Source organism: Polaribacter sp. 20A6 (assembly GCF_011378915.1).
Lineage (GTDB): Bacteria > Bacteroidota > Bacteroidia > Flavobacteriales > Flavobacteriaceae > Polaribacter > Polaribacter sejongensis.
This window is the reverse complement of the sequence record NZ_WTPZ01000001.1, coordinates 1-57,671: the sequence shown is the minus strand read 5'-3', so window position 1 is coordinate 57,671 and position 57,671 is coordinate 1. Positions and strand designations below refer to the sequence as shown.

Below are 57,671 nucleotides of genomic sequence, written 5' to 3'. Positions count from 1 at the left end.
TTCTTCTGCATGCACTCTAATATTTAACGTATTATCTGTATTAAAATTTCTAGATAACACATTGTACAATTTCATGTTTTCTTCTAAATCGTCTTTTTCTACAATTTTTGTCCAAATAGTGTTTTCTAATTCTTCTGTTGCTTTTTGTGGTGTAGAATGTTTTAAAATTCTACCTCCGTTTAAAATAGCCATTTCATTACACAATTCTTTCACATCTTCTACAATATGCGTAGAAAAAATAACCGTACAATTACTACCAACTTCTCTTAAAACATTTAAAAATCGATGTCTCTCTGCAGGATCTAAACCAGCAGTAGGTTCATCAACAATAATTAATTTTGGATTGTTTAAAAGCAATTGCGCAATACCAAAACGCTGCTTCATTCCGCCAGAATAACCAGCAACATATTTGTGTCTAACTTCATATAAATTAGTAATATCTAAAACCTCTTTTACAATTGCTTTTCTTTCAGTTTTTTTTGATATTCCTTTTAAAGTAGCAAAATAATCTAACAAATCTTCGGCAGACATTTTAGGATACACACCAAAAGATTGTGGCAAATACCCTAACACTTTACGTAGAGACATGTTGTCTTCTAAAACATTAATATCACCAAAAGTAATTGAACCAGAATCTGGACTTTGTAATGTTGCAATCGTTCTCATTAAAGAAGATTTCCCTGCACCATTTGGTCCTAATAAACCAAACATTCCTGTACCTATTTCAATGCTTAAATTATCAATAGGTTTTACGCCGTTTTTGTATGTTTTGGTTAAATTTTCAATTACTAACTTCATATTGTTGGTTTTAGTGATATTTACTTGAAAAAGTGATTCCTATAGCTTTAGCTAGAGGTTTCCTATAGAATTGTCATTCCCGTGAAAACGGGAATCAGTGATTAGTGTAAAAGTAAGCACTTTTGTTACATTTTTTTGTGATTTTTTTTATGGAGTTCCTAAAAAATCGTATTATTTTTACCATTGGAAGTATAAAATGTACTCGATATTTTTTCTGATCACTTTTACAATAGAAAAAACAACCGAACTAACATTTAACTTTAGAACTTTTCATATTAAAACTTTATAAACTTTTATAATGGCAAAAAAATCAATTTTAAATAAAGCATCACTTACATTTTTAGAAAAATACTTAAATAATGCTGCACCAACCGGGTACGAATGGGAAGGTCAGAAAATTTGGATGGACTACCTAAAACCGTATGTAGACACATTTATTACAGATACTTATGGTTCTGCAGTTGGTGTTATAAACCCAGATGCAAAATACAAAGTAGTTATTGAAGGACATGCAGATGAAATTTCTTGGTATGTAAATTACATTTCTGATAACGGATTGATTTACGTAATTAGAAACGGAGGATCAGATCATCAAATTGCACCAAGTAAAATTGTAAACATTCATACTAAAAACGGAATTGTAAAAGGTGTATTTGGATGGCCAGCAATTCATACAAGAGACAAAGCAAATGAGCAAGCACCAAAACCAGACAATATTTTTATTGATACAGGTTGTGCAACAAAAGCAGAAGTAGAAGCTTTAGGCGTTCATGTTGGTTGTGTAATTACCTACCCAGATGAATTTCATATCTTAAACGGAGACAAATTTGTTTGTAGAGCATTAGACAACAGAATGGGTGGTTTTATGATTGCCGAAGTAGCTCGTTTATTAAAAGAAAATAAAAAAGAATTACCATTCGGATTGTACATTACAAACTCAGTACAAGAAGAAATTGGTTTACGTGGTGCAGAAATGATTACACAAACCATTAAGCCAAATGTGGCAATTGTTACGGATGTAACGCACGACACTACAACTCCAATGATTGAACAAAAAACTGCTGGTCTTTTAGAATTAGGTAAAGGTCCGGTTATTGCTTATGCACCAGCTGTTCAACAAAAATTACGTGATTTAATTACAGAAACTGCCGAAGCAAAAGAAATTCCTTTTCAGCGTTCTGCGCTTTCTAGAGCAACAGGTACAGATACAGATGCTTTTGCGTATAGCAATGGTGGTGTTGCCTCTGCCCTAATTTCTTTACCATTACGTTACATGCATACCACTGTAGAAATGGTACACAGAGATGATGTAGAAAATGTGATTAAAATGATTTATGAAACATTATTGAATATTAAAGGAGGAGAAACTTTTTCTTATTTTGAATAAATAAAATACAGACACGAATTTCACGGATTTACACTGATAAAATTCTGTTTTGTCATTCCGAACGAAGAATGAGGAGGAATCTTATAATTACATAAAATGGTTATGAGATTTCTAATTAGTTTATCTTGAGCGAAGTCGAAAGGCTTAAAAAAGCTCATTTCGAAATGACAAACTGATTAGTGATAATTTGTGAAATTTGTGTTTTATAATTATGGACGAACTCATAGACATTTTAACTCCTGATGGAAAACCTACAGGAAAAACGGCTTTAAAATCTGAAGCCCATAAAAATGGTTGGTTTCATGCAACTGTTCATATTTGGCTTTTTACTTCGGATGAAAAAATACTACTTCAAAAAAGAGCATTGACCAAAAAAGTATTTCCAGGTTTGTGGGATATTTCTGTTGCAGGACATATTGCTGCCGGAGAAGATATAATTACATCGGCAAAAAGAGAAGTTTTTGAAGAAATTGGGCTTAAACTAGAAGAAAAAGACCTCATCAAAATTGGTACACGAATTCATCAAGTTTCTCATGCAAACGGAATTCAAGATAACGAGCATCATCATGTTTTTATCGCAGAATTAAAAGTTCCGATGTCAACATTAACCATTCAAGAAGAAGAAGTTGATGCTATCAAATTATTTGATTTATCAACTTTAAAAAGCACAGAAAACCTGGAAAATGTTTTACTACCTAGATTTCATGAGTATTACTGTTCGGTTTATAACAAAATTCATCAACAAATACATAAAAGATGAAAAATTCAATTGCAGAACGCGTTTATGATTTTTTAAAAAACTATCCGCCTTTCAACTTATTAGCGACTAAAAAAATATTAGAAATTGCTTCTCAAGTTTCCATCATCTATTTAGAAAAAGGAAAAGTTATTTTTAACGAGAATGATGAAATTCACAAACAATTTTACATTGTAAGAAATGGAGGAATTAGCTTGTATAAAAATTCTAATGACAAAAAAGCGCTGATAGACATTTGTGATGGTGGAGATATTTTCGGTTTAAGACCTTTAATTAGTAAAGAAAACTATTTATTAGATGCTATTGCCAATGAAGAATCTATTGTTTATGCAATTCCTATTGAAATTTTTGAAGCAGTATCAGAAAGAAGTTTAAAAATTAATAAATACCTATTAACTTCTTTTGCTTCTAACTCTTTTGATCCTTATACAAACGAGCAAAACAGCAATGTTTTTACAGATTATATAGAAAATGACAATTTGGCTTATTCTAATTTACACTCTGTAAATTACACTAAAAAACCATTAACATGTACAGCGAATGCTACAGCGAAAGAAGCTGCTATAAAAATGAGCAATCAAAAAGTGGGTTGTATTATAGTAGTAGATGATGCCTGGGTTCCTTTAGGAATTATTACAAATAGCGATCTTAAAAACAAAATAGCTACAGGCCTATTTCCAGTAGACACCTCCGTAAAAGAAATCATGTCTTCTCCGGTAATTACACAATCTAAAAACCTTACTGTTTTAGACGCTCAGTTACAAATGATAAAGCAAAAGGTAGGTCATTTGTGTATTACTGTAGACGGAACGAGTAACTCTAAACTGATAGGAATTTTAACAAATCATGATGTATTAGCTTCATTAGGAAATAACCCAACAGTAATTTTAAAAGAGATTAAACGTGCTAAAAAAACGAAAGAAATTCGTGAAATTAGAAACAAAGCAAACCAACTTTTAAAATCTTATTTAGAGCAAAACATACCGTTATCTCATATTTCTAAAATTATATCAGAAATAAATGATAGTGTAACCATAAGAGTTATTGAGCTTTCTTTAAAAAAAATGACAACGCCTCCGCCTGCTAAATTTACTTGGTTAGCATTAGGTAGTCAGGGTAGAAAAGAACAACTTTTATATACAGACCAAGACAATGCTATCATTTTTGAAAATGTTAGCAAAGAACAGTATACAGAAACGAAAGAATATTTTTTAAAACTAGCAGGTCATATTACAAAATCGCTACATAAAATTGGTTATGAATATTGCCCTGCAGAAATGATGGCAAGCAATCCTAAATGGTGTTTATCTTTATCTGAATGGAAAGATCAGTTTAACGAGTGGATTTTTAATGTTGATGGAGAAGCCATTTTATTATCGTCTATTTTCTTCGATTTTAACGCTATTTATGGTGAAGTTTCTATGGCAAGAGAACTAACCAAAAGCATTTTTAAAACATTGAATGAAAGAACTCTTTTATTTACTTTTTTAGCAAAAGAAGCTATTGCAAGTCCCTCTCCTCTAGGTTTTTTTAAACAATTTCTAGTAGAGAATAATGGAGACCATAAAGATTCTTTTAACATAAAACAAAGAGCTTTAATGCCTTTAATTAATGCCGCAAGACTTTTAACACTCTCTAATAATATTTTTGAAATTAACAATACTGCACACCGTTTTGAAAGATTAGCAGAAATAGAACCTCAGAATAAAGAGCTATACCAATCTTGTTCTTATGCTTTTAAAGCCCTGCTAAAATTTAAAACCAAACAAGGAATATTACACAACGATTCTGGTAAGTTTATTAAATTAGAGTCTTTAACAAAAGAAGAAAAGTTAAAACTAAAAAGATGCTTTAAACCCATTAGAGAAATTCAAGAAGTACTTACTATTAAATTTAACTTATCAAATATGAGATAATTATGAAGTTTAACTGGTTTAATAAAAAGGAAAACAAGATACTTCCGGATTACTTTTTAGAGTATGAAAATAGTTTTTTAAACGCACCAAAACTCGCTATAAACGAAACTCGATTTGTTGTTTTTGACACAGAAACTACGGGATTTAATAGAATGAGAGATCGTGTATTATCTATTGGTGCTGTTTCTTTAATTAATAACACTTTAAATGTAAATGACAGTTTTGAAGTGTATTTAAAACAAGAAATATTTAATCCAGAAACGGTACACATTCACGGTATTTTAAAAGAAGGTAACATTACTAAAATTTCCGAACTAGAAGCACTAAAAAGTTTCTTAAAATACATCGGTAATTCAATTCTGGTTGGGCATCATATAAACTTTGACATTATGATGATGAACCAAATTTTAGTAAGAAACGAACTACCAGAAATTAAAAATAAGACCTTAGATACAGAACATTTATATAGAACCTCTAAGCATACCGTTTATCAAAATACATTACCAAAAGAGCGGTATACTTTAGATCAATTATGTGATGAACTAAATGTATCTAAAAGTGATAGACATACCGCAAGTGGAGATGCTTTTATTACAGCTATACTGTTCTTAAAAATAATAGCTCGTTTAGATAAAAACAACGATTTAACCGTGAAAGACTTGCTAAACTCATAAGAGCCTTTTTTCTTATTTAAAATTCCAAATACTCAAAAAAAGCATCTTTAATACGTTAGATTGATACTTTCTCTAACAGTGTCTAAAATACTGATCAAACTTCTAGAAAAATCAAAAGACATAACGTTACTTTGTTTTTTGTTTTCTCTTAAAAGTGTATTGAAATGCTCTGTTTCGAAACTATAACCAATGGTTTTATAATCGAAATTAATGGTTTCTTCTGTATCATTTTTTAAAATAGTTACAGAAGAAGGCGCATGAAATTGTGTGTTTATTTTTACAATTGCAGTGTCAAAAGTAAAAACGGCTTCCGTTGGTGTATTCTCTAACAACGTGCTTTTTAAATGAGCAGTCGCATTTTTATAATTAAAAAGCATATTACATTCCGCATCTGCACCATTTTTAAAGAAAATAGCATCGGCTTCAATAGTAACTGGAGTTCCCAAAGTAGATAAAGCTGCAAAAATTGGATAAATACCAATATCTAACAAGCTTCCTCCTCCCACTTCTTTTTTAAATAATCTTCGATCTGTATCATACGTATTATAAAAACCAAAATCTGCTTCTAGCTTTTTTAGCTCTCCATACTTCTTCGTCTTCACAAGGTCTAAAACATACGTAAAATGTGGTAAAAAATACGTCCATAATGCTTCCATCAACAAAACATTATTTTCTTTTGCAACTGCAATCATTTCTTCTACTTCTTGCAAATTCATTGCAAAAGGTTTCTCACATAAAACTGCTTTTTTATTTTCTAAACAAAGTATAGCATGTTCTTTATGAAAACTATGCGGAGTCGCTATATATACTGCATCTACCTCAGCGTCTTTAGCCAATGCTTCGTATGAACTATAAGATTTTTTTGCGTTGAATTTCTTTGCAAAATCAGCTGCTTTCCCTTCACTTCTAGAAGCCACAGCAACTAATTCTGCATTTTCTACCGTTGCTAAATCAGTAGCAAATTTTGCAGCTATTTTTCCAAGGCCAATAATCCCCCATTTTATTACTTTCTTTTCCATTGTAACTTTTTTAATTATTTAAAAATAGAATCTAAAAAGGTATCAAATACTGTCTACATTTATTTATCTAAAGTACTCTCAATTAATTTTCTTTTTCATTTAAAATCGTCTTATCAATATTAAAGAACCCTAAAAAAGAAAATAGTACAATTAGAGAAACAACATGAGTTATGTTTAAAGAAACATCGTTCAATACATCATATGTAATTTTTAAAATAGCCAATAAACTAATTATTAAGGCGACTTTACTTTGCTTATTTATCGCTTTAAAAACGAATAATAGTGATAAAAATATCACCAAAACACATCCAATAAAATTCAGCCATAAATAACTAATTATCGGTTCTAAACCTTGTGATTCTAAGTTGTAAATTCCGAAATAATAAATAGAACAAATTAATATTTGCGTTATTAAAGCTGCTCTAAAAACCGCATTTCCATTTACCTTTTTAAAGAAGAATGCCAACAAGAAAATACCCAAGACGTTTCCGTAGAAAATAGACCCAATAATATTTACAAGCTGAATTAAATTATCGAATAAATTGGCCACACACGCCACGGAAATGGCAATGATTCCCCAAAGTAATGTAAACCATTTAGAAGCCTTTACATAATGCTCTTCATCTTTATCTTCTCTTACATTTCGCTTGTACAAATCTATAGCGGTTGTACTCGCCAAAGCGTTTAATTCTGATGCTGTAGAAGACATTGCTGCAGATAAAATAACCGCCAATAAAAGTCCGATTAACCCTCTCGGTAAATTGTTTAAAATAAAATGAATAAACACATAATCTTTGTCGTTCGATTCTATTTTTTTAATAGATTTCTCATTTACTTTTTTAATGATTTCTTTAGCCGATTCTTTTAAAGCTAAATCTCGCTCATTTAATTCTTGAATTCGAGTCGCTTCTTCCATCTGAAAACCATCAGAAAACAACAATCTTTTATCATTTTCTATAATGGTGTGTTCTGCTTCTAATTTTTGATATTCGCCAACAAATTCAGAGTTTTGAACCGCATCATTTGCTGTTGGATTAAAGTTTAATGGAGATGCATTAAATTGATAAAAAACAAAAACCATTACCCCAATTAACAGAATAAAAAACTGCATTGGTACTTTTAACAAACCGTTAAAAATTAAACCTAACTGACTTTCTCTAACCGATTTCCCAGACAAATAACGTTGCACCTGACTTTGGTCTGTTCCAAAATACGATAACATTAAAAAAGTTCCTCCTAAAATCCCAGTCCAAACTGTATATCTATTACTTAAATCAAAAGAAAAATCTAACACTTCCATTTTATTACTTGCACCTGCTATTTCTAATGCATTGGTAAATGTAATATTCTCTGGAAGCTGACTCATTATCATAAAAAACGCAATTAGCATTCCTATAAAAATGATGATCATTTGTTGTTTTTGCGTTACGTTTACCGCCTTTGTTCCTCCAGAAACCGTGTAAATAATCACTAAAAAACCAATGATAATATTCAGCGTTAACAAGTCCCAATCTAAGACTGCACTTAAAATAATGGCAGGTGCAAAAATGGTAATTCCGGCAGCTAAGCCACGCTGAATTAGAAACAAAATTGCCGCTAAACTCCTCGTTTTTAAATCGAATCTTCCTTCTAAAAATTCGTAAGCTGTGTAGACTTTTAATTTATGATAAATCGGTATAAAAACCACACAAATTATAATCATTGCAATAGGCAATCCGAAGTAAAACTGTACAAACCCCATACCACTATGAAACGCTTGCCCTGGTGTAGATAAAAACGTAATTGCACTCGCTTGCGTTGCCATTACAGATAGACCAATCGTCCACCATTTAGAATCGCTCCCACCCTTAATATAATCGGTTACATTGTCATTTTTTCTAGTTACGTACGTACCATACGCTACTATAAAAATTAGAGTAACAGACAGAATAATCCAATCTATTGCATGTAATTTACTTTCAATTTCCATAGACTAAACTGTAAAATAATTTGTAATTAAATAAAACGCAATAATATAAATTACATTCGCTATTAAGACCAATGAATATTCTTTTTTCCAAGTATATTTTTCTTCTTTCATTCTATTTTTATTAGAAGCTATTTCCTGCTTTCGTTACTCGCTTTTTTTACTTCTGTTCTCGATACAAATTTGCTCATTCTTCTCAAATTCACTCAAACTGACAGTAAAAAAGAGCTCAAACAAATAACTCTATCAGGGCTAAACTTGTTTGTCTACTTTTGTCATTTTTAAACTTCATTTTAATATTCCAACTTTAAACCTCAAACTTGAAACATGAAAACTTAAAACTTACTTTGAAACCTCTTTCCCTACAGACAACATATTTGCAAATAATCTATATGCTCCAGAAACTCCAGCAGGCAATTCTCTAAAGAAACTTAAACCGGTATAGATATAATTTCCTTTTCCATATTTTGCAATCAATAAACTACCCAATTTCATGTTTTCACCTTTATCATTCATAGATAAAACAGGTACATAAGCTTCATGCCAAATATTAGGAAAATACAAACCACGTTCTTGTACCCAACCATTAAAATCTTCGTTGGTAATTTTATTAGGAAAATTCATTAAAGGATTGTCTTCTGCTAATATTAAAACATCCGCAGACTCGTCTGTTACTCTATCTCTAGACAACTTTAAAGGGAAAGGTGCTGCAACATCTACATTTCTATTGGTGTTATATTGCACAATCATATTTCCTCCTTGTGCCACATATTCTAACAAGAATTTTTGTTTAAATTTTAATTCATCAACAACATTATAAGCTCTGATACCTAAAACAATAGCATCATACTTTAATAAGTTTTCTTCATTAATATCTATAGGGTTTATAATTTCAACGCTATAACCAATCTGACGTAAACTTTCTGGAACCGCATCTCCTGCTCCTTTTATATAACCAATTGTATTTCCTACTTTTTGAATATCTAAACGAACAACTTTTGCTTCAGAATTTAACAAAACACTTTGTTTAGGAATATGATTGTAATTAATCTCAACCAATTCTTTAGTATAACTTTCTCCTTTAGAAACCGCAATAACTTCTAATTTTCCTTCAGATGGATCTTTAGAGGGAGTTACTAAAAACGAAACATTTTGTACATCTTCCTTTTGTTCAATATTAAAGTTAATTTCTGCAGGAGTTACTCGCCAACCTTCAGGAACTTTTAAACTTACTTTTCCTTGCACAAAAGGAATACCAGCTCTAATTGCTACATTGATACTCTTAGAAATGCTATCAGAAAAAATAAGCACTTTGTTTTTAATTTTTGTAGTTACTTCTGGTAAAACCTCATAAGGTTCATAAATTTCTCCTTTATCTCTTTCAGCATATCGTCTAATAACATTCTTTGTAATGGTAATCGGAATAAAATCTATGATTAATTTATACGTTATTTTAGAAATTCCTGGTGTTTCTGGCAGTCCAATTAATGCTTGATCATCTACAGTATACATTCCTAAAGTAGCCTCTTTACGCAACCAATAAGGATCTGTATAAGAATCTGTTTTTAAAGAAAATGTTTCTTTAAATGTAAATTTCTCATTCTTTGTTAAATTAAATCCTTTAAAAATTTCAATGCTATCCAATTCAGAAACAATAGATGTTAATTGCATGTTTACATCACTTCTATTTAATACTTCAAAATTTATATCAATTTTAGAATTTGGTGTTCCAGAAGAACTATTTGCAGAAGCTTCTATATACAAACCTGCACAAGCCTCAATAATTTCTTTAATTTGCTTTTCTTTAATTGTTTTCCAATGATTGTCTTCTAAATCGCTCATCATGCTATACGCTAACATTAATTTAGATAAGTGTTTAGACGGATTTACAAAATCGAAATTATCTTCAACATCCTTTAAAATTTTTCCAATGGAAGCTCCATTTTTCAAACGACTCCAAGTAGTATTAATTCCAGAAAAAACATCGTTTTCTACTATTAAAGAATCTCCTTTTAAAAACTCTACATACTCTTTTTGAGATCCTCTTGTGCTTAAACGTCCAAAACCTTGACTCAAATGTTGGCTACTTGCTATAGATGCAATCTCGTTATTAGACAAACCTTTTAAAGGATAATACTCGCCAATATCAACAGACATTAAATCTTTTGTAGCATCATTAAAAGCAGCTTGACTTTTAAAAGAATACGTAGAAATATTATGAAACAAGCGTTTTGGTTGCCAAGTTTTGGTATATTTAAGTTGATCAGAATATTTAGTAGAATCATTGGCAATATCAAAAGCTGCCACACTTAAAATAGCAGAAGCTGTATGATGCCCATGTGTAGTACCTGGCGTTCTATGATCGAATCTATTGATAATAACATCTGGCTTAAAATTTCTTATTGCCCAAACAACATCACTTAAAACGGCTTCTTCATTCCAAATTTCTAATGTTTCATCTGGGTGTTTAGAGTACCCAAAATCATTAGCTCTTGTAAATAGTTGTTCTCCACCATCTACACTTCTAGCGGCTAATAATTCTTGTGTTCTAATAACTCCTAATAATTCTCTAAGTTCCGAACCTATTAAATTCTGACCTCCATCTCCTCTTGTTAAAGACAAATATCCTGTTCTTGCTTTTACATTATTTGATAAATAAGATATTAAGCGCGTATTTTCATCATCTGGATGCGCAGCAATATAGAGCGCAGTCCCTAAGAAATTCAGTTTTTGAACTTTCTCGTAAATCTGATTCGAGGTTAATTTTTGAGGCTTTTGAGCGAATACTGAAACAGAAATCAGTAAAAATGCTAGTGTAGAAAGTAAAAATTTCTTCATAGGTATAAAATTGGTCTATTCTTTTAAGGCTTAGTGAAGTTAAAAAAAATTATATAAACCTCATTGCAATGCTTAGTCTAACAATCTTTAAAAAATTACAGATTGTCCTAAAAACAAATGTAGTTTTTTATGAGGGGTCTAGAAATTTGTTAACATAATTATAACGTTTCAAATTTCATTAACAAAATGCTCATAACCTGTTAATAAATTAATTTTCAGAATCACTTAATAAGGTTATATTTGTAAGACTAATAAAGATAAAAAATCAATGAAATTTATTGTATCGAGTTCGCAATTATTAAAACAATTACAAGTTTTAGGCGGCGTTATAAATAGCAACAATACCCTACCAATTTTAGATAACTTTTTGTTTGAATTATCTGAAAATCAATTAAAAGTTTCTGCATCAGATTTAGAAACAACAATGAGTTCTGTAATAGATGTAGAAAGTGATAGTTCTGGTTCTATAGCTGTTTCTGCACGTTTATTATTAGATACCTTAAAGACGTTTCCAGACCAACCTTTAACGTTTAAAACGGAAGGTGACAATGCAATTGAAATTAGTTCTGATCAAGGTAAATATGACATGGCTTATTTTGGTGGAGATGAATTCCCTAAAGCGGTTTCTTTACCATCACCAAGTAAAACAGTAGTACCTGCAAGTATTTTAGGAACTGCAATTTCTAAAACAATATTTGCTGCAGGAAATGATGATTTACGCCCTGTAATGAGTGGTGTATTTTTTCAGTTTAGCTCGCAAAGTTTGACTTTTGTTGCAACGGATGCTCACAAATTAGTAAAATATACAAGAACGGATGTTACTGCAGATCAAACGGCAGAATTTATTATGCCAAAGAAACCTTTAAACTTATTAAAAGGTATTTTAGGTGGTTCTGATAGTGATGTTACTATTGAATATAACGATGCAAATGCAAAATTTACGTTTGATAACGTAGTTTTAGTATGTCGTTTAATTGATGGTAAATATCCAAATTACGAAGCGGTTATTCCAAAAGAGAATCCAAATAAATTAACTGTAGATAGAGCTTCTTTCTTAAACTCTGTAAGACGTGTTTCTATTTTCTCTAGTAAAACAACGCACCAGATTCGCTTAAAAATGGCGGGTACTGAATTAAATATTTCTGCAGAAGATTTAGATTTCTCTAACAAAGCAGACGAACGTTTAAGTTGTGATTACCAAGGTGACGATATGCAAATTGGCTTTAACTCTCGTTTTTTAAGCGAAATGTTAAACAATTTAAGTTCTAATGATGTTTTAATTGAAATGTCTTTACCTAACAGAGCAGGAATTTTAACTCCTATTGATGGTACTGACGAAGGTGAACAAGTTACTATGCTTGTAATGCCAGTAATGTTAAATAGCTAACACACGTTATTTATTGCATTAAAACGATGTATCATTCCTGTAAAAACAGGAAATTATAATATTAAAAACCACAATTGATTAAAAATTAATTGTGGTTTTTTCTTTACATTTACCTTCATGAATTTCCTTGCCCATTTATATTTATCACAAAACAACACCAATATTATGATTGGTAATTTTATTGCCGACCATATTAGAGGTAATAATTATTTGAGCTTTTCTAAAGAAATTCAGCAAGGAATTTTCTTACACAGAGAAATTGATACGTTTACAGATGCTCATGAAGTTGTAAGAAAAAGTAAAAGACGTTTACACGAACGCTACAGACATTATGATGGCGTAATTATCGATATTTTTTATGATTATTTCTTAGCAAAAAATTGGGCTGATTATTCAGACGTTCCTCTAGAAGTCTATACCAAAAACGTTTATGATTTATTTAGTAGTATTTCAGACGATTTACCTGTAAAGTCTCAAAACTTTATTAAATATATGATTGAATATAATATTTTGTTCAATTATCAATATAAAGACGGAATTGCAAAGGTTTTAAACGGAATGAATACCAGAACCAAAGGAAAATCTCAAATGAATTTAGCTATCGAAGATTTAGACCTTTTAGAAGATGAACTTCAAGAAGATTTTACCTTATTTTTTAAAGATTTAATTGAGCATACAAATCAGAAGTTTAAAGAACTGACTAGCGTTTCTAATACAAATGAAATTCAAGAGTAATTTTTATTGAATATATTTTGAGCAACTACTACGAAGAAGTTTTAAATTGAAGTATTACTCCTTCTAAAAAAAATAAAAGTAGATAGCCGATTAAAATAACTATCTAAATAAAAATTAAAGAACTTAACACCAACCTTATGAAAAAAATAATTTTACTTTTAAGTCTTTCACTCTTCATGATAAACTGTAAGACAGCAGAAAAAAAAGAGCATACTACAGGTTTAATTACTCAAAAGGCAATGGTTGTTTCTGCAAGAATTGAAGCATCTAAAATAGGTGTTGAAATTCTTAAAAAAGGCGGAAATGCTTTTGATGCAATGGCGGCAACAGATTTAGCTTTGGCAGTTGCATACCCATTTGCAGGAAACCTTGGTGGTGGTGGTTTTATGGTATACCGAAAAGCTGATGGAGAAATTGGTGCTTTAGATTATAGAGAAAAAGCACCGTTAGCTGCAAGCAGAGACATGTATTTAGATAATGAAGGTAATGTTGTAAATGAAAAAAGCACTTTAGGTGCGATGGCAGTTGGAGTTCCCGGTACATTAGCAGGTATTTTTACTGCTCATAAAAAGTTTGGGACAATGCCGATGTCAGAAATTTTAAAGCCTGTTATCGCATTAGCTAAACGAGGTGTTGTTGTAACTAAAAAGCAAGAAGATAGAATCAAAAATTATCAATCTTTATTTTTAAAAGCAAATAAAGATTCCATTCCTTTTAATAAAAACTGGAAAGAAAATGACACTATTAAATATCCTGCGTTAGCAGAAACGTTAATCCGTATTCAACAAAACGGATTAGATGAATTTTACAAAGGGGAAACTGCTCAAAAAATAGTGAATTTTATTCAAGCCAATGGAGGAATCATCACGTTAGAAGATTTAGCAAAATATGAAGCTAAATGGAGAACTCCAGTTACTTTTACCTATGATGATTTAAAAGTTATTTCGATGTCTCCTCCATCTAGCGGTGGTATTGCATTAGCACAAATAATGAAAGCCATTGAGCCTTTTGATGTAGATAAATTTGGACATAACACTACAAAATCTATTCAAGTTATTACAGAAGCAGAAAGACGTGCGTATGCAGATAGAAGCTTCTTTTTAGGAGATCCAGATTTTGTTACCGTACCACAACAAAAATTAATTTCTAAAGCATATGCAACAGAAAGAATGTCTGATTTTTCCTTTGAAAAAGCAACAAAATCAGCTGATGTTTCTCATGGACATATAGAAATTATAGAAAGTGATGAAACTACCCATTATTCAATTGTAGATCAATTTGGAAATGCAGTTTCTGTAACTACAACCTTAAACGGTGCTTATGGATCTAAATTATATTCACCTGAATTAGGTTTCTTTTTCAATAATGAAATGGACGATTTTAGCAGCAAACCTGGTGTGCCAAATATGTTTGGTTTAATTGGTGCAAAAGCAAATGAAATTCATCCCGAAAAAAGAATGTTGAGTTCTATGACACCAACTATTGTAGAAAAAAATGGCCAACTTTTTATGGTAGTCGGAACTCCTGGTGGATCTACCATTATAACGTCTGTTTTACAAACGATCCTAAATGTTCATGAATATAAAATGGGGATGCAAGAAGCCGTAAATGCTGCAAGATTTCACCACCAATGGTTACCAGATGTAGTTAAAATGGAACCGAACAGTTTTGACAAACAAGTAACCTCAGAATTAAAAGACCTTGGATACACCATTGATGAAACTACTTCTAGAATTATCGGTAAAGTTTCAGCAATTTTAGTGTTACCCGACGCGACCTTAGAAGGTGGAGCAGACAAACGTGGAGATGACACTGCTGTAGGATTTTAATTGACAGTTAGCAGTTAGCAGTTAGCAGTTAGCAAAAATAAAAATATTGAGACTAAAGAAATTGTCGACAAAATAATAAATCAACAAAACTTTTAAACGTATGCAAGTACAACCATTTCACTTAGCGATTCCTGTTCAAGACTTAGAAAAATGCAGAACCTTTTACAGAGATATTTTAAATTGTGAAGAAGGCAGAAGTACAGAACAATGGGTAGATTTTAATTTCTTCGGACATCAATTGGTAATTCACCAAAAAGAGGAATATGTACCAACAGAAGCTGTTACAAACCCTGTTGATGGTCATGATGTTCCAGTTCCGCATTTTGTTTGGAGTTGTTTTAACTTGGGAAGATTGGCATTCTTTAGCAGAGCGTTTAAAATCTGTTAACACAAAATTTGAAATTGCTCCTTGTATTCGTTTTCAAGGAAAAGTTGGTGAACAAGCAACCATGTTTTTTAAAGACCCAGAAAATAATGCTTTAGAGTTTAAAGCTTTTCAAGATATGAATCAATTATTTGCTAAATAAAGCAATTAGTAGAAATTCATGATTGCATAAAAATTAAAAATCCCAACTACATACAGTCACCTAAAAAAACACCAGAAAACAAATGCACAAATCGGATTTAAACAAAGTTGTATTTTATTCAAAAGAAGATATGGCTGGTGGACATCAACTTCAAAAAGGTGAGAAGATTTTAATAGGAAAAACAAAATCAACATATGATGATATTAATGAGGTTTTAGAGCTTTACAACATCAAAAAATACATTGATAATGAAGTATATTTAAAAAACTGGAACTCTGAAGATATCTTAAAATTTAAGCAAAAAGTATCTGAATTTGGAAAAATCGTAGGTAAATTTATTTCACAAATAGATGATAATAATGCTATAGAACTATATAATAAGATTCTTCAAAACTATACAAATTCGTTTTGGGAATTAGTCAATAATCAAAATGTTTTTAAACGTATATCAAAAGATACCTTTAAAGTTATATTAACAAAAGAGCCATATTTAATTAATATAATTTTAACTCACAAAAACATTGTTGATAAATACAATGTCACTTTAAAAGATTTTTTATTGACTTACTCACAATCCGCTGAAATATTAATTTCAGTATATGAAGTTAAAAATGATCTAAAAAAAATTATTCCTAAAAGCTTAACTATTGAACATAAAGAAGCTATAATTTCAAACTATTTAGATTCTAAAAATCCAAACTTAAATTATATAGGTTTAATAGAGAATGTCAAAAATAAAACTGACTTTAAAATTTCTGATAAAACTAGACTTAAAGCTAAACGTTTACATAAAAATGAAGTAGATAAATTTTTCGCTGATAAAGGAGGAATGAAATATGGAGTTAATATTGGCTTTCCTGAAAATGCCGAAAAAATCAAGGATGTATTTATTGATGACAGTCAAATAGCTAATTACACTTATAGTTTAGATTTTATAAAAAAAAATAATAGTCCTTACTTTTTATTCCAAAACTTCTATTATTTATTCGAGTACCTTGATAATCAATATAGAATAAACCTTGTCAGTAAGAAAAGTGAATTAGGCTTATTTGATAAAATCATAGGTGTACACTCACAACATGAATATAGTGGAGGAATAACTTTTTCACTTTCTGAAATGACATCTCAAGCTCAAATAACATGTTATGGTAGAGTTTTGAATAATTTAAACAACAAACTAGAAGACATTCTTCATTTTGTTTTCACAAAATCATTTCAAGAAAAGTACGCTTTTGCAAATAATGCAAGATTCTCAATTCCTACAGCAATTTCTTATTTTGAAAAAGTAAGATTACTTGCACCTGAATTTGAATCTACACTAAAACAATTTAAACTTTTCGTTGAAAATGGAAATATTGATTTTGAACTTTTACAAATATCATCTTCACCATCAACAATAAAAGATATACCTAGTTTAAACTCAAGAAAATATCTATACTTTAATGAGAAGAATCAAGTTATGGTTGCTTGTTCTAATATATTTTTTTCTAACCAAACCCTTTTAGCATATGTTGAACCATTTAAAGATAATAAATACAAAACATTTTTTGACTTATTAGCTAACGAAGAAGTAAAACTCAATAACTATGAAGAACATCAAAAACCTCAATTAAACTATCTTCTAGAAAAAAAAATTATAATAATTGACAAAAAAGGGTTTATCCAAATTACAAATCTTGAACGCTTATTAATAATAAAAGATTTATATGAAAATGAAGTTGGTTCATTTTATCATTATCCGATTGTCTTTCAAGAAGAAGCACAACGTATGGCTACAGAAAACATAATCAACTTTACAAATTCTTTATTTTCTAAACCAGAACAAGCATATTTTAACTATTTTTTGAATAAAAGTGAGTTTACAAATGGATTAGACTTAAGAAATAGTTATTTACATGGAACCCAAGCAAATCCTATTGAAATTGAGAAACACGAATATGCATACTTCACTTATTTAAAGTTAATATTTTTAGCTTTCTTAAAAATAGATGATGACCTAAATATTTATAATTCAAGGAAGATATAGAATAAAGGCGAATTACTGAAAAGAATGACCTTGACTATTTTGAAATGGAGAATCAAGGTAATTGGAATTCAATGTATGATTTTCCCGAAAATGAATTAATCTCAATAACAAGTACAATTGATCGGTTAAAGAAAAATGATTCTATAAAAAGTACGGAAATTCATATAAAAGAATTGAGGAAAGAAATAGAAAAAGTCTTTCAAGATATGAATTAAAAACATGTTGTTACAACATATGTATAAATAATTGCTGGTTTTAGTTCACTTGGGAAATTCCTTTTAAACTTCGCCGTTCGTGCTTTATTTTGTAAATTCCCAGATTGAAACAACGTAACTAACCATAAGAAAAACGTTTGGGTTTTTATTTATAAAAAAGTAGCTATAAAATAGTGTGAAAGTTTAAGAACTTACTTTTTCTATTAATACAGCTACTTCAACAAAACAACACATTTAATTTTAAGCTTCTTTAAATTCAATTTTGATTTGTTTTATCCAGGTTTTTAAACGATCATCGGTTAATTGAGATTCATTATCATGATCTAACGCTAAACCATAAAACAGATCTTCGTTGTCTTCAATAATGGCAACAGATTCTGTATAACGATAACCTTCTGTAGGCCAATAACCAACTACTTTACCTCCATTTCCTATAATTACTTTAGCAAGTATTCCGATACCGTCTACAAAATATTCTGCATAGCCAATTTGATCTCCCAAACCATAAATAGCGACTGTTTTACCTGTAAAATTAATTGTTTTAAAATCATCAAAAAAATCTTCCCAATCGCTCTGTAAATCTCCATCATACCAAGTTGACAAACCTATTATGATCGTTTTATATTTATTAAAATCACAAATAGAAACATACCCAATTTCAGATAACTCTAAATTTCCATCTTCCCAATATTCTTCAAAATATTTTGTGATTTCATCTGTTACACCAGTATCGGAACCATAAAACAACCCTATTTTTTCTAATTCTCCCACTTTTATCAATTTAAGTACAATGCAAAAATACACTTATTTTTATTTATTCTAAATAAAAATAAGTGTATTTTTGACAAAAAATCAAATGTTTTATCTACAAACCATTTATCATAACAATATTGGAGCTACTTATTTTTTTAAAGATAATTTAGCCCCTGATTTAAGTATGAATAAAATTCAGATAATAATAGGAGATATCGCTTTAATATTAGAAGATAATGAGATTTTTTCTTTTTTGGAGGTCATAGAATCAGTAAAAATGGCTTGTAAATGTGATGATTGTAATGAACTCAAACAAATAACCTGCAATACAAGTTATACAAAACTTATTTTTAAATCGACAAGAAAAAATATAAATGAGTTAGAAGATCTTGTAAAAGGCACTATTTTTGAAATTCAATTAAACTCTTTAATTAATTAAAATAAGATAATGCATATATCAGAAACTCATATTGTTGAAAAGTTAGAAAAACCAATTCGTTTTCAAGAATATAGCGTTGGTATTTTTAACACAATGCCTACAAAGTCTGGTATTAAAAAAGCTATCAAAAAAGGACTTATTTTTATTGATGGAAGTTTAGCAACCACTTCCAAATACATTACTGGAGGAGAAAAAATAGAACTTTTTGAGTCTGAAAACTCATCAACATTTGAAAGACTAAAACTAGATATTGAGGTTTTATTTGAAGACGAAACGTTAGCAATAGTTTACAAACCTGCAGGTATTTTAGTAAGTGGTAATAAGTTTGTGACCATTGCAAATGGATTGGCACAAAACCTTAAAAAAAGCACTTTAGCTGATGCTGTAAAACCACAACCAATCCATCGGTTAGATTATCCTACAAGCGGACTCTTATTAATAGGTAAAACAAGCACAGCAATTACAGCATTAGGAAAACTATTTAAAGAGAAAAAAGTTCAAAAGACCTATTTTGCTGTTACTATTGGTAAAATGAACTCAGAAGGAGCAATAAAACTCCCTATTGATGAAAAGGAATCTGAAACAGATTTTCAAGTTTTACAATCTGTAATTTCAGAACGTTTTGAGTATTTAAACTTGGTGAAATTATCACCAAAAACAGGAAGAAAACACCAACTTAGAAAACATTTATTTTCTATAGGAAATCCTATTTTAGGTGATAAAGAGTACTTTTTAGAAGGTAAAGTTTTAAACGGAAAAGGCTTGTATTTACATGCAGCAACTTTAGATTTTATGCATCCTTTTACAAAAACACCTATTTCTATATCAAAAGAACTTCCAAAGAAATTTAAAAAAATATTTAATGAACTATCGTTTTAAAAACCTCATTAACTTTTAATAAAGCCAACACATAGTTTCTTCATCCTAAAAAGATTAATTTAGCCACTTATTATAAAATCACAAAATGAAGAAGCTTTTTAAATTTCTTGGAATTATTTTATTACTAATAATTGTTTCTGCAGGAATCTATTATTTTACCAACAACGAGCCTTTACCAGAAGGAAAACAAGGTAAAGAAGCCGATGCTTTGGCAAATAAAATGTTAAAAGCATTAAATATTGATGCCTACAAAGACACAGAAATACTAGAATGGAGTTTTAGAAATGAACATCATTATAGATGGATTAAAAGATCGAATGTTGTTGTTGTAAAATGGGATGAAAATACCGTTCATTTATTTTTAAATGAACCGCAAAAAAGCCTTGTGGACGTTAAAGGAGTTGCTGTTGAAAACCCAGATCCAAAAATTATAAAACAGGCACAAGACTTTTTTAATAACGATTCTTTTTGGCTAGTAGCTCCTTACAAAGTTTTTGATGCTGGAACAGAAAGACGCCTAGTAAAGTATAATGATAAAGATGCCTTATTAATTACGTACACTTCCGGAGGTTCTACTCCCGGAGATTCTTATTTATGGTTTTTAGATGAAAACTATTTACCAACTTCTTTTAAAATGTGGACTTCAATAATTCCTATTGGTGGTGTTTCTGCCACTTGGTCTGATTTAAAAGACACCAAAACGGGTATAAAATTACCAACTAAACACAAACTTTCTTTATTTGGTTTAGAAATAAGTATGGGAGAAGTAACATCGGAAAATAGTAAAGCAGATATTCTTGCTAATAATATTTTAAAAGCGATAAAACATAAAGCTTACAAAAACACTCGTTTTATAGAATGGAGCTTTGGAGGAAAAAGACATTTTAAATGGGACAAAGAAAAACATATTGTAGATGTTTCTTGGGATAGCATTCGTGTACATTTATATCCTAGAAATAAAGAAAATAGTACCGTTTTTATCAACGAAAATAAACAAGAAATTGCAAATACTGAAGTTGTAAAAAAAGCTTGGGATATTTTTAATAATGACTCTTTTTGGTTGGTTGCTCCTCATAAATTATTTGATAATGGAACTATTAGAACTATTCAAAAAGTAGATGACAAAGATGCTTTATTAGTGAAATATACTACTGGTGGTACAACTCCTGGAGACTCTTATCTTTGGTTTGTAGATGAAAACTACATTCCTAAAAGCTATAAAATGTTTGTACCAAGTAAAAAGATGAATGGAGTCCCTGCTACTTGGCAAGACTGGATAACCACAGAGAGTGGTACTTTGTTACCTACAAACCACGTTTTTGGTAATGGTAATATTTTAAGTATGGGTGCAATAAAAGGATATAATTAATGAAATCTAAAACAATTGCCAGCGGAATTTTAAGGGCTATAGGAATACTTTTAGGTATTTTTCTTCTTGGCTATTTCTTATACACCATTCAATCTGTAATTATTTATATTATAATTGCAAGCATTTTATCGTTGGTTGCCAGACCTATCATTATTTTTCTAAGAGCAAAACTAAAGTTTCCAAATACGCTTGCTGTTGTATTTACCATGATTTTTATGTTAAGCCTATTAACAGGTTTAATTTTAATGTTTATCCCTTTAATTACTGAGCAAGGCCAAAATTTATCTTTGCTCGAAGTAGATAAACTAGAAGCAAATATTCAAGAAATTTTTAATCAAATTACAGGCTATTTTTCTTCTAGAGGAATAGATGTTTTGGGGGAATTAAAAAATGTAAATTTTATTTCTCAATTTAAAGAAATTCCTGATTTCTTAAATGCTATTTTAGGCGCTGTAGGTACTATAAGTGTTGGTTTATTTTCAGTATTATTTATCTCTTTCTTTTTTATGAAAGATAGTCACTTGCTTAAAAATGGCGTGATGGCAATAGTACCAGAAGGCAATGAAAGCAGGTTTTCTAAATCTTTAGATACCATTAATAATTTACTGTCTAGATATTTTATTGGACTAATTTCTCAAATTACAATCCTGTTTATCATATACACTGTTATCTTACTAATTTTTGGAATTAATAACGCCGTCGTTATTGCTTTTTTGTGTGCTTTGTTAAACCTTATTCCGTATGTTGGTCCCTTAATTGGCGCCGTAATTATGTTTATTTTGTCGATGACGAGTAATATTGGACTAGATTTTCAATCAGAAATTTTGCCAACAACCATGTATGTAATGACTGGTTATCTAATTGCACAATTAATTGACAATTTTGCGAGTCAGCCAATTATATTTTCTAAGACAACAAAATCTCATCCGTTAGAAATTTTCTTAATAATAATTATTGGAGGCCTACTTTTTGGTGTTGTAGGTATGATTACTGCCGTACCTTTATACACTGCGTTAAAAGTAATTTTAAAAGAGTTTTTAGCTGATAATAAAATAGTAAAATCATTAACTAAAGATCTCTAATTTCTTTTGAATAAAGCCATTTTAAGTCCAGAAATTCAGCAATTTATTACTGATAATTTAAAATCAAACATTACAAAACTGATTTTAAAAGGAAGTCCATTTAGAGATATTTCTGTACAAGAATTAGCCAACCAAATTGTGGCTAAACAAAAATCTGAACACAAACTTGCTAGCTGGTTTTCTACAGAAAACATATATTATCCGCCCAAAATAAGTATTGAGCAAACCTCTTCAGAAATTACGGCTGCTTATAAAAACAACTTGGTTTCAGGAAATTCAATTATAGATATCACAGGAGGTTTTGGAGTAGATTGTTTTTATTTTTCAAAAAAGTTTAAAGAAGTTATTCATTGTGAAATTAATGAGGATCTATCTGAAATTGTAAAACACAACTATCAGAAACTACAAGTAAAAAATATAACTACATTTTCGGGTGATGGACTTGAATATCTAAAAAATCACAAAGCAAAATTTGATTGTATTTACATAGATCCATCAAGAAGAAATGATCTAAAAGGAAAGGTGTTCTTACTAAATGATTGTTTGCCGAATGTACCCGAAAACATCGATTTTCTTTTTACCAAAACCAATCAAATCCTCATTAAAAACTCACCTATTTTAGATATTACAAGCACTATTAATGAATTAAAATTTGTAAAAGAAATTCATATTATTGCCGTGAATAATGAAGTGAAAGAATTGTTGTTTTTATTAGAAAAAGAGTACAGTGATCCAATAAAAATCAGAACCGTAAATATTGGTAAAAAAGAGATACAAACTTTTAATTTTAATTATAAAGAAGCAGTAAATTCTGAATATTCTGAGCCACTCACCTATTTGTATGAGCCAAACGCTGCAATCCTAAAATCTGGAGGTTTTCATGAAATTTCACAACAATTAAAGGTTTTTAAATTACAACAACATTCTCATTTATATACTTCTGATGAAATTATTGATTTTCCTGGAAGGGTCTTTAAAATAGAGAACGTTTTAAGTTACGATAAAAAGAAACTTAAAAAATTAGTTGTAGAAAACAAAGCAAATATTACCACAAGAAATTTCCCAAAAACGGTTGCTCAAATTAGAAAAGATACCAAAATTAAAGATGGAGGAAATACATATTTATTCTTTACAACGCTTAACACTACTGAGTATATTGTTATTCTTTGTAAGAAAAAACAGCACAAATAGAGCCTAAACAACTAAATGTTAATAAATTAAATCCATTTCTTAACATTTTATTCAGTTTTTTTACTAAGTTTACGAACACTTTAAGTGTTTTTTGATTAGGGGCTTAAAACACTTAAATAAAAAGTCTCGAATTCACTTTCGAGGCTTTTGTTTTTTTACACTACTTTTTTCAGTAATTTTGTATGGAAAGCTTAACTTTCTAAACATGCAAACAAGCACTTATCAAGCACTAAAAATTAATCAAAATACACAGACTTCAATTCAGGATGTTTTGGTTGTAGAAGCTGCTTTACAAATTAACATTAATGATGAGCCTTATACTGTGGTTATGAGAACACCAGATAATGACAAAGCATTAATAAGAGGATTGCTTTTTGCTGAAGATATTTATAAAAGTGACAAAACTTTAATTTTTGAAGTAGTTGAAGAAGAAAATGAAATTCCGACGATTATAAACGTTACTATTTCCAAAGAGATATTAGGTAAAGGATATTTAAATAAAAGAACATTGCTCTCTGTTTCTTCCTGCGGAATTTGTGGAAAAAAAGAGCTAAAAGATATTAATGTTGAAGGAGAAAAACTAACTCAAACAACTACTTTTTCTAGTACCGTTTTACATGAAATGTTTTTAAAAATGAATAGTTTTCAGCATACCTTTAAAAACTCTGGTGGTAGTCATGCAGCAGCAATTTTTAATAAAAACCATGAGTTTTTAACCGTTAAAGAAGATATTGGTAGACATAATGCTGTAGATAAAGTAATAGGAGATTTGTTAATAAAAGACTATTTAAAGCATGCTAAATACCTACTGGTAAGCGGACGCGTTTCTTACGAAATTGTGTCGAAAGCATTTATAGCAAAAATACCAATTATTGTAGCAGTTTCTGCTTGCTCTTCATTAGCAGTAGATTTTGCAAAAGAATTTGGTATTTGCTTAATTGGTTTTACAAGAGAGCAAAAAATGACCATTTATTCAAATCCATCATTTGTTGAAAAAACGAAAAGCTATGTCTAAAAACAGAAAAGTACAACCGCCAGAAAAACTAACAGGGATTCAATTAACAGAAGTTCCTAAATCTGCAGTTGGCGTAAAAGCGATTGTTTCTGCTTTAACACATATTAAGGATGAAGTTGGAGTTAGTAAAGGAATTCAGTTATTATCAAAATTAAATCAAAAAGATGGTTTTGATTGCCCTGGCTGCGCATGGCCAGATCCTGATGAAAAAAGAGCTTTTTTAGCTGAATATTGCGAAAATGGAGCAAAAGCTGTTGCAGAAGAAGCTACTAAAAACAAAGTTTCTCCCATATTCTTTGCAACACATTCTGTACAAGAGCTATCTGAATTTTCTGATTACGAAATTGGAAAAAGTGGAAGAATTACACACCCAATGTATTTGCCAGAAGGCGGAACACATTATGAAGAGATTTCTTGGGAACATGCATTTAAAATGATTGGTGAAGAATTAAATTCTTTAGATTCTCCTAACGAAGCTATCTTTTATACTTCTGGTAGAACCAGTAATGAAGCTGCTTTTTTATATCAATTATTTGTACGTCAGTTTGGTACAAACAACTTACCAGATTGTTCTAACATGTGTCATGAATCTAGTGGTGTGGCACTTTCTCAAACACTCGGCATAGGAAAAGGTTCTGTTACGTTAGACGACTTTAATCATGCCGATTTAGTGATTGTTATTGGACAAAACCCGGGTACAAATCACCCAAGAATGTTAACCGCTTTAGGAGAAACAAAAAAACAAGGTGGAAAAATAATTACAATAAATCCATTACCAGAAGTTGGCTTAATGAATTATAAAGATCCTCAAAATCCATTAAAATGGATTGGATCTGGTCAGGGTTTAACCGATTTATTTTTACCTGTAAAAATAAATGGTGATGTTGCCTTATTAAAAATCATCTTAAAGTTGATGAAAGAAAAAGAAGATACTGAACCAAATAGCGTTTTCGATCATCAATTTATAAAAGAAAAAACAGCGGGTTTAGAAGCTCTTTTAGAAGATTTAGACACCTATTCTATAGCCGAGTTATTACCACAAACAGGACTAACTTTAGATCAAATTAAAGAAACTACAGCACTCATTATCAACAATAAAAATATTATTATTTGTTGGGCAATGGGTTTAACACAGCATAAAAATGGGGTTGATAATATCCGTGAAATTGTAAACATTTTATTATTAAAAGGAAGTATTGGTAAAAAAGGAGCAGGTACGTGTCCTGTTCGTGGACATTCAAATGTACAAGGTGATAGAACTATGGGGATTTGGGAAAGACCACCCGCTTCATTTCTAGACAATTTAGAAAAAGAATTTAAGTTTAAAGCACCAAGAAAATTTGGTTTTGACGTTGTAGAAGCCATTGACGCCATGCACAAAAAAGAAGCCAAAGTGTTTTTTGGAATGGGTGGGAATTTTATTTCCGCAACACCAGATACTGTTTTTACTGCAAAAGCTTTACAAAACTGCAGCTTAACAGTACAAGTATCAACCAAATTGAATCGCAGTCATTTAATTACAGGTAAAAAAGCATTAATCTTACCATGTTTAGGAAGAACTGAAAAAGATTTTCAAGAAAATGGTGAACAATTTGTTTCTATAGAAAATTCTATGGGAGTTGTACAACAATCTCATGGTACATTGCAACCTTGTTCTAACCAATTATTAAGTGAAGCTGCAATTGTAGCAGCAGTTGCAAATACAACATTACAAAACTCAACTACAAATTGGACAGCGTTAATTTCTAATTATGATCTTATTCGTAATAAAATTGAAGCAACCATTCCTGGTTTTACAGATTTTAACACTCGTGTAAGAATTAAAGGCGGATTTTATTTACCGAACAATGCTCGAGAAAATGATTTTACGCCAACAAAAACTGGTAAAGCTAATTTTAGCATTAATAAACCTTCTGAAATTGAGTTAAAGAAAAATCAATTTATGATGATGACCATTAGAACTCATGATCAATACAACACCACTATTTATGGTTTAGACGACAGGTACAGAGGTGTTTTAAATGAAAGAAGGGTTGTTTTTATGAATGAAGGTGATATGAAATCTCTACATTTAAAAAAATTAGATTTGGTAGATTTAACGAGTCATTTTAATAATGAAGAAAGAGAAGCTAAAGGTTTTTTAGTAGTTCCATATCAGATTCCTACACAATGTACCGCCACTTATTTCCCAGAAGCGAATGTATTAGTTCCCTTAAAAAGTAAAGCAGATATTAGCAATACTCCAGCTTCAAAAACAGTGATTATTACCATTAAAAAAAGATAAAAATTACCTTATGAAAAAGATTACTTTTTTACTCATACTTCTTATTTCTAACCAACTATTATTTTCTCAGACAGAAAACATTCCGAAGAAAATTACACAAAAAGGCTTTGCAAAAATAGATTTTCTTTCTATTGATATGCCTATGATAGAAACTTACAAAGAACCCAATATGGGGTTTACAGGAATTCACTATAATTTATTTTTAGTTGATGAATTCTATACAGGTGTTGGACTTTATGGTTCTATTGCAGGAATACGAGGTGGTTTTTTTACTTTGGGAGTAAACGCAGGACTTAAAAAATATTTTTCTAATAAATTATATGTAGATACCGGTTTTCACTTTGGTGGCGGTGGTGGTGCAGGTGCTCTTGATGGCGGTGGTGCTTTTATATTACCTCATTTTAATTTAGGTTATGACTTTAAAAACTTTTCAATAAACGGAGGTTGGAGTCATGTTAACTTTTTTGATGGAGGAGAAATTAAAGGGCATCAACTAAATGTTGCTTTAGAAATTCCTTTAGATTTTGAATATTCAGATTATAAATCAGCAGAAAAAGAAATAGATTTAAATGAATTTGCAAATACTAGTTGGAATCAAAATCCAAAAAGAAACTCTTTAATGGTTCATTTTAACAATTTAAAAGTTTTAAGCAAGGCTAAATCCACCGATGATCAAATTTTAGAAGGTAAAACCATAAAATTAGCCGGATTTGAATATACTTCTTACTTAAACAAAAACTGGTTTACATTTTTAAAAGTAGATGGTGCTTACGATGGTATTAGAGCAGGTTATATGGATGTTTTACTTGGTGGAGGATATCACTTATCAATGAACAGAAATAGAACCAATATTTTAGCGAAATTTGGTATTGGTGCCGGTGGTGGTGGTGGTGTAGATAGTAAAGGTGGTTTCTTATTCTATCCTGATTTATCTATAGAACAACAATTATTTAAAGACATTTATGTCTCTGTTAATAAGGGATATCTATTAACTCCTAATAAAGATTTTTATACTTCTACTTTTGGGATTGGTATTAAATATTATATAGAGAGAAATGGAATAAATACAGACAACACAACTTTTACAAAAGGGAAATTTAAAGGCTTTGAAGTTATTGTAAAACAAGACATGTACTTTAATGCAAAAAGAATGGAAGATCCTACAGAACACATGCATCAAATTTCTTTACAAATAAATTTAGATTTAAATAAAAATGTATATGTTGCAGGTCAAACTTCTTTTGCAAATTTTGGTAATGCAGGCGCTTATGGTGAAGGTTTGGTAGGTGTAGGTTTAAAAATGGATCCTTTATTTAATGATTCTACTTCTTTATTTGCACAACTATTAGGAGGTGCTGCAGGTGGCGGAGGTATTGCTACAGGACAAGGTTTAATTATAAAACCAAGTTTAGGATTCGATTATGAGCTTTCTAAAACCTTAAATTTAAGAGCAGCTGCTGGTTATGTAAAAGCAAAAGGAGGAGAACTAAGCAGCCCGTTTATCAACCTTGGTTTAAAGTATAATATCTCTTTTTTAAAGTTGAAATAATATCGTAAAGACCTTGCATTGCAAGGTCTCTCTCTCTTGGAAACATTGCAATGTCTCTATGATTAAAATCAAATTAAACATCAATCAAAAAATTGGACAAATTTAAAAATAAATACCGCGTTTCCTCTACCCGTTTGCAATCTTGGGATTATAGGAATAATGGTGCGTATTTTATAACAATTTGTACCGCCAATCGAAAACATTTATTTGGTGAAATTGTAAAAAAATTGCCCAGCAATTTACCTACAATGCAATTAAATGAAATAGGAAAATTGGCAGAAAAATATTGGTTAGAAATCCCTCAACATTTTCCATTTGTGGAACTGGGTAATTTTGTGATAATGCCCAATCATACCCATAGAATTCTAATTATTGACAAACAAATTATTGACAAACAAATTGAAACGTTGCAGTGCAACGTTTCTACGGGGGATAAAAATATTGGTGCCAAAAATGAACAAATGGCAAAAATTTCACCAAAACCCGGTTCTATTTCTACCATTATACGATCTTATAAATCTGTTGTATCAAAAAATGCTCGAAAAATTGACCAATATTTTGGTTGGCAATCTCGTTTTCATGATCATATTATTCGCAATAATATCTCTTTCAATAAAGTTCAGAATTACATTACAAACAACCCTTTAATGTGGAATGAAGATAAATTTTATAAATAATTTAATCGTCAAATACGTTAGTTGCATTGCTAACTAAATATTTTCTTTTAAATAATTTACAACAAAATCAATTTCTTGTTTTGTAGTGTATTTAGAAAAAGAAAAACGAACCGAAGTTTTATCTGCATCTGTATCGTTTAAAATTTCTTTTAAAACATGCGAACCTTTATTGCTACCACTTTGGCAAGCACTTCCACCAGAAATAGCAATTCCTGCCATATCTAAACTGAATAAAAGCATGTCGTTGATAAAAGGAAAACGTAAATTTAAAATGGTATAACTACTTTTTTCTATGTCTGATGAAAGTCCGTTAAACTCAATATCTTTTGAAAGTCCTTTTAATTCTGATATAAAATACTCTTTTACCCCCCCTATTTCTTTTTGATCTTTTTTCAGATTAGAAACAGCTAATTCTAATGCTTTTTCCATGCCCAAAATAGCATGAACATTTTCGGTACTAGACCTTGCTCCCATTTCTTGTTCTCCTCCATGAAGCATTGGTAAAATTCCAAATCCTTTTCTAAAAAAAGCAAACCCTACTCCTTTTGGTCCGTGAAACTTATGCGCACTCGCTACCATAAAGTCTAAGGATGTTTTCTGTAAATCAATATTATAATGTCCTATCGCTTGTACGGTATCCGAATGAAATAATGCATTATTTTTTTTACAAATCCCTGCAACTGCATCAATATCTAAAATGTTACCAATTTCATTATTAACCAACATTAAACTTACCAGTGTCTTGTCTTCTGATCCTGATAAAAGTTGCTCTAGATGAACAATATCCACAGATCCAAATTCATCAAGGTTTACATAATCGACAAGTATGTTATGATTTTTTTCTAAATGAAAACACGTATGTAAAACGGCATGATGCTCTATTTTCGTCGTAATAATTCTTTTAACACCGAGGTTAAAAACAGCATTGTGCAATATTAAATTATCTGCTTCTGTACCACCAGCAGTAAAAATAATTTCGCTGGCCGTTACATTAAAATGCTTTGCTATATTTTTTCTTGCAGTTTCTACGGCAGATTTTGCTTTTCTACCAAATTGATGAATAGATGATGGATTACCATAATTACCTTTCATAGATGTATGCATTAACTCTATAACTTGGTCATCTATTTGTGTGGTTGCTGCGTTATCTAAATAAACGGTTTTCATAACTTAAAATTAAATAGGGTTTTGAAAAATATAAACTTCTGTAGCTCCTAAGCCATATTTCTTATAAGAAGCATCGTAAAATTTTACTGGATATTTATTTAATAATCTTAAAAGTTCAGATCTTAAAACACCTTCTCCGACTCCATGTATAAAAACAACTTTAGCGATTCTTTTAGCTATGGCAAACTCAATTTTACTTTTTGCAGTATCTAATTGTAGGTTTAACATATCGTAATTATCCATGTTTCTTGTAGACTTCGTCAGTTTACTAATATGTAAATCGACTTCTAAAATAACTTCTTTCTTTTCTTTTTTAAATAAACTTTTCTTTGGTTTATTCTGTGCAATCTTATCTTTTAAAAGTGAATTATTAATATCACTAAACTTAGATAACTCATGCTGTTCAACATCAATTCGTACTAATTCTGATGCATTGAATTTAAAAATCATACCATCGGTAGTTTCCACAGAAATTTCAGCACCATTAATACCGATGACTTTTCCTTTTAGAACATCATCTAAAACAGCTACTTTATTTCCAATTTTTAAACTCATTCTATATTTTGACTTAATTTTATTATCGTTTTTTTAGAAAGTATATTTATTACAAAAGTAACAAGCTGAAAAAGTTTTCTCTCTAAAATAGTTATAAATTCTGATTCCTTAACACGTTAAGTAAGACACTAAAACAAGTTCAGTAAATCTGGAGTTCATCACAGTAAGCAATCGCCTCTTTTTTATAAACTTTTTAATTTATCACCAAAAAGTAATAATAGTATAATTGGAACACCTAATGCTATTACTAAAATCTTATTTGTTTCAAATAAAGACGGATTTAGCAACAATGTAATTGCAAAACCTCCAATTGCTCCACCTAAATGTGCAGAATGCCCAACGTTACCCAATTGCTTTTTCATTCCGTAAATTGAATACAATAAATACCCAACTCCAAAAATATAACCAGGAATTGGTATTGGAATAAAAAACAAATACAATTCCATTGCAGGATATAAAAGTATCGAAGCATACACAATACCAGAAACGGCTCCAGAAGCTCCTACAGCACTATAATAAGGTTCATCCTTATGATATTTAAGTGAATACAAACTACCTGATAATAAACTTCCAAAATAGATTACTAAAAAACCTGGAATCCCTAGAATCTGAGCAACAATATCTCCAAAAAGATATAAAGCATACATATTAAAACCTAAATGCAGCCAGTCTACATGTAAAAAACCAGAAGTTAAGGTTCTTATTTTTTCACCAGATAAAACTTTACCTACTTGAAACTTATATTTATCTAAAAAAGAGTAATCATTAAACCCTTTCATAGACACCAAAACATTGGCAATAATCAGTATTAATACTGCTTGATTTATATTGTTCATCATAAAGCAAAATTACTGAAATCTGATTTACTAATGCTACTCCATTTTAAATTTATATCCGATATTTGCATACTTAAAATAATACTCCATGCATTTAATTGTTTTTAGTCTTATATACCCGTTTATTTGGTTGATTTCTAAACTTCCTATGAAGATATTATACATAATTTCGGATGGACTATATCTCTTAAATTATTACATTATTGGCTATAGAAAAAAAGTAGTTTTAGAGAATTTACATTTGGCTTTTCCTGAAAAAAGTGAGAAAGAAATTATAAAAATTAGTAAAGGTTTTCTTAAACATTTAACCGATTTTATTGTAGAAAGTATAAAGACATTTACAATTTCTGAAAAAGAAATTTCTAAAAGAATAAAATATAAAAACATTGATTTACTAAAAGAGGTTGCTAAAAATGGAAAAAGTATTTCTTTAGTTGGAATTCATCAAGCAAACTGGGAATGGCTTACAGGCTTACCTTTACAAATTAAAAAACCAGATTTTTATGCTGCGTATACCAAAGTACAAAATAAGCACTTCGAAAAAGTAATTAAAATGTCTCGTTCAAAATTTGGTGGAACCCTATATAGAACCTCTGATACTATTAGAAATCTTCATAGAAATTTTGTAAATAAAAAACAAGGTATTTATATTTTGTTAAGCGATCAATCTCCACAAATAAAGAATACTCATTATTGGGCTGAATTTATGGGGATAAAAGTACCTATTCATACTGGTGCAGAAACTCTAGCTAAAAGATACGATATGTCTTTTGTATACTGGACGACCAGAAAAATTAAAAGAGGTTATTATGAAGTTGAATTTGAATTGATTACAGAAAACCCAAAAGAGTATAAAAATTACGAACTTACAGATAAATTTATTGAAATAACAGAAAGAAATATTAGAAATCAACCTGAAGTTTATTTATGGTCTCATAAACGTTTTAAACATAGGAATAAAGTTCCGATATTACCATCATAAATAACAACTATATGCAATTATTAAGTTTTGTACTTACATATCCATTAATTTTACTACTCTCTATATTACCAATGAGAGTTTTATATATCATTTCAGATTTTTTCTTCTTTTTAGTGTATTATGTTTTTCGCTATCGAAAAAAAGTGGTTTTAGCAAACTTACATCTTGCCTTCCCTGAAAAACCGGAAGATGAAATAGCATTAATTTCTAAAAAATTCTTTAAACATTTTACTGATTTAGTTGTAGAAAGCGTCAAATATTTTTCCATTAGTGAGAAAGAGATACAAAAACGTTACAAATTTCTAAACCCAGAATTAGTAGATAATTATAGTAAGAAGAAAAAAGGTATTATAATTGTTGGAGCACATCAAGCAAACTGGGAATGGTCTACAAGTATGCCACTGGCTTTAGAAACAACAATTTTAGGCGCATACACTAAAATACAAAACAAGTATTACGAAAAAGCTATTAAAAAGAGTAGAAAGCGATTTGGTATTGATGGTTATAAAACCTCTGAAACAATTCTTAATATTCAAAAAAATATTGATAATAAGCTTCAAGCTGCTTATATTTTACTAAGTGACCAATCTCCACAACCCCACAAAACGTATTATTGGAGCGAGTTTTTTGGTGTAAAAGTGCCGATACATACTGGTGCAGAAATGCTAGCAAAAAAATTCGACTTTGTGGTAATTAACTATGTGGCAAGAAAAGTAAAAAGAGGATATTATGAAGTTGAATTTCAATTAATAACCGAAACTCCTAAAGATTTTGATGATTATCAAATTACGGATAAATACACCAAAATAACAGAAGAAAATATAAGACTACAACCAGAGTTATACTTATGGTCTCACAAACGTTTTAAACATAGTGATAAAGTGCCAAAAGAGTTTTTATAAAACTTTTGGCACTTTCTTTTTTTTTTTAATTCTTAAAGGTGAAACCTTCCTCCAATAAGTATATTTCTTTGGAAAAAAGTAAAACTTTGAGAAGCTCCATCATTTGGATTATAAGTCGTTTTAACATCTGGCATATAAATATAACCAAACTTTAAATCTGATTGGATATAGAAATATTTAAAGAACGTTAAATTAAGACCTATAACAGCTGAAGAACCGTAACCTGCAATATGAAACTCATCATGTCTTTCTTGATCAAATAACTTTATATCTGTTCTTGGATACAAAATTCCTGCTCCTAAACCTTCCGTAAGGTTTATTTGAAAGTTCTTATGGTTTAAACCAATTAAATGACCAATTTCATCAAATCTTCTAAACTCAACATTTACATAATTTAAACCATCGGTATGTTCTAACTGTAAAAAATCTTCAGATAATATTTGATTATCATTATTATAAACACCATCAAATGGAGTTCCTGCATTTATCTCTCCATCAATTTTCACCGTTTGGTCTGCAACCATTACATATTTCATGTGGTCTACACCTATAGAAATTGTATAATTTTCTTTTAAAAAATACCCTATTCTATAATTGTTTTGAGGAATGGTAATTCTACCCGGATTTAAATAATCATTAAAACTAAATGGCGTTTGCCTGTCTTTTGCTTTTACATTGCGTAAAGTAAAATCATAACTATCATTATCTCCAGTAAAGTGAATATCAGAATCAGAGTAATTAGCCCTGTTCCATCCCCAATAAAAAAAGAATTTTCCTTTATTAGTTATTTTCTCTACATTTTTTAAATTATCAATATTTTCTGTACTATTTTCTTGTGAAAAAGAACAGATGCTCATTAATAAAAATGAACCTATAATTACTTTTGTTTTCAAAATACTATGCTATTATTGCTTTAATTTCATTGATAAATCTTACAGCTAAGTCGTCTGCAGCTTGCTGAGATTTTGCTTCTGTGTAGATTCTAATAATTGGCTCTGTATTCGATTTTCTTAAGTGAATCCATTCGTCAGCAAAATCAATTTTTACACCATCTATGGTATTTACATCTTCGTTCGAATAGGTAGAAGCCATTGTTTCTAAAATCTTGTCAACATCTATTTCTGGAGTTAACTGAATTTTATTTTTACTCATAAAATAACTTGGGTACGAATCTCTTAATTCTTTACAAGATATTTTCTTATTTGCTAAATGCGATAAAAACAAAGCAACTCCTACTAGAGAATCTCTACCATAATGAGATGCAGGATAAATGATTCCACCATTTCCTTCTCCACCAATTACTGTATTGGTTTCTTTCATTTTGATAACCACATTTACTTCTCCAACTGCTGAAGCTGTATACGTTCCTCCATGCTTTTCTGTTACATCTCTTAATGCTCTAGAAGATGATAAATTAGAAACCGTGTTTCCACCACCTAATTTCCCTAAAACATAATCTGCACAAGCAACTAAGGTATATTCTTCTCCGAACATAGAACCGTCTTCAGAAATTAAAGCCAAACGATCTACATCTGGATCTACTACAATTCCGAAATCTGCTTTTTCTTTTACTACTAATTCAGAAATATCTGTTAAGTGCTCTTTTAAAGGTTCTGGATTGTGAGGAAACTCACCGTTTGGGGTACAATATAACTCTACACATTTAACACCTAATTTCTTTAATAAAGCAGGAATAAAAATTCCTCCTGTAGAATTTACACCATCTACAACTACTTTAAATTTTGCTTTTTTAATCGCTTTAACATCTACTAAATCTAGATTTAAAACTTCTTTAATATGTTTTTTTAAGTATTTTTTATTCTTTTTATAAGAACCTAAATCATCTACTTCTGCAAATGAAAAATCTTCACTTTCTGCTAAAGCTAAAATTTCTTCTCCTTCTGCTCCGTTTAAGAATTCTCCTTTTTCATTTAATAATTTTAAAGCATTCCATTGTTTCGGATTGTGAGAAGCTGTTAAGATAATTCCTCCATCCGCTTTTTCTAAAGGAACAGCAACTTCTACCGTTGGTGTTGTAGATAAACCTAAATCAATTACATCGATTCCTAACCCTACTAAAGTATTAGCTACTAAACTAGAAATCATTTTACCAGAAATACGAGCATCTCTACCCACTACTACTTTTATTTTTTTCTTACCAGGGTTTCTTGCCTTAATAAATGCTCCGTAAGCAGAAGCAAATTTCACAGCGTCTATTGGTGTTAAATTATCAGCAGTTTTTCCGCCAATGGTTCCTCTAATTCCTGAAATTGATTTTATTAATGTCATATTTTTTATTGTCTTTTTAAGCGGAACAAATATAAATTATTATAAATAATAAGCCTTTTTTATTGAGGCTTTTTTTATAAATGATAAACACCTAATGTGTTTCTAAAAGCATTAGGTGTTTCCTTAAAATAACGTTTAAACGCTGCACTAAAATGAGTTGCATTTTTATAACCAACCTGTTCCGAAATTTCATAAATAGGAATTTGTGTTGTTTTTAATAACTTTTTAGCTTTTTTCATTTTTTCTTCATGATAGAATTCATTTAGTGTAGTATCAAAAATTTTCTTAAATTTTGTTTTTAATAAATTTTCATTCAAGCCAAACTGAAGTGATAATTGACTTAATGAATAATTTTTATCTAAATTGTTTTTTAAAAATAACCTTACCTTATAAAGTGTTTTTAGTAATTTATCACTTTTTACAGGTGTTTGATTCGAATTTATATTCTTATAATTATTTATTTGACTTGCTAAAATTTCTAAAATTTTAGCTTCCAATAAAATTTTAAAAGAAATCTCTTCTGAATACTTTAGCTCCAGGTTTGATAATAATATTATTATATCTTCTGTAATTGGAATAATGAGATCCTTATCTGTAATCTTTTTATAAATTAATCCTTTATTTAATCCATGTTGATCTAAAAACTCATTTGATAGTTTTATTTCAACCTCTCTGTATGGTTTACTTTTTGTTATTCTGTAAAAACCATCAAAACTTTTAATGAATGCCATATAAGACTCTTGACTTTCATATAAAATATCATCGCTACTATTATCAAATGACATTATTTTTTCTCCTTCTATAAGGAAGGACAATTGTAATCTTCTTTCTTCAATTTTCTCTAAAACAACTAAGTCTGAACTTAATAAAAAATTACTAATTAATATAGACATACAATTAAATTGTAATTCGATAATTGATCCAACACCAAATTCTTGTAAAATTTCATATTCGATACAGAGAAAACCACAATATTTATTCTTAGATTTTTCAACAGCTATCTTATTAATAAAATTTGATTTTAGAGCTTCTAAATCCAAAATTTTACAATTTTCAAAATCACGTCTTTTTTTATTCTGCATGCGTCTTTTTAAATTCTATTACTTGTTTACATTTGTGGTAAATTTATTTAGACTAAATACAAATAACAAATAAAAATGATAAAAAAATTAATAATTTTAGTAATACTATTTTCTACATCACTAATAAGTGCTCAAAAAGGATCTATTACAGGTAAAATTGTAACACAAAAAAACAGCCCAATTTCTAATGTTAACATAATAATAAAAAAGACAAATAAAGGAACTATAAGTAATCATTCAGGAGCGTTTAAAATAGAGAATGTACAATCCGGTAATTATAATTTATCAATTACATATATTGGTTACAAATCAAAACTAATTCCTTTTACAGTTGAAGAGGGGAAAAAATTGAAATTACCAAAAATTATTTTGATTCAAAATCAAGAACAATTAAATCAAATAATTGTTAATAGTAATAAGAAAAACAAATTTTCTACAAAAGAAAGTGTTTATGTCTCTAAAATGCCTTTAGCAGATATAGAAAACCCGCAAGTATATAATTCAATTTCTAGTGAATTATTAAAAGAGCAAGTAGTTACCAATTTAAATGATGCTATTAAAAATGCAACAGGAGTTACCAGATTATGGGAGTCTACTGGGCGTGGAGGTGATGGAGCAGAATATTATTCTTTACGTGGATTTGCAGTACAACCTACATTATTAAATGGGTTACCTGGATTAAATAATGGAGGTTTAGATCCTTCAAATATTGAACGAATTGAAGTTATTAAAGGTCCGTCAGGAACACTTTATGGAAGTAGTTTAATTTCGTATGGAGGATTAATCAATGTAGTAACAAAACAACCTTATGAAACTTTTGGAGGAGAAATATCATATACTTCCGGGACCTATGGGTTAAATAGAGTTACGGCAGATATAAACACTCCACTTGGAGATAGTAATGATACTTTTTTAAGAATTAATACTGCCTATCATACTGAAAACAGCTTTCAAGATGCGGGTATGAATAACTCTTTTTATTTTGCACCTTCTCTAAAATTTATTGCAAATGAAAAATTAAGTTTTATTGTAAATACAGAAATATTAAAAAGAAAATCTGTAAATGCACCTATGCTTTTTTTAAGTGGTTCTACAGCTATATTGGATAACAATATTGATATTTTTGAGAAAAACTACAAAAATTCATTTACAAGTAACAATTTATCTATTGAGAACCCTACATTTAACTTACAAGCTCAAGCACTTTACAAATTATCAGATACTTGGACTTCTCAAACTGTATTTTCTACAGGTAAAACTACTGCAGACGGTTACTACTCTTATTTATGGGGTTCTACTGATGGAAATGCCATTAATCATTATATCTCAAAATTAAATAATGAAACAAAAACAATTGATATTCAACAAAATTTTATTGGTGATTTTAAAATCGGTAAATTAAGAAATCGTTTAGTAGTAGGGTTAGATTATTTTAATACTAACTTAAGAAATAATGCTACTGGTTGGAATTTACTTGGGCAAGTAACTCTAGATGACGGACTAAGTACCTCTATTTTATCACAATCTGCTGTAGATAATTTATTAGCAGTTACAAGTGTTTCAAATACTGAAGCAGAACAAGAGACGTATAGTGCTTATTTTTCGGATGTATTAAATTTAACACCTACACTATCTGCAATGGTTAGTTTAAGAGTAGATTTATTTAAAGGAAATGAAGTATATGTTTTTCAAGGTGGAGATGACGAAACAAATGACGACCAAACAGCCTTTTCTCCGAAATTTGGATTAGTATATCAACCTATCAAAGACAAGTTGTCTTTATTTACAAATTATATGAATGGATTCTCTAATGTGTCTCCTCAAGAGGTTTCAGATGCAGATGGTACAAACCCTACTATAAAATCTTTCGATCCAGAAAAAGCAAATCAATTTGAAGTAGGGATGAAAGCAAATTTATTTAAAAACAAATTATCTGCAACGGTAAGTTATTATAACATCAATGTCTCTAACAAATTAATGGCAGATCCAAATAATGTAAACAACACATTACAAGGAGGAGAAGTCGAAAGTAAAGGTCTTGAATTAAGTTTCATTGCAAGCCCAGTTAAAGGATGGAATATTATTACTGGTTTTAGCCATAATAATAGCGAAGTTTTAAAAGAAACAGAAGGAGCGGGTTACTTAGGTTTGAGACCAATAGCAGCAGGTCCAGAAGATTTATTTAATTTTTGGACAAGCTATACTGCTCAATCAGGAAGATTAAAAGGTTTTGGTATTGGTTTTGGAGGAAACTATGCTAGTGAAAACAAAGTTTTTAATAACACTAATACTGGCTCTTTTGAATTACCAAGTTATACAACTTTAAACACTTCTTTATCCTACACCGAAGAGAAGGTAACTGTAATTTTAAAATTAGATAACATTGCAAATAAAAAATATTTTTCTGGATGGAGTACAGTAGCACCTCAAAAATTAAGAAGTATTTCAGCTAGTATGAGATATAGATTTTAAAAGTTAGTTGAGTTAAGTTAATTTTAGTAGTATTTCATTCCTTGTAAAGTATTTGCAAGGGATGAAATTAAAAAAACATTACAATGAAAAAGATATTTTTAACATTCGCATTTATATTAGTTGCAACATTACAAACATTTGCACATTATCTATGGATTGAAACAAATCCAACAGGAGTAATAAATGAAGAACAAGAAGTTAAAGTTTATTTTGGGGAATATAATTATGGGGTTATTGAAAAGGTAAATGGAGAAGCTTTTCATAAAGTAAAAGATTTTACACTTTGGATTGTAGATGCAACAGGAAATAAAAAACAACTAAAAGTTACTGCTAGAGAAAATCATTATTTAGCAAAGTTTACTCCTAAAAATAATGGAACACATACAATTGTTTTAAACAATGATAAAATTGATGTAATCGATTATACTCAATATGATTTCGGAATTTTTAAAACGCATTATAATTCTAGTGCTAAAATACAAATTGGTGAAAAAACTTCTGAAACTATAGCTGACAACAAAAACGGAATTACCGTAAAAGACATTTCTAAATATGAAAATGAAATGAAGTTGCAAGTTTTATATAAAGGAGAAGCTTTAAAAGAAAATGAGGTAAAAATTTATGTTGCAGATTTATGGTCTAAAACCTTAAAGACAGACAAGGGTGGTGTTATATCATTTAAACTTCCTTGGAAATCTAAATACATTTTAGAAACTACTTTTAGTGAAAAAGTTCCTGGAAAATTTAAAGGAAAAGATTATCAATTTATTTGGCATTGTGCAACCTATTGTATTAAATAATTTTTAAGCTAAACATCATTACAACTCTGAAGATAAATTGTTTTCAGAGTTGTTTTCATTTAAAAAAATATGGTTTCTATAACTACTTTTATTATATTTCTATCTTTTTATTTATTTTATAATACATCTAAAAAAACTGTAAAATACGATCCTAAAAAATCAAATATTTGGATAGATAAAAACATTCAATTAACTAAAAAAATAGCTTTTATATTATTAATTATTTCAATAATATTAAACATATACTTATTTGGTTTTGGAGCAGGAATTTTAATCTTTTTTGTCATTCTAATGACATTAGGAGGTTTAATTATTCTTCTATTTCCAATGGGTTATTTAAATTACAAAAGTGTTTTTTATTGTTTTCTAGTATTTTTAATATTTGAACTTTTCATCTTTTAATTTATGCCAGCAAATCCAAAATACTTATCATCTAATTGGCAACGTTTCGCTAAAATTACTGCTGGATTTTTAGGTGGTTATTTCGTTACAATATCATTTCATTTAGCAATCTCATTTATTTTTAATCATGTAAATGTTATAATTACATCAACTTATACAGGTTTTATTCTTTGGGCTGTATTAATGATTCTAGCTTTTCTCGCAAAAAATGGATGGAAAGTTTGGGGTATTTATTTACTATTAACAATTCTATTTTCAATGATTATTTATGTTGGTAAAATTTACAATCCTATTATTTCTTAAAAATGAAAAACAGAACTTATAATATCATTTTTCACACACATACAGTTAGCGGAATTGTAATAAGTGTTGTGCTTTATATCATTTTCTTTGCTGGTTCATTTTCGTTTTTTAGAGATGAAATTGTAAACTGGGAAAGAAATCAATCTGTAGAAATTACTGATGATATTCAATTAGACTTTGATGAAACGCTAGATTCTTTACATAAAAAATACAATCTTAATGGTAGAGATATAGAACTTAAAAAATATTATATAGAACAACGAGTAGCCGTTTCTATGTCTGCTTCAAAAGACACCTTAAATTCTGAAAAATTAGAAGGTGCAAAATTTTTCTATATTGACACAAAAAACAAAACAGAGCACACCTATAATAATTCCTATACTCTAGGTGAATTTTTATATCGTTTACATTTTTTGGCTCAAATCTACTACCCTATTGGATATTATCTTGCTGGTTTTGTTGCCATCTTTTTCTTATTTGCAATTATTACAGGAGTTATTATTCATTGGAAAAAAATGATTGCTAATTTTTATGTTTTTAGACCTTTAGCAAAACTAAAAACGATGTGGACAGATGCACACACGGCGCTAGGTCTTATAGGTTTACCATTTCAGTTTGTATATGCTGTAACTGGTGCTTTTTTTATGATTAAACTACTTTTAGTAGCTCCTAGTGTTTTTGTTTTATATGATGGAGATAGTGCTCAATTATATGAAGATTTAGAATATACTCATCCTCAATATCAATTTAACAATAAAACAATTTCTTCTGACTGTAGTGTAAATTCATATGTAGAAACAACTAAAAAATTATGGAATGACTTTAATGTCATAGAAATTCATGTTTTTAATTATAAAGATGAAAATATGCATGTTTTAGTAAATGGTCATATAGATTACACTTCTAAATTTAATGGAGTTGGAGAAGCCATTTTTAATGTAAAAACTGGTGAAATCGTTTCTAAAAAAAATCCAATAACAGAAACTTCTTATTTAGATGGGGTAAAAAATGTGTTGTTTAGAATTCATTATGGAGATTATGGTGGAATTCCTTTAAAACTGATTAGCTTTATTTTAGGATTGGTTTCTTGTTTTGTTATTATTTCTGGGGTAATGATTTGGTTAATTGCAAGAGACAAAAAAAATGTTCCTGATAAAAAACGTCGATTTAATGAACGTGTTGTAAGAATTTATTTAGCAATTTGTTTAAGTATGTATCCAATAACAGCATTATCTTTTATTGCTGTAAAAGTATATCAACCAACAAGTTCTTCTTTTATTTATAACTTCTATTTTATTGGTTGGTTATTATTAACCCTCTTTTTTATCAAAAAAAAAGATTTGCACTTTATAAATAAATACACGTTACTTTCGGGTAGTATTATTGGGTTTTTCATTCCTGTTTCTAACGGGATAATGACTGGTAACTGGTTTTGGAATTCGTTTAGCAATCAACAGTTTCAGCTTTTATTTATAGATGTTTTCTGGCTTGTTCTAGCATCATTAACACTTTGGATATCCTTAAAATTAAAAAAAACATAAAAAAAACATCAATCTCACCCCAAGTATACGAGGTATTCTTCCGAATTAAATGTTTTTCATTTCTAGACAAGGCTAGGGAATTTCCCCCTTGACTATCTCCCTGTGATTAAAAATGATTAATCTTTAATAATTCTTGAAATTTGGCAAGAAGATTACGTTAAGAGGTAAATAGAAAATCTTTTTTTGAATACGGGGGACCTACAAAGTTCTTAGAAATTTAATGCACAAAAAAGCCGATACAAATTGTATCGGCTTTTAAAATATATTAGAAATGTAAATGATTATTTACCTTCTTCCATTTTTTTCTTTAATGCTGCAAGACCACCAATATCTCCTAAGGTAGTTTTTTCTGCGTCTGCTGCTTTCTTAACGGCAACTTTCACATTTCTTTTCTCTTGCTCTTTAAATAAAGATGTATGAGAAACAACAACTCTTCTGTATTCTTTAGAGAATTCTAAAACTACAAATTCGATTTTGTCTCCTTTTTCTAATTTAGAACCATCTTCTTTTTCTAAGAATCTTGTTGGAGCAAATCCTTCTACGCCATCAGCGAAAGTTACAACTGCTCCTTTATCATTCTTTTCTTTGATTGTTCCTTCATGTTTAGAACCGATTGCATACGTAGCTTCATGTGCATCCCAAGGGTTATCTTGTGTTTGCTTATGACCTAAGTTTAACTTTCTGTTCTCTACATCTAATTCTAATACTTGTACTTCTAGTTTATCACCAACAGTTACAAAATCTGAAGGATGTTTCACTTTCTTAGTCCAAGATAAGTCTGAGATATAAACTAAACCATCAATACCTTCTTCTAATTCTACGAATACACCAAAGTTAGTATAGTTACGAACTGTACCAGTGTGAGTAGAACCTACAGGATATTTAGTAGTAATATCTGTCCAAGGATCTGGGTGTAATTGTTTGATACCTAAAGACATTTTACGGTCTTCACGGTCTAAAGTTAAAATTTGAGCTTCAACTTTATCTCCAACTTTTACGAAATCTTGTGCAGAACGTAAGTGAGTTGACCAAGACATTTCAGAAACGTGAATTAACCCTTCTACTCCTTGTTCTACTTCTACAAACGCACCATAATCAGCTAAAACAACAACTTCACCATTTACTTTATCACCAACTTTTAATTCGTTGTTTAAAGCTTCCCAAGGATGAGCAGATAATTGTTTTAATCCTAATTGAATTCTAGATTTGTTATCATCAAAGTCTAAAATTACAACGTTTAATTTTTGATCTAATTCTACAACCTCATTTGGATGATTGATTCTAGACCAAGATAAATCAGTAATATGTACTAATCCGTCTACACCACCTAAATCAACAAAGACACCATAAGAAGTAATATTTTTAACAATACCTTCTAATACTTGTCCTTTTTCTAATTGACCAATAATTTCTTTTTTCTGTAATTCAATATCAGCTTCAATAAGAGCTTTATGAGATACAACAACGTTTTTAAATTCGTGGTTGATTTTAACAACTTTGAATTCCATTGTTTTCTCAACATACTGATCGTAATCTCTAATTGGCTTAACGTCAATTTGAGATCCTGGTAAGAATGCTTCAATTCCGAAAACATCTACAATCATACCACCTCTAGTTCTACATTTAACGAAACCGTTAACTACTTCACCAGTTTCATGAGCATTGTTAACACGTTCCCATGCTTTAATAACTCTTGCTTTTTTGTGAGATAATACTAATTGACCAGAAGAATCTTCTCTTTTGTCAACTAATACTTCTACAGTATCTCCTTCTTTTAAACCTTGGTTGTAACGAAATTCGTTTAAAGAAATAACTCCTTCAGATTTAGAATTGATATCGATGATTGCATCTCTATCAGTAATTCTGATTACAGTTCCTTCAATTACGTCACGCTCGTTTACAAAACCTACAGTTCCTTCTAACGCTTTTTCAAATGCTTGTAATTTTTCTTCATCAACAGCTTCAATACCTTGTTCGTATTTGTGCCAGTTAAAATCAGCTAAAAATTGTGTTGGATCTACAGCTGGAGTCGCTGTTGCTTGTACTTCAGTAGCAGCTACCTGCTCTTCAGTGTTTTTTGTTTCTTCAGACATTTCTGAATAATAATTTTGTATCTTATTGTTTATCAGATTTTAACGATATAAACGCAAAGAGTTGTTTTTATAAATTGTTTTAAATATTCCTTTTATAAATCTGTTCTCGTAAAAAGGAGTGCAAATTTACAAAAATGTTTTGATTTATAACACTTTACAATTAATTTATTATTCCTTTTATTGTTGATATACAAAAAACTACCTTTGCACCCTTAAAACCTTTTAGGTAGATTTTAATGAAGATGGATAAAAATACAAAAGATTTAGTAGATAAAGGAATAATGCTTCCGTTAATGGAAGAGTTCTATACCATACAAGGAGAAGGTGCTCATACAGGTACTGCCGCTTATTTTATAAGAGTTGGTGGTTGCGATGTAGGTTGTCATTGGTGCGATGTTAAAGAAAGTTGGAACGCTGAATTGCACCCACCTACTTTAGCAGATACTATTGTAGATAACGTTAAAAAATATGCTAATACCGTTGTTATAACTGGTGGTGAGCCTTTAATGTGGTCTATGGATTATATTACAGAAAACCTTCAGAAAAACAATATTAGAACGCATATAGAAACTTCTGGAGCGTATTCTTTTTCAGGAAAATGGAATTGGTTTTGCCTTTCGCCTAAGAAAACAAAAATGCCTTTAGCCGAATGTTATCCTGAAGCAGATGAATTAAAAATGATTATTCATAACAAATCTGATTTTGATTTTGCTGAGCAAGAAGCCGCTAAAGTTAGTGCTAAATGTCAACTTTATTTACAGCCAGAATGGAGTAAAAAAGAAAAGATGACTGCAGAAATTGTAGACTATGTAATGAAAAATCCAAAGTGGAAAATTTCTTTACAAACACACAAATACCTGAATATTCCATAATATTCAGGTATTTTATACTTTTATTAGAAGCTATTTCCTGCTTTCACTACTCGCTTTTCTTATCCTAAAAAGGAATAAAAAAGAGCTCAAACAATTAGCATGTCTTGAGCTTGACGAAAGGTTCAATCAGGCCTAGACTATTTGTAAGCTTTAAACTAATCCTCGATTCTTCTATCTACTATAGAACAAATACGATCAAACTGTTCGTTAATTCCCATATCAGAATTATCAAACTCAATAGCGTCTTTTGCTTTCATTAAAGGAGAGTCTTTTCTGGTAGAATCTATTCTATCTCTTTCTTCTACATTAAAAAGGATGTCTTTAAAATCTACTTTATCACCTCTATCAATCAATTCTTTATAACGTCTTGTAGCTCTCTTGTCTGCAGAAGCGGTCATAAACAACTTTAATTCAGCATCCGGAAAAACAACCGTACCAATATCTCTACCATCCATAACAATACCGCTGTTTTTTCCCATCAGTTGCTGTTCGGCTACTAACTTTTTTCTTACTTCAGAAATAGCAGCAACTTTACTAACCAATTGAGAAACAGCTAAAGTTCTAATCTCTTTTTCTACATTCTCAGCATTTAAAAACATTTCAGCAAAACCTAAATCTTCATTAAATTGAAATGTAAGAGAAATATGTTTTAGGTTTAAAATAAGTCCTTTTTCATCTAAATGAGTTTTACTCACAAAGTTATTGTTCATAGCAAATAAGGTAACTGCTCTATACATTGCACCTGTATCTACATAAATATAATTGTACTTTTTTGCTACTAATTTAGCAATGGTACTTTTTCCTGTTGATGAAAAACCATCAATAGCTATTATAATTTTTTTATTCATATTACCTTCTACTATCTAAATCTATTAATAAACTAAAAGTACTTGCATTTGCTGCAGAATGAAATTTAGAATACGCATAATTGAACTTTAATCTGTTCATTTGAATTCCAAAGCCATAAGAGAAACCACTAAAAGTTCTAGCGTTTTGTAATTTTAATTCCGCTGCTCTTCTAAAATTATATCCCAATCTTAAATTAATCAGACTCTCAGGGAACAATTCACCTCCAAAAACAAAATGTCTAAAAGTATTTCCTAAAAAACCTACATCTTCATTCGTAACATTGCCTTCCAAATCAGTTGTTTGATCAGACGGATTCGCTACAGAAATATCCCATTTTTGTAAATTATCTATAGTCGCATACCATTTTAAAGGTACGTGCTCTAATTTATAAGAACCTCCTAGAGCTACTTTAAACGGCATTTTTTCTTTTACACCATTATATGTTTGTATTTGAGTACCAATATTTCTGGCAACTAAAGTAAATGTATAGGGTTTATAAGGACTATTATATAAAATTGCTAAATCTGCAGAAACACCAACAGAACTATAACTATCAATATTAGAATTGATAAACCTCAAATTAGCACCAACAAAAATATTTGATCTTGGTATATTTAGAGCATACCCCGCTGAAACTGCAATATCACTAGCATTAAAATTACCTGTTTCATTTCCTTCCTCATCAGCTCCTATTAAAGAACCATAATCAATATATTTAATACTTCCGTGTATCGTTCCAAATCTTCTAGAAATAGTTTTTGCAAATGCTAAAGAACCAATGTTTATACCAGCTAAGTAACTCGTGTAATTTGCAGATAATTTATTATCAATTTCAACACTTATCACAGAAGGATTCCAAATTGGCTGGTTAACATCATCTAAAAGTGTTAAAACTTCACCACCTAAAGCTACTTGTCTCGCAGAAGTAGAAATATTTAAAAACTGATACACTTCTTCTCCTCCAACTTGAGCAGTTAAGGAGATAGAAAAAAATAAAATAGAAATAAAAAATAATTTTATCATTAACTAATTTAGTTTCAATTTACAAATATACTTTATAACGTAGTAGCATCATAAAAATTACTATTTAAAACTATAAAATATTTTCATATAAATGTCATTATAAAATAATCCTGAATATTATTCTTGAGAAATATTTATAATTTCATCATAATTAATATTAAGATTCAACAGACATATAAAGCTAATAAGTTCCTACCTCCTATTTTCTAAAAATATAATTATACATGGTTTTGTCTTAAAAAGGTACTTCAAAAAGTATAAAATTGAATCTTCCGCTTATTCTGAATACATATTAGATACAAAGGCCATTGGCTATCGAAATCCTTTAGATTCATTATTTTTATTGTAATTTTGTCGATACAACTGTTTTTCTACATTTATTGTTTCTTATTAGCTTTATCTTGACTACAAATTAAATTTCACCTCTTTAAAACAGTATTAAACAGACCACTAAATTAATCAACCTATATATTACGAAAACTACAATATGAGTAATTCTTTTAGATCCAAAACCACTTTAGATAAAGGCGTAACTATACCTAGTCTGATTTTTATAATTTCCATTTGTCTAATTTCTGCTATTTTTCCTGAATTTACAGAAACCCTCCTGAATAAGGTTAAAAACTTCATATTTGTTAACTTTAACTGGGTATACGTTTGGTGTGTTACCATATTTGTTATTTTCTTGGTTTATTTAATGTTTAGTAAGTATGGAAATATTAAGCTAGGAAGTAACGATAGCAAGCCAGACTATTCTTTCTTTTCATGGGTTTCAATGCTATTTTCCGCTGGTATGGGAATTGGGTTAATGTATTTTAGTGTAGCAGAACCTATGCAACATTACTCCAATGAAGTATTAATGGGCAACAGTACTATTAGTCCTGCAAAAAATGCTCAGTTATATACTTTTTTCCATTGGGGAATTCATGCCTGGGCTATTTATGGTACTGTAGGATTATCATTATCCTACTTCGCATATAGATACAAACTTCCACTTTCATTACGAAGCTGTTTATATCCAATACTGAAAGATAAGGTTAAAGGAAAATGGGGAAATGCAATTGACGTATTCGCTCTTTGCAGTACCTTTTTTGGAATAACAACCACACTTGGATTTGGTGTTGTTCAAATCAATTCCGGATTAGAAACCCTAAACATAGTACCCGAGAGTAGTTTTATGTATCAGATTATAATAGTAGGCGTATTGGTTTCTATTTCCATTATTTCTGCAGTAACTGGAGTAGATAAAGGTGTTAAAATACTGAGTAATATTAATATTATTAGTGTTGTTATTTTATTATTATTTGTTTTATTTCTAGGCCCAACTGTTTATATAATAAGTAGTTTTACTGAAGGAATGGGAAGTTATATTCATAACTTTTTTAAACTAACATTTAATACACATATTTATGAAGAAGAAACACTGCCCTGGTTTTACGATTGGACCATACTTTACTGGGCATGGTGGATTTCTTGGTCTCCTTATGTAGGCCTTTTTATTGCTAAAATCTCGAAAGGAAGAACTATACGAGAGTTTATTTCAGCAGTATTAATCATACCAACATTATTCAATTTTATTTGGATGTCTGTATTCGGAAATAGCGCTATTTGGTTTGATATTAATGTCGCAAATGGACTACTTAGTGAATTATCTAGTAATCCTGATGCCTTGATGTTTAATTTTTTAGAATACCTTCCATTCACTAAGGTAATTAGTTTGTTAGCTATTTCTATCATTCTTATTTTCTTTGTAACATCTGCAGATTCAGGTATGTTTGTAATGAATAGTATCTCTAGTAAGAACTCACAAAATTCACCCAAATGGCAAACTGCAGGATGGGGAATTCTACTTGCTGTTCTAGCCCTATTTTTGTTAAATGCTGGAGGGCTTGAAGCCTTACAAAGCATGACGCTTATTACAGCACTACCGTTTTCTATAATTATTCTTTTATTTGTGGTGAGCCTTGTAAAAGCACTCGCTATAGATAATGATTATTACAAACGTGATTTTCAAGTAACCCCTTGGTCTGGTTTATTTTGGAAAGAACGTTTAAAACAAATTATTTCATACGATGACCAAAAATCTGTTGATGAATTTATTGAAAACACGGTTAAACCAGCCTTTAAAGAACTTCATCAAGAATTTGTAAATAATGGAATTGAAGCAACTGTTCATTTTTCCGAAAAACCCAAAAGTGTAGAAATCGAAATTAAGTATGATGTCGTTAATAATTTTGTATACGGTGTAAAAAATCAATCAAAATTAGTTTCTCAATATTTAATTGATGAAGACAACCTTGGAGGATTTGAAGAAGATTGTTCATACCTTCCTATAACTTATTTTGGTGATTATAGAAAAGGATATGACGTACGTCTTTTTACTAAAGATGAACTAATTTCTGATGTATTAAAACATTACGAAAGACTTTTAGCTATTATTTCCGAAGAAAAAAATGAAATGTTTATTAGCAGTAATGCTAATAAAAAATAAATCTGTGAGATATTCATCTTTTAAAACAAATGCATCTCTTTAAATACTGAAGTCAAAACAATAATATCGACATAACAATGACTATTACTCACGAAACCATTCAAAGGTTTTGTGAGTAATAGCCATATAAACCTTATTAAGAGATATTCGGCTATCATAAGTTTAAGAAAATAAAAAATCTAGCTTTAGAAATCACTTTTTTCTTATAAAACCACAGTCTAAAAGCTGAATATTTAAAATATAACCTTATTTAACGCTAATTCTATATAAGTAATAACAATGTTAAGTAACATATTTTCTTTTTTTAAGTAAAAGAGGAATATACTATTAAACTTGATATTCTATTTATTAGAAAATAATAAAAATTTCATTTCTAAAGTGTTTTCTAACGACATCATTTTACCGCTTCAATAATCACTCCCATTCTAAAAGTAATATTTACTATATGATTTTCTACTTATTTCAAAAAATTTGAAATAATAAAAGAGAATATACTTCTTCCCCACCAACTTGAGCGTTTAAGAAAAGATAAAAAAAATATTTTTTTTATCTAAATGCAATTATAAACAATCATCAATATTATTCATAAAAACAGGTATATAAAATTAACAATACTTTATATTTAGATATAATAAAAATAAAATACCGCAATAAAGCAACAGTAAATAACTACAAAAATGCAGTAAAAACGCAAAAATTACGCAAAAAAAATAAATAAAATGCAAGATTATTGTAATAAAATGTTAAGTTTGTCTTAACTAATCAATAATAATAACTATGACTAAAAAAATTAAAGTAACACTTCTGGTTTTTTTTACAACTTCATTTTCCGTACTATTTTCACAAAACATAGTTGTGAAAGGTACCGTTGTTGATAAAATTGATACGCCTTTACCAGGGGTTACTATTGTAATTAAAGGGAGTAATAAAGGAACATCTACTGATTTTTATGGAAATTATAATATATCAGTTGCAAAAGGTAAAACGCTAGTTTTCTCTTCTATTGGTTTTCAAAAAAAAGAAGTTGTTGTTAATAGCACAACTGCCAAGGTAGTTTTAGAAGAAGACACTTCTGTTCTTGGTGAAGTTGTTATAACTGCAGAATTTGGTTTAAAACGTGTAAAACGTAGTATCGGTTCTTCAGTTCAGCATGTTGATGGAAAAACTATTGAAGATTCTGGTAGAGAAAATTTTATTACCGCATTAGCAGGTCGAGTTGCTGGTCTTAATGTAGGATCTACAAGTGGAAATCCTGGTGCCTCTACCAATGTGGTTCTTAGAAATATTACCTCTATATCTGGTAATAATCAACCGCTTTATGTAGTGGATGGTATTCCTATGAACAACTCTACTTTTGATCCGAGCGGAATGGCTGGTGGAGAATTTTCTGTACGTGACATGGACTTTTCTTCTAGAGGTAACGATTTTAACCCTGATGATGTAGAATCTATAACAATTTTAAAAGGAGCTGGTGCTGCGGCATTATACGGTTCAGATGCATCTAACGGAGCAATTATTATTACCACTAAAAAAGGTACTGCTGGTAAAGGAACTGTTCGATTTAGTAATTTTCTAAAATTTAGTAACGCATATGGTTATCCAGAAATGCAAGACAAATATTCTAACGGAGCTAAAGGAACAACAAACTACTATTACACAAGTAAATTTGGAGGGTTGTATCCAGAAGACACAAAGGTTTATGATAATCTTGATGCAATACTTCAAACAGGTGTTCAACAACGATACAATGTTTCTGTAGACGGAGGATCTGATAAAGCAACTATTCGCGGTAGTTTTTCGCAATTAAACGAAACTGGTGTTGTAAAAACTACTAAATACAAAAGAACTAATTTAAGTTTATCTGGTAAAGCAGAAGTTACAGATTGGTTAACTTTTGAAGGAGCTTTGCAATATACCAATACAGAAAACAACAAGGTTAGAACGGGTACTTCAGGTCCGTTATATCGCGCTATGTTATGGCCTAGAGTAGATGATATGAGTAATTATCTAGCTGAAGACGGTAGCCATATGAGAACACCTGATTATTACCTTGATGTAGATTTATTAAATCCTCTTTTTGGAATGAATAACAATAAGTATTATGATGAATCAGATAGATTTATCAGTAATATTTCTTTGAATATGACGCCAATGAAAAACACATTTGTTAGAGCGCAAGTTGGTTGGGATGTTGGTATGCAAACCTATGTAACATCTACGCATCCTTATTATGCGTATGATAATGCTGGTGAAGGTAGTTATAACATAACTCAGTCAAATTTTTCTGATCCAACAATTAATATCCTTGGTGGTTATAGTAATACATATTTTGACGACAAATTTTCATTTTCAGGTCAATTAGGATATCACCAAGTAGAAAATGGAGTAACTAGAACTAGTAGTTATGGGAGTAATTTTATTGCAACAGATTTTCAGTCTATCAACAACACAGACCCATTAACACAAACATCTAGCCAAAGAAATACTACAAGACGAGTACAAGGAATTTCTGGTTCATTCGAATTTGGATATAATAATTTAGCTTTTATTACTTTAAGAGCTAGAAATGACTGGTCTTCTACATTGCCTGTAGAAAACAACAGTTATTTCTATCCTGCTGTAGAAGGAGCTTTAATTGTATCTGATTTAAATTTCTTAAAAGATAATGAAACTATAAATCATTTTAAACTACGTGGTTCATGGGCTCAAGTAGGTAAAGATGCAAGTCCTTTACAAATAGACCCACAATTAGAAAAAACTAATTTAACAGGTGGAGGCTTCAAATATGGTTACACTGGTCCTAATCCAGAACTTAAGCCAGAAATTACAACTGCAAATGAAATTGGTATAGACTTAGGTTTGTTTAAAAATAGAGTAAAAACAAGTTTCACTTATTTTACAACAGAAAATTCAGATCAGATAGTAAGGGGTTTTAGATTAAGTTATGCAACAGGATTTGTATTAAACACATTAAATGTAGGTACATTTAAAACAAAAGGATGGGAAGCAAATATTGATGTTGATATTATAAGAAATAATGACTTTACTTGGAATTTTGGTATCAATGGATCTCAAGGAACTTCAGAAGTTGTTTCTCTACCAGAAAATGTAACAGAATATTATAATGCCTATACTTGGACTTCTGGAAACATCCGAAACGGTATTATGCAAGGTGAATCAATTTCAACTATAACAGGTAGAGCATACGAACGAAATGATAATGGTGATATATTAATTAGTCCAACTACAGGATTGCCTATCACTGCTAGTGAATGGTCTATTATTGGAGACAGAGAACCAAAATTACGTTTTGGAATGAGTACTAGTTTTAAATATAAAAACTTTAGATTATCTAGTTTATTTGCAGGACGTCTAGGAGCTACTGTTGTAAATGGTACAAAACGAGATATGATGTATAGAGGTAATAGTTGGGAATCAGTAGACTTAAGAGAAAGTGGTCCACAAATATTTAATGGTGTTATTCAAGATGGTAATGAGAATTCAGCTAACCCAACTCAAAATACAATAGCAGTAGATTATAGTATGTATGGCTCTTCTATATTTTCAGGAGGAGACGAAGATTGGCTAGAAAAAGATGTAAACTATTTACGTATGCAAGAATTACGTTTTTCTTACCGTCTAGATGAAGAATTACTTAATAAATCTAAACTTTTTTCTCAAGTGAACCTATATTTTGTAGCAAACGACTTATTTACTTGGACAAATTATTCAGGTATTGATGCTGTGGGTAACTCAGTTTCTGCAGCTGCAGGAGGTACGGGTGGTGAAGGTATTGATATTTGGTCTATTCCAAATCCTCGTAGCTATTCAGTAGGAATCAGTTTAACCTTAAATTAAAAATCATGAAAAATAAATTAATATACATACTTATAGCTTTTTTCAGTTTTACTAGCTGTGAAGAATATCTCGATGTAAATAATAATATAGATGCACCTGCTGAAGTAGAAGGATATTTATACCTAGCAGGAATTACCCAACAATACCAAGGTATTTATTATGATCTAAGAGCAATTGCTCCGATGACACAAATGATGGGTACAAGTAGTTACACAAGTTTTGCTAGCAATTACTATAATTTAGGAAGCGATGCTGGAGGAGAAATTTGGAGAATGACTTATTGGAGTCAAGGTCAAAATCTAGAAAACTTAATCAATCAATCTATAGAAGCAGAAGATTGGACCTTAGCAGGAATTGGTTTAGCAATGAAAGCTTACAGTTGGGATTTATTGACAAAAGTTCATGGAGAAATACCAATGAATGATGCATTTGTACCTAGTTTACTACAGCATGATTATGATTATCAAAAAGATGTCTACACTCAAGTTCGTGAATGGGCTTATGAAGCTATTGAAATGTTAGAAAAAACTGACGATCAATCATATGGTGATAAATTAACTAATAATGACTTTATTTATGGTGGTGATAAAGAAATGTGGAAGAAATTTTCATACGCAATTATTGTCCGTAATTTAGCTTCTTTAAGTAATAAATCAGACTTTTCAGGAACATATGCTCAAGAATTAATTACTGCAGCAGGTAAATCTTTCCAAAGTCCTAGTGATGATGCTACTGTTTCAGTAGGTGGTGGATCACAATCTGCACCATACAGTAGCTATAATAATTTTTGGGGAACGGCAAGAGGTAATTTAAGTTACAGCTATTTTCAACATGATTATGCAGTACAAGTATTTACAGGTACAGTTCCTAAATATGAGGATGCAACAGGAGATAAAATTCATATTATAAATACTACAAACTATTATCATCCGGTTGAACTTGCAGATAAACAAATTATAACTGATACATTAACAAATGAATTAGGTCATTATGATCCTAGAGTTGCAGTTAAATTGGCTACAGAAAGTAATCCAACATATTTAAATTTAAATAATACAGACAGTATAAAAGCGTATCAATATTATGGAGGTTCATTTACTGGTAGTACAGGACCTATAGGGCAAGCTCCATCATTTTACGGAAGAACCTTATCTTCTCAATACCAAGGTACAGTTCATGATGGTACTGGTAGATGGATTTATAGAGATGATGCACCATATATATTAACCACATACTCTGAAATTCAATTTTGTTTAGCAGAAACCTATTGGAAGTTGGGTCAAAAAACAGATGCTTTTGAAGCTTTCAAAAGAGGTGTTAGTGCAGATATGCAAACAACAGCTCGTTATATAAGTACAGGAAGTGAAGGAAGTGCTAGTGGAGGTGACAAAATTACAACAAGTGTTTTTAATTCACTTGCATCAGAGTACTTAAACGGACCTTATGCTGGAGCATTACCATTAAACGAATTTACATTATCACATATTATGATGCAAAAATGGGTTTCTTTATACCCATGGGGAGCTTCAGAAGCTTGGGTGGATATGCGTAAATATAATTATGATATTGAGTATTCAGGAGATGTTCCTAGCACAGGTAATGGATTTGTACATGCACTAGTAGATCAGAAAAAAGACACCGACGATACTAAAGTTTATAAAGGTTTTTATTTAGCACCTGCACAAGTAGAAGGAAGAAAAGGATCTTATTACACACAAAATGAAGGTTCACCAAGTTACCGAATAAGACCACGATTCAATTCAGAATATATGTGGAATATACCTTCTTTAGAAATACTTAAACCTATTTCAGGAACAGCAGAGAATTATCACACGTCAATTCCATGGTTTGTCTATCCAGGAGATTTACCTCAATAAAGTATATGTTCAACTTAAGAAATCTAAAAAACATGAAAAATATAACTAAAATAGGACTCTTTCTGGTTTGTGTATTTTTAATTACAGCCTGTGAAGAACACGTTGTAGAATATGACACAACAGAAATTGATACCGAAACAACAGCACAATTCCAAATACATTATGTAGTTCCCCTAGCAAGTGGAACCGCAAGCACTATAAATAGGATCGAATTAAATGATGAGTTATTAAGCAATGAAACTTATTCATTACCTATTAATAGCTTTATACCTAGATCTTCTACGGGTGGTAAATTTTATACTACAGAATCTGGATTAATAAATCTAAAACTATATATAGGAGCTGTAGATGATTTAACATTAGTCTATGACAAGAATATTGAAATGCCAGCAGGAAAAACGACTCTAATTGTGCATGATTTTGATAAAGACCCAACTATAGTAGATTATGGAGAATACCCAAAAATAACTACAGAAAACACAGGTGAAACAACATGGATTAAATTTCATAATTCACTTTATGAAACCCCAGGGGTACCCACAACACTAAGACTTCAGTATCAGTATCAATATATTTTAGATAACGATACCGGAGAAAGAAGTGAATGGTTTAATGTTGGAGAACCAGTTTTATTTGGAGAAGCAACAGGATGGGAACCAGTAACAGTAAATAAACGAATAGAAATATCTTCTGGTTATGGATATAACTATTACCGCATTAGAGTAATTGGAGATGATGGATCTGATCAAGGTAGCTTACAAGTTTTTAGATGGAGTTTAAATGACTATAGTGATTATTGGACAGGTTATGTTGGTAGTTATAGACAACATATTCTTTCTAGATACCGAGTAGGTAACTCATCTTATTACGGTAGAGTATATCAATATACTGCATTATAAATAATTTCAAATTTGTATAAATTAAAGCCAGTTCTAATTTACTATAGAACTGGCTTTAATGTTTTTATACCTATATAAATTATTAAAGACAATATAAACAAAAGTGAAAATCATTAGGGCGTGCCCATGCAAGAAAGCATGGTCAGGCTATCCACTACAAGTCCTCGCTCGTACCTCACTGTGGGCTTTTCGTTACTATCCTTCACGCAAAAAAACATTCAGTTTATATTAAAAGAATAGAAAGTAATTAATATACATCTTTTGAGAATCATCTTATAAATATCATAAGACTTATTATTGCTTAGAAATTACAATTTGATTTAAAATAATTTGTCATTTGTACCTTTTTAAAAAAGTCCTAAAATCCTAAAAGTACTACTGATATCACTTTTATAAGACTTTTGAATACTTTGAAGTTACAATTTTTATTTATTTTCATTAGTATAGAACAATTAACGTACCTAATAACCATCAAGATTGTCAATACGAAAAGAGATTTTTAAGCGACTCAGAAATCACATAATAATAATAATAATCTGTTTTACACTAGCTTCTATATAAGGTTTTCCAAAAAAAACATTCCAATACTAAATTAAAGCAAAAGGAGCCTTAAAAAAAACTAGTCATTCTGAACTTGTTTCAGCATATAAACAACTTAGTCAACATTCATAATATCAAAAAAAATAAGATTGACCAAATAACAATGACTAATTTATGGCTAGTGCTCGTTTGTAACGAGTACCGTCAATGATTAACATATTTTACAACCAGTTTATATTTTCAACCTTTCGGGAGAAATCACATAACAATAAAATGTAGTGTATGATCAAGCATCTGAGATTTTTCCTGCCGTCAAAATGACAAGTTAGATAGTTGAATCTAAGCTAGTGCTCGTTAGTAACGAGTACCGTCACAAAATCATACACACAATTTCAGTTTATCACAAAAAAAAACCTCAATTCCGAAGAATTGAGGTTTATAGATACGGAGTTTATTCCGTATTAAAGAAAGGCGGCGACCTACTCTCCCACATAAATGCAGTACCATCGGCGCGATTGGGCTTAAC

At 30.0% G+C, this 57,671-nt stretch carries 43 protein-coding genes and 1 pseudogene (1 of these 44 running past the window's edge); 30 read left to right on the top strand and 14 right to left on the bottom strand.

Annotation, left to right across the window (positions count from 1 at the left end):
• Positions 1-798, bottom strand: partial view of an ABC transporter ATP-binding protein gene (locus tag GQS57_RS00220; RefSeq protein WP_165730075.1) — the 5' portion only. 90 nt of this gene lie to the left of the window's left edge; 798 of the gene's 888 nt are visible here — the first part of the coding sequence; it begins with the start codon at positions 796-798; its stop codon lies beyond the left edge, outside the window.
• 298 nt (positions 799-1,096) lie between these two features.
• Between GQS57_RS00220 and GQS57_RS00215 the strand changes: the two genes are divergently transcribed.
• The 4 genes from GQS57_RS00215 (at position 1,097) to GQS57_RS00200 (ending at position 5,532) form a co-directional block, all read left to right on the top strand.
• Positions 1,097-2,185: a M42 family metallopeptidase gene (locus GQS57_RS00215; RefSeq protein WP_165730074.1), complete on the top strand. Its 1,089-nt coding sequence runs from the start codon at positions 1,097-1,099 to the stop codon at positions 2,183-2,185.
• A gap of 211 nt (positions 2,186-2,396) precedes the next feature.
• A complete protein-coding gene (locus GQS57_RS00210) occupies positions 2,397-2,945 on the top strand; it encodes an NUDIX domain-containing protein (RefSeq protein WP_165730072.1) in 549 nt (182 codons plus the stop codon).
• Positions 2,942-4,858, top strand: coding sequence for a DUF294 nucleotidyltransferase-like domain-containing protein (locus tag GQS57_RS00205; RefSeq protein WP_165730070.1), 1,917 nt, complete (start codon positions 2,942-2,944; stop codon positions 4,856-4,858). Before GQS57_RS00210 ends, GQS57_RS00205 begins: the two co-directional genes overlap by 4 nt.
• Before the next feature lie 2 nt (positions 4,859-4,860).
• Positions 4,861-5,532 (top strand): PolC-type DNA polymerase III, encoded by a 672-nt coding sequence (locus GQS57_RS00200; protein ID WP_165730068.1) that lies wholly within the window; start codon positions 4,861-4,863, stop codon positions 5,530-5,532.
• 47 nt (positions 5,533-5,579) lie between these two features.
• Here GQS57_RS00200 and GQS57_RS00195 read toward each other — a convergent pair whose 3' ends face one another.
• From GQS57_RS00195 to GQS57_RS00185, 3 genes are all read right to left on the bottom strand, one after another.
• On the bottom strand, positions 5,580-6,551 hold the full coding sequence (locus GQS57_RS00195) for a Gfo/Idh/MocA family protein (RefSeq protein ID WP_205860161.1): 972 nt from the start codon (positions 6,549-6,551) through the stop codon (positions 5,580-5,582).
• A gap of 82 nt (positions 6,552-6,633) precedes the next feature.
• Positions 6,634-8,520 (bottom strand): sodium:solute symporter, encoded by a 1,887-nt coding sequence (locus GQS57_RS00190; protein WP_165730066.1) that lies wholly within the window; start codon positions 8,518-8,520, stop codon positions 6,634-6,636.
• Positions 8,521-8,859: 339 nt separating this feature from the next.
• On the bottom strand, positions 8,860-11,355 hold the full coding sequence (locus GQS57_RS00185; RefSeq protein WP_165730064.1) for a PIG-L family deacetylase: 2,496 nt from the start codon (positions 11,353-11,355) through the stop codon (positions 8,860-8,862).
• Positions 11,356-11,623: 268 nt separating this feature from the next.
• On the opposite strand from GQS57_RS00185, the gene dnaN reads away from it, so the two are divergent.
• The 6 genes and pseudogenes from dnaN to GQS57_RS00155 all read left to right on the top strand — a co-directional run bounded on the left by dnaN (position 11,624) and on the right by GQS57_RS00155 (position 18,074).
• Positions 11,624-12,742 (top strand): DNA polymerase III subunit beta, encoded by a 1,119-nt coding sequence (gene dnaN / locus GQS57_RS00180; RefSeq protein WP_165730063.1) that lies wholly within the window; start codon positions 11,624-11,626, stop codon positions 12,740-12,742.
• A 165-nt stretch (positions 12,743-12,907) separates the two neighbouring features.
• Positions 12,908-13,477, top strand: a complete 570-nt coding sequence (locus tag GQS57_RS00175; protein ID WP_165731256.1) for an ACP phosphodiesterase — start codon at positions 12,908-12,910, stop codon at positions 13,475-13,477.
• Positions 13,478-13,614: 137 nt separating this feature from the next.
• On the top strand, positions 13,615-15,306 hold the full coding sequence (gene ggt, locus GQS57_RS00170; RefSeq protein WP_165730061.1) for a gamma-glutamyltransferase: 1,692 nt from the start codon (positions 13,615-13,617) through the stop codon (positions 15,304-15,306).
• Positions 15,307-15,406: 100 nt separating this feature from the next.
• A pseudogene (locus tag GQS57_RS00165) lies at positions 15,407-15,833 on the top strand (VOC family protein).
• Positions 15,834-15,915: 82 nt separating this feature from the next.
• Positions 15,916-17,859, top strand: a complete 1,944-nt coding sequence (locus tag GQS57_RS00160) for a hypothetical protein (protein ID WP_165730059.1) — start codon at positions 15,916-15,918, stop codon at positions 17,857-17,859.
• Between the two features lie 44 nt (positions 17,860-17,903).
• Complete coding sequence (locus GQS57_RS00155) at positions 17,904-18,074, top strand: hypothetical protein (protein ID WP_165730057.1); 171 nt, start codon at positions 17,904-17,906, stop codon at positions 18,072-18,074.
• Between the two features lie 240 nt (positions 18,075-18,314).
• Here the strand turns inward: GQS57_RS00155 and GQS57_RS00150 are convergent, their stop codons facing one another.
• On the bottom strand, positions 18,315-18,845 hold the full coding sequence (locus tag GQS57_RS00150) for a flavodoxin (RefSeq protein ID WP_165730055.1): 531 nt from the start codon (positions 18,843-18,845) through the stop codon (positions 18,315-18,317).
• A gap of 70 nt (positions 18,846-18,915) precedes the next feature.
• Here GQS57_RS00150 and GQS57_RS00145 point away from each other — a divergent pair, with 70 nt between their 5' ends.
• The 9 genes from GQS57_RS00145 (at position 18,916) to GQS57_RS00105 (ending at position 29,312) form a co-directional block, all read left to right on the top strand.
• A complete protein-coding gene (locus tag GQS57_RS00145; RefSeq protein ID WP_165730053.1) occupies positions 18,916-19,266 on the top strand; it encodes a hypothetical protein in 351 nt (116 codons plus the stop codon).
• 9 nt (positions 19,267-19,275) lie between these two features.
• The gene (locus tag GQS57_RS00140; RefSeq protein ID WP_165730051.1) at positions 19,276-20,145 is read left to right on the top strand and encodes an RluA family pseudouridine synthase; all 870 of its coding nucleotides are present in this window, start codon (positions 19,276-19,278) and stop codon (positions 20,143-20,145) included.
• 85 nt (positions 20,146-20,230) lie between these two features.
• Positions 20,231-21,514 (top strand): hypothetical protein, encoded by a 1,284-nt coding sequence (locus GQS57_RS00135; protein WP_165730049.1) that lies wholly within the window; start codon positions 20,231-20,233, stop codon positions 21,512-21,514.
• Positions 21,514-22,596: an AI-2E family transporter gene (locus GQS57_RS00130; protein WP_165730047.1), complete on the top strand. Its 1,083-nt coding sequence runs from the start codon at positions 21,514-21,516 to the stop codon at positions 22,594-22,596. The genes GQS57_RS00135 and GQS57_RS00130 overlap by 1 nt, the downstream gene beginning before the upstream one ends.
• Positions 22,597-22,602: 6 nt before the next feature.
• The gene (locus GQS57_RS00125; protein WP_165730045.1) at positions 22,603-23,787 is read left to right on the top strand and encodes a class I SAM-dependent methyltransferase; all 1,185 of its coding nucleotides are present in this window, start codon (positions 22,603-22,605) and stop codon (positions 23,785-23,787) included.
• Between the two features lie 205 nt (positions 23,788-23,992).
• Entirely contained in the window at positions 23,993-24,802 is an 810-nt protein-coding gene (gene fdhD, locus GQS57_RS00120) for a formate dehydrogenase accessory sulfurtransferase FdhD (protein WP_165730043.1), read from the top strand.
• Entirely contained in the window at positions 24,795-27,086 is a 2,292-nt protein-coding gene (locus GQS57_RS00115; protein WP_165730041.1) for an FdhF/YdeP family oxidoreductase, read from the top strand. The genes fdhD and GQS57_RS00115 overlap by 8 nt, the downstream gene beginning before the upstream one ends.
• A gap of 10 nt (positions 27,087-27,096) precedes the next feature.
• Positions 27,097-28,635, top strand: a complete 1,539-nt coding sequence (locus GQS57_RS00110; protein WP_165730039.1) for a hypothetical protein — start codon at positions 27,097-27,099, stop codon at positions 28,633-28,635.
• Between the two features lie 92 nt (positions 28,636-28,727).
• The gene (locus GQS57_RS00105; RefSeq protein ID WP_165730037.1) at positions 28,728-29,312 is read left to right on the top strand and encodes a transposase; all 585 of its coding nucleotides are present in this window, start codon (positions 28,728-28,730) and stop codon (positions 29,310-29,312) included.
• Between the two features lie 33 nt (positions 29,313-29,345).
• Here the strand turns inward: GQS57_RS00105 and GQS57_RS00100 are convergent, their stop codons facing one another.
• The 3 genes from GQS57_RS00100 to GQS57_RS00090 form a co-directional block, all read right to left on the bottom strand.
• Positions 29,346-30,479 carry a cysteine desulfurase family protein gene (locus tag GQS57_RS00100; protein ID WP_165730035.1) on the bottom strand — a complete coding sequence of 378 codons (1,134 nt, stop codon included), beginning with the start codon at positions 30,477-30,479 and terminating at the stop codon, positions 29,346-29,348.
• 9 nt (positions 30,480-30,488) lie between these two features.
• Positions 30,489-31,034: a Smr/MutS family protein gene (locus tag GQS57_RS00095; RefSeq protein ID WP_165730033.1), complete on the bottom strand. Its 546-nt coding sequence runs from the start codon at positions 31,032-31,034 to the stop codon at positions 30,489-30,491.
• 182 nt (positions 31,035-31,216) lie between these two features.
• The gene (locus tag GQS57_RS00090) at positions 31,217-31,873 is read right to left on the bottom strand and encodes a rhomboid family intramembrane serine protease (protein ID WP_165730031.1); all 657 of its coding nucleotides are present in this window, start codon (positions 31,871-31,873) and stop codon (positions 31,217-31,219) included.
• An 85-nt stretch (positions 31,874-31,958) separates the two neighbouring features.
• Here GQS57_RS00090 and GQS57_RS00085 point away from each other — a divergent pair, with 85 nt between their 5' ends.
• Entirely contained in the window at positions 31,959-32,852 is an 894-nt protein-coding gene (locus GQS57_RS00085) for a lysophospholipid acyltransferase family protein (RefSeq protein ID WP_165730029.1), read from the top strand.
• Positions 32,853-32,863: 11 nt separating this feature from the next.
• Positions 32,864-33,754, top strand: a complete 891-nt coding sequence (locus GQS57_RS00080) for a lysophospholipid acyltransferase family protein (protein ID WP_165730027.1) — start codon at positions 32,864-32,866, stop codon at positions 33,752-33,754.
• A 32-nt stretch (positions 33,755-33,786) separates the two neighbouring features.
• Here GQS57_RS00080 and GQS57_RS00075 read toward each other — a convergent pair whose 3' ends face one another.
• The 3 genes from GQS57_RS00075 to GQS57_RS00065 all read right to left on the bottom strand — a co-directional run bounded on the left by GQS57_RS00075 (position 33,787) and on the right by GQS57_RS00065 (position 37,125).
• On the bottom strand, positions 33,787-34,647 hold the full coding sequence (locus GQS57_RS00075) for a hypothetical protein (RefSeq protein ID WP_240915402.1): 861 nt from the start codon (positions 34,645-34,647) through the stop codon (positions 33,787-33,789).
• A 4-nt stretch (positions 34,648-34,651) separates the two neighbouring features.
• The gene (glmM, locus tag GQS57_RS00070; protein WP_165730025.1) at positions 34,652-36,043 is read right to left on the bottom strand and encodes a phosphoglucosamine mutase; all 1,392 of its coding nucleotides are present in this window, start codon (positions 36,041-36,043) and stop codon (positions 34,652-34,654) included.
• A 74-nt stretch (positions 36,044-36,117) separates the two neighbouring features.
• Entirely contained in the window at positions 36,118-37,125 is a 1,008-nt protein-coding gene (locus tag GQS57_RS00065; RefSeq protein WP_165730023.1) for a helix-turn-helix transcriptional regulator, read from the bottom strand.
• A gap of 75 nt (positions 37,126-37,200) precedes the next feature.
• Between GQS57_RS00065 and GQS57_RS00060 the strand changes: the two genes are divergently transcribed.
• The 4 genes from GQS57_RS00060 to GQS57_RS00045 all read left to right on the top strand — a co-directional run bounded on the left by GQS57_RS00060 (position 37,201) and on the right by GQS57_RS00045 (position 42,643).
• Positions 37,201-39,597: a TonB-dependent receptor gene (locus GQS57_RS00060; RefSeq protein ID WP_165730021.1), complete on the top strand. Its 2,397-nt coding sequence runs from the start codon at positions 37,201-37,203 to the stop codon at positions 39,595-39,597.
• A gap of 83 nt (positions 39,598-39,680) precedes the next feature.
• On the top strand, positions 39,681-40,397 hold the full coding sequence (locus GQS57_RS00055) for a DUF4198 domain-containing protein (RefSeq protein WP_165730019.1): 717 nt from the start codon (positions 39,681-39,683) through the stop codon (positions 40,395-40,397).
• Between the two features lie 405 nt (positions 40,398-40,802).
• Positions 40,803-41,102, top strand: coding sequence for a hypothetical protein (locus GQS57_RS00050; RefSeq protein ID WP_165730017.1), 300 nt, complete (start codon positions 40,803-40,805; stop codon positions 41,100-41,102).
• Positions 41,103-41,104: 2 nt separating this feature from the next.
• On the top strand, positions 41,105-42,643 hold the full coding sequence (locus GQS57_RS00045; RefSeq protein WP_165730015.1) for a PepSY domain-containing protein: 1,539 nt from the start codon (positions 41,105-41,107) through the stop codon (positions 42,641-42,643).
• A 281-nt stretch (positions 42,644-42,924) separates the two neighbouring features.
• Here the strand turns inward: GQS57_RS00045 and rpsA are convergent, their stop codons facing one another.
• Entirely contained in the window at positions 42,925-44,736 is a 1,812-nt protein-coding gene (rpsA, locus tag GQS57_RS00040; protein ID WP_165730013.1) for a 30S ribosomal protein S1, read from the bottom strand.
• A gap of 242 nt (positions 44,737-44,978) precedes the next feature.
• Between rpsA and GQS57_RS00035 the strand changes: the two genes are divergently transcribed.
• Positions 44,979-45,608: a 7-carboxy-7-deazaguanine synthase QueE gene (locus tag GQS57_RS00035; protein ID WP_165730011.1), complete on the top strand. Its 630-nt coding sequence runs from the start codon at positions 44,979-44,981 to the stop codon at positions 45,606-45,608.
• Positions 45,609-45,763: 155 nt separating this feature from the next.
• Here the strand turns inward: GQS57_RS00035 and cmk are convergent, their stop codons facing one another.
• Together cmk and porQ are read right to left on the bottom strand one after the other, a co-directional pair.
• Positions 45,764-46,456: a (d)CMP kinase gene (gene cmk, locus GQS57_RS00030; RefSeq protein ID WP_165730009.1), complete on the bottom strand. Its 693-nt coding sequence runs from the start codon at positions 46,454-46,456 to the stop codon at positions 45,764-45,766.
• 1 nt (position 46,457) lies between these two features.
• Positions 46,458-47,480: a type IX secretion system protein PorQ gene (porQ, locus tag GQS57_RS00025; protein WP_165730007.1), complete on the bottom strand. Its 1,023-nt coding sequence runs from the start codon at positions 47,478-47,480 to the stop codon at positions 46,458-46,460.
• A gap of 487 nt (positions 47,481-47,967) precedes the next feature.
• Between porQ and GQS57_RS00020 the strand changes: the two genes are divergently transcribed.
• The 4 genes from GQS57_RS00020 (at position 47,968) to GQS57_RS00005 (ending at position 56,605) form a co-directional block, all read left to right on the top strand.
• Complete coding sequence (locus GQS57_RS00020; protein ID WP_165730005.1) at positions 47,968-49,971, top strand: BCCT family transporter; 2,004 nt, start codon at positions 47,968-47,970, stop codon at positions 49,969-49,971.
• Positions 49,972-50,748: 777 nt separating this feature from the next.
• On the top strand, positions 50,749-53,829 hold the full coding sequence (locus GQS57_RS00015) for a SusC/RagA family TonB-linked outer membrane protein (protein WP_165730003.1): 3,081 nt from the start codon (positions 50,749-50,751) through the stop codon (positions 53,827-53,829).
• Positions 53,830-53,834: 5 nt separating this feature from the next.
• Positions 53,835-55,706, top strand: coding sequence for a SusD/RagB family nutrient-binding outer membrane lipoprotein (locus GQS57_RS00010; protein ID WP_165730001.1), 1,872 nt, complete (start codon positions 53,835-53,837; stop codon positions 55,704-55,706).
• A gap of 32 nt (positions 55,707-55,738) precedes the next feature.
• Complete coding sequence (locus tag GQS57_RS00005) at positions 55,739-56,605, top strand: hypothetical protein (protein WP_165729999.1); 867 nt, start codon at positions 55,739-55,741, stop codon at positions 56,603-56,605.
• Positions 56,606-57,671 lie beyond the last annotated feature (1,066 nt).

What these genes read in the sequence shown, in the direction of transcription:
- GQS57_RS00200 (WP_165730068.1), top strand. Translation starts at nt 4,861, where the DNA reads ATGAAGTTTAACTGGTTTAATAAAAAGGAAAACAAGATACTTCCGGAT.
- ggt (WP_165730061.1), top strand. Translation starts at nt 13,615, where the DNA reads ATGAAAAAAATAATTTTACTTTTAAGTCTTTCACTCTTCATGATAAAC.
- GQS57_RS00015 (WP_165730003.1), top strand. Translation starts at nt 50,749, where the DNA reads ATGACTAAAAAAATTAAAGTAACACTTCTGGTTTTTTTTACAACTTCA.
- GQS57_RS00160 (WP_165730059.1), top strand. Translation starts at nt 15,916, where the DNA reads ATGCACAAATCGGATTTAAACAAAGTTGTATTTTATTCAAAAGAAGAT.
- GQS57_RS00080 (WP_165730027.1), top strand. Translation starts at nt 32,864, where the DNA reads ATGCAATTATTAAGTTTTGTACTTACATATCCATTAATTTTACTACTC.
- GQS57_RS00020 (WP_165730005.1), top strand. Translation starts at nt 47,968, where the DNA reads ATGAGTAATTCTTTTAGATCCAAAACCACTTTAGATAAAGGCGTAACT.
- GQS57_RS00135 (WP_165730049.1), top strand. Translation starts at nt 20,231, where the DNA reads ATGAAGAAGCTTTTTAAATTTCTTGGAATTATTTTATTACTAATAATT.
- GQS57_RS00060 (WP_165730021.1), top strand. Translation starts at nt 37,201, where the DNA reads ATGATAAAAAAATTAATAATTTTAGTAATACTATTTTCTACATCACTA.
- GQS57_RS00140 (WP_165730051.1), top strand. Translation starts at nt 19,276, where the DNA reads ATGCATATATCAGAAACTCATATTGTTGAAAAGTTAGAAAAACCAATT.
- GQS57_RS00085 (WP_165730029.1), top strand. Translation starts at nt 31,959, where the DNA reads ATGCATTTAATTGTTTTTAGTCTTATATACCCGTTTATTTGGTTGATT.
- GQS57_RS00035 (WP_165730011.1), top strand. Translation starts at nt 44,979, where the DNA reads ATGGATAAAAATACAAAAGATTTAGTAGATAAAGGAATAATGCTTCCG.
- GQS57_RS00005 (WP_165729999.1), top strand. Translation starts at nt 55,739, where the DNA reads ATGAAAAATATAACTAAAATAGGACTCTTTCTGGTTTGTGTATTTTTA.
- GQS57_RS00065 (WP_165730023.1), bottom strand. Translation starts at nt 37,125, where the DNA reads ATGCAGAATAAAAAAAGACGTGATTTTGAAAATTGTAAAATTTTGGAT.
- GQS57_RS00215 (WP_165730074.1), top strand. Translation starts at nt 1,097, where the DNA reads ATGGCAAAAAAATCAATTTTAAATAAAGCATCACTTACATTTTTAGAA.
- GQS57_RS00185 (WP_165730064.1), bottom strand. Translation starts at nt 11,355, where the DNA reads ATGAAGAAATTTTTACTTTCTACACTAGCATTTTTACTGATTTCTGTT.
- GQS57_RS00045 (WP_165730015.1), top strand. Translation starts at nt 41,105, where the DNA reads ATGAAAAACAGAACTTATAATATCATTTTTCACACACATACAGTTAGC.
- GQS57_RS00190 (WP_165730066.1), bottom strand. Translation starts at nt 8,520, where the DNA reads ATGGAAATTGAAAGTAAATTACATGCAATAGATTGGATTATTCTGTCT.
- fdhD (WP_165730043.1), top strand. Translation starts at nt 23,993, where the DNA reads ATGCAAACAAGCACTTATCAAGCACTAAAAATTAATCAAAATACACAG.
- GQS57_RS00050 (WP_165730017.1), top strand. Translation starts at nt 40,803, where the DNA reads ATGCCAGCAAATCCAAAATACTTATCATCTAATTGGCAACGTTTCGCT.
- GQS57_RS00115 (WP_165730041.1), top strand. Translation starts at nt 24,795, where the DNA reads ATGTCTAAAAACAGAAAAGTACAACCGCCAGAAAAACTAACAGGGATT.
- GQS57_RS00055 (WP_165730019.1), top strand. Translation starts at nt 39,681, where the DNA reads ATGAAAAAGATATTTTTAACATTCGCATTTATATTAGTTGCAACATTA.
- GQS57_RS00175 (WP_165731256.1), top strand. Translation starts at nt 12,908, where the DNA reads ATGATTGGTAATTTTATTGCCGACCATATTAGAGGTAATAATTATTTG.
- GQS57_RS00095 (WP_165730033.1), bottom strand. Translation starts at nt 31,034, where the DNA reads ATGAGTTTAAAAATTGGAAATAAAGTAGCTGTTTTAGATGATGTTCTA.
- GQS57_RS00090 (WP_165730031.1), bottom strand. Translation starts at nt 31,873, where the DNA reads ATGATGAACAATATAAATCAAGCAGTATTAATACTGATTATTGCCAAT.
- GQS57_RS00155 (WP_165730057.1), top strand. Translation starts at nt 17,904, where the DNA reads ATGGAGAATCAAGGTAATTGGAATTCAATGTATGATTTTCCCGAAAAT.
- GQS57_RS00195 (WP_205860161.1), bottom strand. Translation starts at nt 6,551, where the DNA reads ATGGAAAAGAAAGTAATAAAATGGGGGATTATTGGCCTTGGAAAAATA.
- GQS57_RS00100 (WP_165730035.1), bottom strand. Translation starts at nt 30,479, where the DNA reads ATGAAAACCGTTTATTTAGATAACGCAGCAACCACACAAATAGATGAC.
- GQS57_RS00210 (WP_165730072.1), top strand. Translation starts at nt 2,397, where the DNA reads ATGGACGAACTCATAGACATTTTAACTCCTGATGGAAAACCTACAGGA.
- porQ (WP_165730007.1), bottom strand. Translation starts at nt 47,480, where the DNA reads ATGATAAAATTATTTTTTATTTCTATTTTATTTTTTTCTATCTCCTTA.
- glmM (WP_165730025.1), bottom strand. Translation starts at nt 36,043, where the DNA reads ATGACATTAATAAAATCAATTTCAGGAATTAGAGGAACCATTGGCGGA.
- dnaN (WP_165730063.1), top strand. Translation starts at nt 11,624, where the DNA reads ATGAAATTTATTGTATCGAGTTCGCAATTATTAAAACAATTACAAGTT.
- GQS57_RS00130 (WP_165730047.1), top strand. Translation starts at nt 21,514, where the DNA reads ATGAAATCTAAAACAATTGCCAGCGGAATTTTAAGGGCTATAGGAATA.
- GQS57_RS00110 (WP_165730039.1), top strand. Translation starts at nt 27,097, where the DNA reads ATGAAAAAGATTACTTTTTTACTCATACTTCTTATTTCTAACCAACTA.
- GQS57_RS00205 (WP_165730070.1), top strand. Translation starts at nt 2,942, where the DNA reads ATGAAAAATTCAATTGCAGAACGCGTTTATGATTTTTTAAAAAACTAT.
- rpsA (WP_165730013.1), bottom strand. Translation starts at nt 44,736, where the DNA reads ATGTCTGAAGAAACAAAAAACACTGAAGAGCAGGTAGCTGCTACTGAA.
- cmk (WP_165730009.1), bottom strand. Translation starts at nt 46,456, where the DNA reads ATGAATAAAAAAATTATAATAGCTATTGATGGTTTTTCATCAACAGGA.
- GQS57_RS00010 (WP_165730001.1), top strand. Translation starts at nt 53,835, where the DNA reads ATGAAAAATAAATTAATATACATACTTATAGCTTTTTTCAGTTTTACT.